The following is a 55,975-nucleotide window of genomic DNA, read 5'->3' as shown; positions in this document are numbered from 1 at the left end:
CCGGCGTGGTGATCCTGCTGACCGTCCTGTCCTTCAGCCTGATGGGCGAAGGCATGAACGACGCCCTGAACCCGAGGCAGAAGAAATGACCCCCGCAAAACCGATTCTGGAAATTCAGAACCTGCGCGTCGCTTTGCCCGAAGGGGGCGACCGCCCGAATGCGCTGGATGATCTGACGCTGACGGTGAACGAGGGCGAGATCGTCTGCCTTGTGGGCGAATCCGGCTCGGGCAAGTCGATGGCGGCGGGGGCGGTCATGCGCCTTTTGCCCGAACCCCATGTGCGGGTGACGCAGGGCGCGGTGCGCCTTGATGGCCAGGACATCACCGCGCTCGGCCAGCGCGAGATGCGGGCCCTGCGTGGCGACCGCCTGTCGATGATCTTCCAAGAGCCGATGACGGCGCTGAACCCGCAAAAGACCGTGGGCTGGCAGATCGACGAGGTCCTGCGCCTGCACACCGATCTTGACCGCCGCGCCCGCAAGGCCCGTGTGCTGGAGATTCTGGCCGATGTGCATATCCCCGACCCGGCCTCGACCTATAATGCCTATCCGCATCAGATGTCGGGCGGGCAGCGCCAGCGGGTGATGATCGCCATGGCGCTGGTGCTGAAGCCGCGCCTGATCATCGCGGATGAGCCGACGACTGCGCTGGATGTGACGACACAGAAGCAGATCCTGAAACTGATCAAGGATTTACAGCATGTCCACCGCACCGGGATCCTGTTCATCACCCATGATTTCGGCGTGGTGGCCGAGATCGCCGACCGCATCGCGGTGCTGCGCCTGGGCGAATTGGTCGAACAGGGGCCGGCCGCGCAGATCCTGAACGCACCGCAGCACCCCTATACGAAAGCGCTGATCGCCGCCGTGCCCGCGCTGACGCCGCCGCCGGAAAAGCCGCTTGTCGACGCGCCGGTCGTGCTGGAGGCCAAAAGCCTGCGCAAGACCTTTGCCGCGCGCGGCGGGCTTTTGTCGGGCAAGCGCGCGCCGGTGGTGGCGGTCAAAGACCTCAGCTTCCAGCTGCGCCGGGGCGAGACGCTGGGCGTCGTCGGCGAAAGCGGTTCGGGCAAGACCACCGTGTCGCGGATCGTGACGCGGCTGCTGGAGTCGGACAGCGGCGAGGTGCTGATCGACGGGCGCGACCTGATCGCCGCCAGCCGGCGTGAGCTGCGGGCGCTGCGCAAGGACATTCAGATGGTCTTTCAGGACCCGATGGCATCCTTGAACCCGCGCAAGCGCGTGATCGACCTGATCGCGCAGGGCCCCATCGTCCACGGCACCCCCAAGGCCGAGGCCCATGCCCGCGCCCGCGAACTTCTGAGCCTTGTCGAACTGTCCCCCGCGGCCGCCGACCGTTTCCCGCATGAATTTTCCGGCGGCCAGCGTCAGCGCATCGGCATCGCCCGGGCGATTGCGATGGAGCCCCGGGTGATCGTCGCGGATGAACCGGTCTCGGCGCTGGATGTGTCGGTGCAGGCGCAGGTCCTGCGGCTTCTGGCCGATCTGCGCGACCGGCTGTCGCTGTCGCTGCTGTTCGTGACCCATGACCTGCGCGTCGCGGCGCAGCTTTGCGACAAGGTGATCGTGATGCAGAAGGGCGAGATCGTCGAGGCGGGTCCGACCTCGCGCGTCTTTGCCGACCCGCAGCACTCCTATACGCAGTCGCTGCTGGCCTCGATCCCCGGGCGGGACTGGGAGCCGCCGGTGCAAGCGCTGGCTGTCAAATGACCGGCGTGACCTTCCCCAAATCGCTCTGGGCGGAAACCGCGCCACCGCGCGCGCTGGCGCCTGCGCTGGACGCGGATCGCGACGCCGATACCGTCATCATCGGCGCGGGCTTCACCGGGCTTTCCGCCGCGCTGGAACTGGCGCGGGCGGGGCAACGCGTGGTGGTGCTGGAGGCGATGGCGGTTGGCTGGGGCGCATCGGGGCGCAACAACGGCCAGGTGATCCCCACCATGACCGCCGCCGAACCCGATGCCATCGCCGCCCGCTACGGCGCGGCGGGCCAGCGTTTCGCGCGGCTGATCGGCAACAGCGCCTCGGTGCTGTTCGACATCGCCCGGCGCGAAGGCATCCTGGAGCGGGCCGAGGCCGAACAGACCGGCTGGTTCCAGCCCGCGCATTCGCCGGGCCGGGTCAGGCTGTCGCAAAAGCGGGTGGAAGCCTGGAGCCGCTTCGGCTTTCCTGCGCAGTTTCTGGACCGTGAGGCGACCTCGGCGCTGCTGGGATCGGATTTCTGGTATGGCGGCATGCTGAACCCCACGGGCGGGCATATCAACCCGCTGGCGCTGGCGCGCGCTTTGGCCGGCGCGGCCGAAAGCCACGGTGCGGTGATCCATGAGGCAACGCCCGTGACGGGCTGGCAGCGCGACGGCGCGGGGTGGATCGTCACGGCGCAGACCGGCCGCAAGGTCCGCGCGCGCCATCTGCTGGTCTGCACCAATGCCTATACCGGAGAGATCGTACCCCGCATGGCGCGGCGGCTGGCGCACAGCATCGTGCCGGTCCTGTCCTGGCAGATGTCGACGCCGCCCTTGCCCGAAGCCCTGCGCCAGACCATCCTGCCGGGCCGTCAGGCGGTATCGGACACGCGCGGCGATCTGCGGTTTTTCCGCTATGACGCGCGCGGGCGGCTGATCACCGGCGGCGTGGTGATCGGCAGTCATGACGTGGCCCGCCGTGTCGCCGCGAAAGCCAGCGCGAACCTTGCCGAGGCCTTCCCGGCCCTTGGGGTTCAACAGATGACCCATGTCTGGAGCGGCTATCTTGGCATGACCTGGGACCGTTTCCCCCGCATCCACAGCCTTGGCCCCGGTGGCTGGACCTGGATCGGCTGCAACGGGCGCGGCGTGGCGCTTGGGGTCTCGCTGGGCCGCGAAATGGCGCGCGCCGTCTCGGGCCATGCGCTGGACAGCCTGGCCCTGCCCCTGTCCGAGCCGCGGCCCCTGCCCTTCCACGCCATCGCGCGGCGGATCGCGCCGGGCTACCTTGCCTGGCTGCGCCGCAAGGACCGGACCGAACCGAAATGACGCGCGCGGCCCCCCGGGGGCCGGGCGCAAGACCGACCAAGGAGAGCTGATATGCCCGTCGAAAACTGGATCGCGGACCACCTGGACCGGCTGAAGGCATTCCGCCGCGACCTGCACCAGAACCCCGAACTGCTGTATGATCTGCCGCGCACCGCCGGACAGATCGCCAAAGCCCTGCGCGAGGCGGGCGTTGACGAGGTGCATGAGGGTATCGGCAAGACCGGGGTCGTCGCCGTCATCCGCGGGCAATCGACCGCCTCGGGCCGGATGATCGGGCTGCGCTCCGACATGGATGCGCTGCCGATCCATGAGGCCACGGGCGCGGAATGGGCGTCGAAGGTGCCGGGTAAGATGCATGCCTGCGGCCATGACGGGCATGTGACGATGCTTCTGGGCGCGGCCATCGGCCTTGCGCAGAACCGCAATTTCGACGGCACCGCGATCCTGATCTTCCAGCCCGCCGAAGAAGGCGGCGCAGGGGCCCGCGCGATGATCGAAGACGGGCTGTTCAAGCGCTTTCCGGTGAACGAGGTTTACGGAATGCACAACCGCCCCGGTCTGCCGCTGGGTCATTTCACCATCGCGCCGGGGCCGATCATGGGCTCGGTCGACATGATCGAGATCGAGATCGAAGGCGTCGGCGGTCATGCCGCGCTGCCCCATACCACGGTTGACCCGATGCCGGTCCTGGCCGCGGTGATCCAGGCCGCGCAAACCGTCACCGCCCGCAATATGGACCCGATGGACAGCGCCGTCGTGTCGATCACCACGGTCTCGGGCGGCGATGCGTTCAACGTGATCCCGCAAACCCTGCGGATGACCGGCACCGTGCGGACGCTGCGCGAAGAGGTTCGCGACCTGATCGAGGCGCGGCTGACGGCGATCATCCCGGCGATCGCCACGGCCTATGGGGCGACCGGACGGCTGAATTACACCCGCCATTACCCCGTCACCGTGAACCACGCGGCCGAGACCGAGATCGCGGCGCAGATCGCCGAGAAACTGGCCGGCCCCGACCGCGTCACCCGCGACATGCCGGCCTCGCTGGGGGGCGAGGATTTCTCGTTCATGCTGAACGAAGTGCCGGGCGCCATGATCAATCTGGGCAATGGCGACAGCGCGGGCCTGCACCATCCGGCCTATGATTTCAACGACGAGGCCATTGCCTGGGGCAGCTCGTACTGGTGCGCGCTGCTGCGCGGCCGCCTGCCCCTGAACGCCTGAGACGGGATAGAAAATGTCGGATCTGCTTACCCTCGGCTTCGATGCCGGGTTGCCGCCCTTGCCCGAATGCCATGAACGCGCCTGGGCGCGTCATGCCATCGGCATTCTGAACGGCGACGCCCATCGCTCGGCCGATACCCATCTGGTCAAACCCGATTTCGCCGGGCTGAAGGGGATTTCGGTCTATTTCAAGGATGAAAGCACCCATCCGACCGGCAGCCTGAAACACCGCCTGGCGCGCTCGCTGTTCCTTTACGGCATCTGCAATGGGCGCATCCGCCAGGGCACGACGCTGGTCGAGGCCTCATCGGGTTCGACCGCCGTCTCCGAGGCCTATTTCGCCCGCCTGCTGGGCCTGCGGTTCATCGCGGTGATGCCGCGATCGACCAGCCGCCAGAAGGTCGACGAGATCACCCGTTTCGGCGGCGAAAGCCATTTCGTCGATCACGCAGGCGCGGTCTATGCCGCCGCCGCGCAAATCGCCGATGAAACGCAGGGCTATTACCTCGACCAGTTCACCTATGCCGAACGCGCGACCGACTGGCGCGGCAACAACAACATCGCCGACAGCATCTTCCGCCAGATGGAGGATGAGGAAAGCCCCGTCCCCGAATGGGTGGTGATGAGCGCGGGCACCGGCGGCACCGCCGCGACGCTGGGCCGTTACATCCGCTATCGCAACCTCGGCACCCGGCTTTGCGTGGTCGATGTCGAAGGCTCGGCCTTCTACGATGCCTGGCGGCTGAATGACCGCGAGGTCACCGCGCCGGGATCGCGCATCGAGGGCATCGGCCGCCCGCGGGTCGAGCCGTCCTTCGTGCCCGGGGTGATCGACCATATGATGGTGGTGCCCGATGCGGCGTCGATCGCCGCAATGCATGTGCTGAGCGAGCGGCTGTATCGCCGCGTCGGCGGGTCGACCGGGACGAACTTCTTCGGCCTGTGCTGCATCGCCTCGGCCATGATGCGCGAAGGGCGCAAGGGATCGCTGGTGTCGCTGATCTGCGACAGCGGCGAGCGGTATTCGGCGACCTATTACAATCCCGACTGGCTGGCCGAGCAAAAGATCGACATCGCGCCCTGGCGTCAGATGATCGAGCGCCTGATCGACTGACCGCGGCCTGCGCGGGGTGTCTGGCCCCGCGCAGGCGACTTAGGGACCGACGGTGAGGCGGCTGCACGCGGCGAAACTTCGCAGACCTCTGCCGTTTCATGCGCATACATAGTCCAACACCGTATGGATATCAGCACGGGAAAGGCCCCGTCATCAGCCAGGAAGCCCCATGGGATACACCTTGGAAATCACCGGCAAGGCCGTGCGCCAGATCGAAGCGGCGCAGGCGCTGATCCCGCCGGGCACCCAGATCAACATCGCCTTCCTCGGCAACGAAACCCATGCGCAACGGGTCAATGCCGCCCGGGTGATCCGCGCCTGCGGCTTTCAGCCGGTGCCGATCCTTTCCGCGCGCCGCCTTCTGTCCGAGGCCGATGCGTCCCAACTGATTTCCGACTATCAGAACGCCGCCGCACCCGAGCGCTTTCTGATCGTCGGCGGCGATCCTGAACGCCCGCAAGGGCCCTACCAGAACGCGATGGCGCTGATGAACAGCGGCATTCTTGGCCGGTTCGGCATCAAGACGGTCGGGATCGTCGCCTATCCGGAAGGTCACCCGGCCATCGCACCCCCCGCCCTGTGGGCGGCCCTGGACTGGAAGCGGCGCTTTCTTGACGAAGCGGGGATCTCCTTCGAGATCACCACGCAATTCGTGCTGGATCCCCTGGCGATTGCGGCCTGGCTGGCCGATCTGCGCGCACGCGGGATCGACACCCTGGTGCGGCTGGGCGTGAACGCGCCCGCCCCGGCAAAGCGGCTGCTGTCCTATGCGCGGATGTTTGGCACCAAGGCGGATGCAGAGATCTGCGCCCGCTATGCGATGCCCGATGACCGTGACGCCATCGCCGCGCCAGAGCCGTTTCTGACGGCGCTGGACACGGCGCTTGCACAGATCGCCCCCGGGCGGATCGACGCCCATCTCTATCCGTTTGGCGGCATCGGCATGGCGGCAGGCTGGGCGCAGGGCTGGCGCGGCCTGTCCTGACCCGGGGGGCGAGCCATCCCAAGGTTCGGGGCCATCGACATTGGACAGGACTGTATGCTTCCGACGGTCTTCGCAAGATTGCAGATCCCCGCCTGTCGCCTCGGGCCCGCCGGGCGCCCCCTGTCACGGCCAGTCGGCATAGCCGCGTTCGGGCGCCTGCGGCTGGGCCTGGGTCTGCAGCCCGGCGCGATGATGCAGCGGCGAGACCCCCATGGCGCGGCGGAAGAACCGGCTGAAATTATGGGGTTCGCTGAAACCGCAGGCCCAGGCGATGGCGGCCACAGGCTCGTCCGTGCGCTCGATCCGCAGGACGGCCTCGCGCAGCAGGCGCTGGTGGATCAGCTGCAAGGGCGACCGGCCAAGCTTTCGCCGACAGATCCCATGCAGCCGGTCATAGCCGACGCCAAGCAGCCGCGCATACTCGGCCACGCCCAGATGGTGGCGGAAATGCAGCTCCACAAGCGTGCGAAAGGCGCGGATGACTTCGGCCTCGCCGCTGATCCCCGCACCCTCGGGCCGGTCCAGCGGGGCTTCGCGCCAGAGGTTGACCAGCAAAAGGCGCAGCCAGGCGATCACCGCGATATGGGATCCGGGCCGCGACGCCCGCACCTCGGCTTCGATCCGGGCGGCGGGGATCATGTAGCTTTCGGCCATTGTGTCCTGGGCGGGGCGGATCAGGCGGCTTGAGGACAGAAGATCCTGCAAGGCCGGCCCTTCGGCCGAGCGCCCGGCAATCTCGGCGCTGGCCGCCTGCGGGATCACCAGCAGATAGCCCTCGGACCCGGGCCCGAAGACAAGCTGCACGCGTGACGTCTTCTGCACCAGCTGCACAAGCGGCGCGGTCAGGTCTTCGCCCTCTTCGCCCAGCCGCAGCTGACCGGATGCCAGGATCACGACCACGGTCTGGCTTTCGCCCTCGGGCGGGTCGATCCGGCGCGCCCCCCCGCGCAGCATCGGCTGGATCACCTCCACCCCCACCGGGGCCGGCAGGCCAGGGGGCGCGGCAGGAAAGGGAATGGCGCTCATCGGGACGATTTGCCAGAAACAGATACTCTTTGGCAAGATTTTGATATTCAATCCGGGCGCAAAATCCTGATTCCTGAACCTGTCTTAGCGCAGGACATCTGCGGGCCGCTGCCCGCTGGTCTGGAGGGGCCAGTTCCGCGCGAAGCGAGGGAGAGGATCATGGCCAACAGCGCTGGAACCCGGCCATCTTGCATGACGTTTCTGCAAGACGAGGCCGCGTGTTTCGACCGTATCGACCCGATACTGGGCAGCACCGCGTCCAGCGCCCCCGCCTGCACGGCGGCAGATGCCACACGCGCCGTCAACACCGCCGCCCGCGCCTTTGCCGCCTGGTCCGCCACCGCCCCGGCCGAACGTCGCCGCATCCTGATGCGGGCCGCCGAAATCCTGCGCGACAGCGAGCATCGCATCGCGCCCTTGATGATGGCCGAGATCGGGGCGCCCCGGGCCTGGATCAGGATGAACATGCGCCTCGCAAGCGACCATCTGGAAGAGGCCGCCGCGCTGACGACCCAGGCCTTTGGCCATGTGACGCAGGACATGCGCGCCTTCGCCTTTCGCGAAGCGGTGGGCGTCTGTCTGGCGATTGCGCCCTGGAACGCGCCGCTGGTGCTGGCCTCCCGCGCCGTCGCAACCGCGCTGGCGCTGGGGAATACGGTGGTGCTGAAGGCGTCGGAACTTTCGCCCGCCACCCATCTTCTGATCGGCCAGATCCTGACCGAGGCGGGCCTGCCCGAGGGCGTGCTGAACATCGTCACCCACCCCCCCGAAACGGCGGGCGAGGTGGTCGAGGCGCTGATCGCGCATGAGGCCGTGCGGCGGGTGAACTTCACCGGATCGACGCGCGTCGGCCGGTTGATCGCCGAAACCGCCGCCCGGCATCTGAAACGCTGCCTGCTGGAGCTGGGCGGCAAGGCGCCCTTCCTGGTGCTGGAAGACGCCGATCTGGACCTTGCCGCCGAAGAGGCCGCCTTCGGCGCCTTCATGAACCAGGGCCAGGTCTGCATGGCAACCGACCGGATCATCGTGGTCGAGCCGGTGGCAGATCGCTTCGCGGCCCTTCTGGCCGCCAAGGCGCAGCGCCTGCGCGCGGGCGATCCGCGCAGCGGGAAATGGCCGCTCGGCCCCATCGTCAGCCCGCAAGTGGCGCGCAGGCTTTCAGATCTGGTCGGCGACGCCGAACGGCGCGGCGCGCGCATCCTGGCCGGCGGCGCGGCCAATGGCGTTTTCATGGATGCAACCGTGATCGACCATGTCACCCCCGGCATGGCGGTCTATCACGAGGAATGCTTTGGCCCGATCGCCACGATCTGCCGTGCGGTATCGGACGCCGAGGCCGTGTTCATCGCCAATGACACCGCCTATGGGCTGTCTTCCGCGGTGTTTTCCCGCGACCTCGACCGCGCCATGCGCATCGCGCGCCAGATCGATGCCGGGATCTGCCATATCAACGCCACCACGCTGAGCGACCGGGCCGACATGCCCTTCGGCGGCGTGAAAGACAGCGGCTATGGCCGCTTTGGTGGCCGCGCCGCCCTGGATGAATTTACCGAAACCCGCTGGATCTCGCTCGGGCCGTCCGGGCCGCGTCCGGGCTTCGGCGAGGAAGCCCGCGAGGGGAATGGAGAGACAACATGATGCTTTTCGGCAAGACAATCGTGGTGACCGGGGTCGCAAGCGGCATCGGACGGCGCACGGCGGAACTGGCGCTGCAGCTTGGCGCCGAAGTGATCGGCATTGACCGCGCCCGTCCCGATCAGGTCTTTGGCGCGTTCCTTTCGGGCGATCTTGGCACAGCCGAGGGCGTGCAGGCGATCCTGGATGCGCTGCCCGGCGGCATTGACGCGCTGTGCAATGTGGCGGGCGTCTCGGGCCAGACCGGGGTCGCGCATACGCTGGCGGTGAACTTCCTTGGCCTGCGCGCGCTGTCGGAAGGCACCGCGCCGAAGATGCGCGAGGGCGGCGCGATCGTGAACGTGGCCTCGATCGCGGGCTATGGCTGGCGCGCGAATACCGCGCGCGCGACGGGCATGGCCCGAAGCAAGGGCTTTGATGCGGCGGCGCTGGTGGCGGCGTATCAACTGCCCGAAGAGGCGGGCTATCCGATCTCGAAAGAGGTGCTTCTGGTCTGGAACCAGCTTGCCGCGCGGGATCCGCTGTTTCGCGACCGGGGCATCCGCGTGAACGCGGTCTCGCCCGGCCCGGTGACCACCCCGATCCTGACCCAGTTCCGCGACACTTTGGGCGATGCGCGTGTGAATGCCGACATCACCCGTGTCGGCCGTGCCGGCACCGCAGGCGATATCGCGCCGGTGATCCTGTTCCTCTGCTCGGATGCGGCGCGGTGGGTGAATGGCGCGAATATCCCGACCGATGGCGGGCTGGAAGCCGCGGTCAATATCGAAACACTTGGACTTTGAACGGAGAGAAGTCATGAAAATCAGCCATTTGATCAATGGTGCCGACCATCCCGCCAGCGATGGCCGCGTCTTTCAGCGCAAAGACCCGGTGACGGGCGAAGTTGCCAGCACCGCACCCGCCGCCAGCCTTGAGGACGTGAAGACCACCGTGGCGGCGGCCCATGCCGCCTTTGCCAGCTGGTCGCAGACGCTGGTCGGGGAACGGCGCAAGCTGCTGAACCGCGCGGCGGACATCATGGATGCCAAGGCCCCCGATTTCATCGCCGCCGCGATTGCGGAAACCGGCGCGACGGGGCCCTGGATCGGCTTCAACGTGGGCCTTGCCGCGAATATCCTGCGCGAGGCGGCCGCGGTCGTGACCCAGCTTGGTGGCACGGTGATCCCCTCGAACAAGCCGGGCACGCTGGCGATGGCCGTTCACCGCCCCAAGGGGGTTTGCGTCGGCATCGCGCCCTGGAATGCGCCGGTGATCCTTGCGACCCGTGCGGTTGCGATGGCGGTGGCCTGCGGCAATACCGTGATCCTGAAATCCTCCGAGCTGTGCCCCGCGACCCATCGTCTCATCGGCGATTGTTTCACCGAGGCGGGCTTCCCGGCAGGTGTGGTCAATGTGATCTCGAACGCGCCGGAAGATGCAGGCGCGGTGGTCGAGGCGCTGATCCGCGCGCCCGAGGTGCGGCATGTGAACTTCACCGGCTCGACCAAGGTAGGCCGGATCATCGGCCGCCTGGCGGGTGAAGAGCTGAAGCCCGCGATCCTGGAACTTGGCGGCAAGGCGCCCTTCGTCGTGCTGGCGGATGCCGATATCGATGCTGCGGTGAATGCGGCGATCTTTGGCTGCTTCATGAACCAGGGCCAGATCTGCATGTCGACCGAGCGGCTGATCGTCGATGACAGCATCGCCGATGACTTCGCCGCGCATCTGGCGGCGCGGGCGTCGAAACTGCCCGCCGGCAACCCGCGCGAACATGTGGTTCTGGGCGGTCTCTGCACCCCCGGCGCGGGCGACAAGATGGAAGAGCTGATCGCCGATGCCGTCGCCAAGGGCGGCAAGCTGATCGCGGGCGGCACCCGCGACGGCGCGATCGTGGCGGCGACCCTGATCGACCACGTCACGCCCGAGATGCGCATGTATTCGGAGGAAAGCTTTGGCCCGGTGAAGCCGATCATCCGCGTCAAGGGCGAGGAAGAGGCGATCCGCGTCGCCAATGACAGCGACTATGGCCTGTCCTCGGCGGTGTTCTCGCGCGATATCCAGAAGGCGATGGCGGTGGCGAACCGTCTGGAAACCGGGATCTGCCATATCAACGGCCCGACCGTGGGCGACGAGCCGCAGATGCCCTTCGGGGGCGTGAAGGCCTCGGGCTACGGTCGTTTCGGCGGCATGGCGGGTGTGTCCGAGTTCACCGATCTGCGCTGGCTGACCATCGAAGACCCGAACCAGCATTACCCGTTCTAAGCACGAAGGGCGGCCTTCCGGGGCCGCCCTTTTCCGATTATCCGGCGTGTCTTGCGATGAAATCCTGCAGAAGCGCCGCCATTTCCGCGGTGGCCTCGACCGGCGGGATATGCCCGGTCGCGGTCAGGATGTGAAAATCCGCGCCCTTGATCTGCCTGGCCATCGCGCCCACCAGATCGGGCGGCGAGGCGCCATCTTCGGCGCCGCCGATCACCAGAACCGGAAGCGCCAGCACTGCGGTCGTGGCCGTCAGATCCGCCGCGGCAAGCGCGTGGCAGGCCTGGATATAGCCCTCAACCGGGGTGCGGGTCAGCATATTGCGCCAGACCGCCAGATCGGGTTTCGCGCGGTAGACGGGGGCGAACCAGCGTTCCATCACCGCCTCCGCAATCGCCTCGATCCCGCCTTTGCCGATTGCGTCGACGCGCGCGGTCCAGGCCTCGGCCGTGCCCATTTTCGGCGCGGTGTTGGAAAGCACCAGGCCGCGCACAAGGTCGGGCCGCCGGGCGGCCAGCGCCTGGCCGATCATGCCGCCGATGGAAAGACCGACAAACACCACCGGCCCCAGGCCAAGCGTTTCGATCAGTGCTGCGACGTCATCGGCATAGGCTTCAACCGTGACCGCGCCGCCAAGATCGGAAAGCCCGTGGCCCCGCTTGTCGAAGCGGATCGCGCGGATGCCGGGCAGGCGTGCCACCACATCGTCCCAAAGGTGCAGATCGGTGCCAAGCGAATTGGCGAAGACCACCGCCGGCCCGGTTTCCGCCCCGTCGATCCGGTAATGCATCGCGCCCCAGGGGCGGGTGAGAGCAGGCATGATCAGGTCCTTTCCGTTACGATGGCGATGCCCTGGGCCAGCCATCTACCCGGGATAGGCAGAGCCGGGGCGACGGTAAAGCCGCTTGTGCGATATGAAGACTTTGTTCGCCTATCGCACGAATCCGCCCGGTGTTCCTGCGGGAAAAGGCGGGATGGCGGGCCGGCCAAGGGGGCATGCGGGGATCGACACTGTCCTGCGGCGCCGGGTGACCCTGCGCGGCCCGTGCGGCCCCGCTAGGCCTGAAACCGCGCCCGATAGGCCAGCGGCGATTCCCCCGCCTGGCGGCGAAAGCTGCGCGAGAAATAGGCCGCATCCTCGTATCCCAGATGCCAGGAAATCGCGCCGACGGGTTCGCGCGTATAGGCCAGCATCCGCCGCGCCTCTTGCAAGAGGTGCCGCTCCACATACCGCGCGGCAGAGGCGCCGGTCTCGGCGCGGGTCACCCGGTTCAGATGCGTCGAGGTCATGCCAAGCGCCGCTGCGTAATCGCTGACCCGCCAGTGGTCGCGCAAGTGGCGGGTGATCAGCGCGTCAAACGCCGCCATGCGTTTCGCATAGGGGCGCGGCGGCACGGGCGCGGCCGCGCTGATCCGCCGCGCAACCGTGGTCAAAAGCTGCTGCGCCATCGCCTGCAGCATCAGCGCCCGGCCCTGCGCCAATCCGCGATGCTCGGCCGCCAGCGCCGCGACCTGCGCGGCCTCCGCCACGGGCGCGGGTAGAACGGCCCAGGCGGCAAGCGCGGTGGCAAGCGGGCTGTCCGGGCCAAAGACCTGCGGCAGCTCGGCCATCGGGATCGTCACCACCATGCCCGCGGTGCCTTTGGCAAAGCGGAATCCATGCACGGTCAGATGCGGCATCGAGACCAGAACCGGAAGCTGCAACGGGCGGTCCACCCCGTCGGCGCTGAGAACCGCCTCGCCCGAGGTCAGCAGGAACAGCTGATGCAGCCCGGCATGACGGTGAATGTCGATCTGCCAGTCATGCAGCGCGGCGCGGTCATTCACCGTCTCGCAATGCAGGATATCGGGGAAGGCGCGGTTCTCGCCGTAAAGGTCGAACAGAGGGATGGCCGCGCGAATATCCATGTCTCAAAAGTACCATTGATTGGCCGATGGGTCCATTCGCCCCCGCCTGTGCATCGCGCATACCTGCGCGACGTTTCGGGAGGATCATATGCGTACCCAGGTCGCCATCATCGGGGGCGGGCCGTCCGGCCTGCTGCTGTCGCAACTGCTGAACAAGGCCGGCATCGCCACGGTCGTGCTGGAACGCCAGACCCGCGTCTATGTGCTTTCGCGCATCCGCGCGGGGGTGCTGGAACAGGGGATGGTCGATCTCTTGAACCGCGCCGGCTGCGGCGCGCGCATGGCGCGCCAGGGCCTGCCGCATGACGGCTGTTACCTGTCGACCGTACAGGGCCAGTTCCGCGTCGATTTCCACGAGTCCGTGGGCCAGCGCGTCATGGTCTATGGCCAGACCGAGGTCACCCAGGATCTTTATGCCGCCCAGGACGCCATCGGCGCGACGATCATCCATGAGGCGGCGAATGTCGCGCTGCATGACGTCGAGACTGAGGCGCCTTTCGTGACCTATGAGAAGGACGGCCAGACCCACCGGATCGACGCCGACTGGATCGCGGGCTGTGACGGCTTCCATGGCGTGTCGCGCAAGACCATTCCCGCCACCGTCCGGCGCGAGTTCGAAAAGGTTTATCCCTTTGGCTGGCTTGGCATTCTTTCGGAAACCGCGCCGGCGGCGGATGAGTTGATCTATGCCAACCACCCGCGCGGCTTTGCGCTGGCCTCGATGCGCAACCTGCGTCTGTCGCGCTATTACCTGCAGGTGCCGCTGACCGACAAGGTCGAGGACTGGTCGGATGAGGCGTTCTGGGCCGAGTTGAAGCTGCGCCTGCCGCAAGAGGTTGCGGCCAAGATGGAAACCGGCCCCTCGATCGAGAAATCCATCGCGCCCCTGCGCAGCTTCGTGACCGAACCGATGCGCCATGGTCGACTGTTCCTGGTCGGTGACGCCGCCCATATCGTGCCGCCGACCGGCGCCAAGGGGCTGAATCTTGCCGCCTCGGATGTACATTACCTGTTCGATGGATTGTCCGAATTCTACGGCAAAGGCACCACCTCGGGCGTCGATGCCTATTCGGCACGGGCGCTGAAGCGGATCTGGGGCGCGATGCGGTTTTCGTGGTGGATGACCTCGATCCTGCACCGCTTCCCCGACCAGACCGAGTTCGACCAGAAGATCCAGGAAAGCGAGCTGTTGCAGCTGCAAACCCTTGACTCGGCACGGTCGACCATGGCGCGGAACTATGTCGGCCTGCCCTATTAGGGGCAGGTTCGCAGCCGGAACGCGCGGCAGGGATCGCACCGGACGTTGGGGGGGGGCTGGCGCGAAGCCCCTAGGCGTCGGGGCTGATCGCGATGTTCAAAAGCACCTGCCGGCGGTCTTCGGTCGCGATGCGGATCGCCTTTGCCAGCGCGGCGGGCAGGTCGGCGCCATCGGTGACCGTCTGCGTCCAGGCGCGGCTGGCGGCGGCGGTCAGGGTGAAATCCGGGCTGGGTTTAAGGCTGGTCAGCGGCACCTCATTGGCCTGTTTCGCCACGCCCTGCGGGTAAAGCCCCAGCACCGATTGCCGCACCGCCCCCCATTCGCCATTGTTCAGGACCAGCACGACAACGGGCAAGTCATGCGCCTCGGCGACCTGGTGGCAGGCGGTCGGGTTGGCGAACATGTAGCTGCCATCGCCCATGGTCGCGATCACCAGCCGGTCCGGGTCGGCCAGCTGCGCGCCAAGCGCGGCCGGCAGACCCCAGCCCAGGCCACCGGAATGCGGCTCTTGGAAATAGCTCAGATGGTCCTCGAGATCGAGATGCTGCAGCGGGCAGCCCAGTTCATGGAAGACGCTGGCCTTGCGGCCCTTGATCGCGCGGCCCAGGCAATCCGCGACATAGGCCTTGGTCATCGGGCTGCCATTGCCGCGTTCGGCAAGCGCGCTCAGCGCCGCGCGGTTGGCGGCCGAGATGCGCGCGGTGGCCTCCCTGCGGGCGGCCAGCGCGGGTTCGTCGCGGGGCTGGCGGTCGACGGCCTCGATCAGCGCCATCAGCGTCGGGCCGGTTTCGCCCGGCAGGGTCACATGCGCGGGGAAATTGCGGATCGGCGTGCGGCTGAACAGCGGGTCGGGGCCAAGCTGGATCACCTGCACATCCGGGCGCAGCGTGACATGGTCGGGCCACCAGGGCGCCAGCGAGTCGATCACCAGGACCACATCGGCCGCGGCCAGGGCGGCATCGGGGTTCGCGCCGATATGCATCGGATGCGCCAGCCGAAGCGCCGGCGTATTGGCCCAGTATTGCGACACCGGCAGCGCATGGCGGGTGACGAATGCGTCAAAGGCGGCAAAGGCTTCGCTGCTGCCCGCACCGCGCTGCGCAATGATCAGCGGCGCCTTTGCGCCCGCCAGAAGCTGGGCCGCGCGTTCCAGCGCTTCAGGCTGGGGCGCCGGCACCACGGGCACCATGCGCGACGGCTGATCAAGCCCCTCGGCGCCCAGCGTTTCGCACAGAACCTCTCGCGGCAGGCACAGATAGACCGGGCCTTTGGGCACCGATTGCGCGATGGCGCAAGCGCGGTCCAGAACCTCTGGCACCTGATCGGGGAAGCGCAGTTCATATTCCCATTTCGTGCATTCCCGCACCAGCGCGCCCTGGTCATACATCTCTTGCCCCCAGCCGATGGGGACCGTGCGGGCGCCAAATCGGCGGCTTTCGGTGACGGGCGTGCGGCCCGACATCAGAAGCATCGGGATCTGGTCGCACCAGGCGTTGATCGCCCCCATCGCGCCATTGGCAAGGCCGACATTCGTGTGCAGCATCACCGCCGCCATCTTGCCCGAGACCTGGTAATAGCCATGCGCCATGCCCAGCGCGACGCTTTCATGCGGGCAGATCACCGGTGTCGGCAGGCTGATCGCGCGCCGCCCGGCCTCGACCAGACCTTCGACGATGGGCGGGAAGTCGGTGCCGGAATTGACCAGCACATGCTCGACGCCAAGCGCCTTGAGCTTGCCGAAAATCGCGGCGCCTGCGGTGATCTGGCTGTCGGTCATGGGCGGGCTCCGGCGGTGTTCTGGCGGTAGGCGGGCATGGCTTCTGCCAGCCGCACAAGGGTGGTGAGCATGCGGTTGATCGGAACGGGAATGCCAAGCGCCGCGCCCCGCTCGGCAATGGCGGCATTCAGCGCGTCGATCTCGGTGCGCCGCCCGGCCTTGCGGTCCTGCAGCATCGAGGGCGCGTGCAGCAGGTGATGCGCGGCGGCATGGTCGATCAGGGCGCGGACACGTTCGCCGCTGGCGGCAATGCCGCTGGCCCGGGCCACGGCGATGCCCTCGGCGGCGGTATCTTGCGCCAGCGTCAGTGCCTCGGGCAGCGCACCGATGCCGCCGGGCGTGCCGTCAGTCAGCGCACAGATCGCATTCATCGCGCAGTTGAACGCGGCCTTTTCCCAGATTGCGGCCTGGATCTCGGGGTCGGCCTTCGCGTCGATCCCGCCCTTTCGCATGACCGCGACCAGATCATCGAGGATCGGGCGGGCCTGGCCGTCGGCGCTGTAGAAACGGGTCGTCGCCGCCCCATGCGAGGCCACGCGGCCGGGCGCGAGAAATTCGGCCGGCGTCATGGTCAGACCAAGGATCACCCGGTCTGCGGGCAGATGCGCGGCGATCCTTTCGGCATTGCCGATGCCGTTTTGCAAGGTCAGCACCATCGCATCGCCCAGCGCGCCCTTGATGGCGCCCAGCGCGGCGTCGGTGTGGAATACCTTGGTGAACAACAGGACCAGATCCGCCGGGCCGGTGAAATCGGCAGGCGTCATCGCCGCAAGGGGCAGGCGATGTTCGGTTCCGTCCAGATCCGCGATCAGGCCCCGCGCGGCAATCGCCGCCAGATGCGCCGCGTTCACGTCAAGAAGCGTGACCTTCGCCCCGCCAAGCGCCAGCCGCGCCCCGAAGACCGAGCCCATGGCCCCAGCGCCCAGAACTGCAATCCGCATTGATCCTCCCCCGCCGGCACTGGCGTTTTCGCGGGAAAAGATAGCGGCAGCACGGAATATTGTCTAAATTACAATTTGTATGGAGATCATTCATGAAATCAATTCGGCTGGAAGGTTTCGACCTGAACCTTCTGAAACTGTTCGTCGCCCTGGCCGAGACCGGATCGGTCACCGCGGCGGCGGCGCGGGTCGGGTTGACGCAGCCTGCGGCCAGCAATGCGCTTGGCCGGATGCGGCGCATCCTCGACGATCCGCTGTTTCTGCGCAGCCAGAACGCCATGGTGCCCTCCCGCTACGCGGCCGAGGTCCTGCCCGCCGTGCAGACCGCGCTTTCGACCATGATCGACGCGCTGAACCGGGCAAGCAGCTTTCAGCCCGGCGAAAGCCGCAGGCGGTTTCGCATGTCGCTTTCGGGGCTGGGCGAAGCGATGTTCCTGCCCGCGCTGGCCCGGGCGGTGGTGGCCGAGGCGCCCTTTGTCACGCTGGAAAACGCGCCGGTGCCGCTGGCCGATCTTGGCCAGGGGCTGATGTCGGGCCGGATCGACCTTGCCATCGGTCTGGTGACCCTGGCCGATCCCGGGGTGGAAACCATCACCCTTTACACCGAACGCTATGTCGCAATCTGTGCGCCGGATGATCCGGCGCCGCCGCAGACGCCCGCGGCGCTGAAGGGCGCGGCGCTGCTGATTGCAGCGCCCGCCGCGACCTATGCCGGCGAGATCGGCGCGATCCTTGCGCGGCTGGGGCTGGAGACGAACCCCAGCCTGGTGATCCGCGAATTCGCGGCCCTGCCGGATCTGCTGGCGGGTGGCCATTACGTCGCCATCGTGCCCGCGCGTTACGGCGAGATGCTGGCGCGCGCCGGACGCGCCAGGCTGCTGCCGATCACGCTTGGCCAGGCCGAGACGCCGGTCAACATGGTCTGGGCCGCGCATTCCATGGGTGATGCGGGGTTTCGCTGGTTTCGCAGCCTTGTCGAACGCGCGATCCGGCAGCCCGCGGCCCCTGGCCCTGACCCGAGCGCGACGGGTGCGCGCGGGGCATTGTCAGCAGTGCCGCCCCCCGGGGCCGCGGTACCGCCGCACGGAAAAAGCCGCCCGGATCCTGATCCGGACGGCCAGTGAGGCCTGATGCCTGAAGGAGAGTGGCGTCAGGCGGCGGCGCGTTTGCGCTGCTCGTTCACCTGGTTGTCGACACCGTCAATCAGCGGCGTCAGGAAGATGTCGAACTCGATCTCGGCGAAGGGGCCGTTCAGGCCGTTCGCGTGGATGCTTTCCTCATCCCTGCGCTCTTTGACGCTGGGCACCAGGCCCTCGCGAGTTGCATAGGCGAAGTCGTCATTGATCAGCGGGTCGCCCTCGATGTTGATCTGGGTGGTCAGCTTGCGGTGATCCGGCGCGCTGACGAAGAAATGGATATGCGCCGGGCGCTGGCCGTGACGGCCAAGCGAGGACAAGAGCCGCTCGGTCGGGCTGCCCGGGGGAACACCATAGCCCGAAGGCAGGATGCTTTGGAATTTGTAGCGGCCGTTTTCATCGGCGATGATGGTGCGGCGCATGTTGAACGGCGCCTGGATGCCGGTCGGGTCGAAATGCGAATAGAAGCCCCGGGTGTCGCAATGCCAGACCTCGACCTTCGCGCCCGGCAGCGGCTTTTTGTCGGCGTCATGCACCACGCCATGCATGATCAGCGTCTGGCCATCAAGATCGCGGCCATCGTCAAGCCGCGCGAAGCCCACCGATTCCGGCGCGCCGGCCACATAAAGCGGCCCCTCGATGGTGCGCGGCGTCGGGTTGTCGATGCCAAGCGCCGCGTCGATCGCATCAAGCCGTTCGTCGATGAAGTGATCCAGCCCCAGCCCGGGCGAGATCAGCCCCGCCTGCCCTGCCGCCCCGATATCATTCAGCCAGGCGATGCCGGTCCAGTATTCGTCGGGCGTGATGTTCAGATCGTCGATGGCCTTGAACAGATCCGACATCAGGCGATGCGTGATCTCTTTCATCCGCGCATTGCCTTTCGAATTGTCCAGCCCGCTCAGCGTCTTGAGGAAGTCCTGGATATCTGGGCGGTCGAAGATCTTGACGGTCATGGTTTTTCTCCTCCTGGATCATTGGGAATGGGGCCGCGCACTCTCCTCTCGCGTCCCCCCGGGCATTGGTCAGCTGTCGTCTTCGCGGATCGAAGACGGGTGGCGCAGCAGCGGCGTCACCTTGATTTCCATGAATTTGAACAGCGGCAGACCCAGCAGGATCTCATGCAATTCGGTATTGTCCTGCACATCGAAGACGCTGAAATTCGCGTATTCCCCGGCCAGCCGCCAGATGTGGCGCCATTTGCCGCTGGCCTGCAATTGCTGCGAATAGGCCTTTTCGCGGGCAAGGATACCGGCCAGCTCATCGGCGGGCAGATCGCGGGGGATGCGGACATCCATGCGGACGTGAAACAGCATTGACGCCTCCTCTCAGATGGATTTGCGGGCAAAGCCATCGCGGGCGAAGAAGGCCACGCGATCCTCGTCCAGCGCGATCCCCAGTCCGGGGCCATTCGGCACGGTCAGCTCGAAATCGCTGTAATCAAGCGGATCCTGCAGGATTTCCTCGGTCAGCAGCAGCGGGCCGAAAAGCTCGGTCCCCCAGTCCAGCCGCGGGAAGGTGGCAAAAAGATGCGCCGCGGCCACGGTGCCCGGCGCGCCTTCCAGCATGGTGCCGCCGTAAAGGCCGATCCCCGCGGCATCGGCAATCGCCGCCGTGCGGCCTGCGGCGAAAAGCCCGCCATTCTGCTCGATCTTGATCGCGAACACATCGGCGCCATGCACGCGCGCGATCTCGAAGGCCGAGTCCGGCCCGGTGATCGATTCATCCGCCATCAGCGCAACCGGGAACCGCCGCACCAGCCGCGACAGGCCCGCGGCGGTGGCGACGGGTTGCTCGACCAGCTCGCAGCCGGCATCGGCCAGGGCCGCCATGCCCCAGGCCGCCTCGACCTCGTTCCAGGCCATGTTCACATCGACCCGCACGGCGGCGCGTTCGCCCAGCGCGCGCTTGATCTCGGCGACATGGGCGATGTCCTGGCGCAGGGCCTTTGCCCCGATCTTCAGCTTGAAGATCCGGTGGCGGCGCAGGTCGAGCATCGTCTCGGCCTCGGCAATGTCGCGCGCGGTATCGCCCGAGGCCAGCGTCCAGGCGACGGGCAGACGGTTGCGCTGGCGCCCGCCAAGCAGCTCGCTGACCGCCAGGCCGCAGCGTTTGCCCAGAGCATCCAGCAGCGCGGTCTCGACGGCGCTTTTGGCAAAGCGGTTGTCTTTGACCATCTTGCCGATCCGCGCCATCAGCGCCTGAACCCGGCCTGCATCCTGGCCGATCATCAGCGGCGCGAAATAGGTGTCGATCGCCAGCTTCATGCTTTCAGGGCTTTCCGCCCCATAGGCGAGACCGCCGATCGTCGTGCCCTCGCCGATCCCGATGCTGCCGTCCGAGCAGGTCACTTTGACCAGCATCAGCGTCTGGCCGTTCATCGTCGCAACCGAAAGCTTGTGCGGCCGGATCGTCGGCAGATCGACAAGCAGCGTCTCGACGCGGTCGACACGGATGCCGCTGGCCGGGATGCTGCCCTGCGGGTGGGATGTGAGGGTCTGGTTCATGGCCCGCATCATGCGGGCCGCCGCCACGGGCGTCCAAGATCATTTGCATTTGATGCGATACCTGAAAGGTATTATTACCGGGACCAATGGCATGATCAGGGTCTTAGACCGGGGCATGGGCGATGGATCTTCGGCAGATGCGCTATTTCGTGGCGGTGGCGCGGGAGCGCAATTTCACCCGCGCCGCGCAGATGCTGAACATCGCGCAACCGCCGCTGAGCCGGCAGATCCAGCTGCTGGAGGAAGAGCTGGGCGTGCCGCTTGTGCTGCGCAACAGCCGCCCGGTGCGGCTGACCGATGCCGGGCGGCTGTTCCATGAACATGCGTTGCAGGTCCTGGGCCGGGTGGAGCAGATGCAAGCCGCGACGCGCCGCGTCGGGCTGAACCAGAACCGGGTTCTTTCCATCGGCTTTGTCGCCTCGACCCTTTACGGCGGCCTGCCGGTTCTGGTGCGCAAACTGCGCCAGAAGATGCCGGATCTGGATATCCAGCTGCTTGAACTGCTGTCGGTGCAGCAGATCCCGGCGCTGAAAGAGGGCCGGATCGATATCGGTTTCGGGCGCCTGCGCCAAAGCGATCCGGGGGTGACCAGCACCGTGATCTATGAGGAACGGCTTGCGCTGGCCGTGCCGCCGGATTCGCCCCTGGGCCGCGAAAGCGGGACGCTGCCCTTCTCGGCGCTGAGCGGGGAAAAGCTGATCGTCTATCCGAAAGAGCCGCGCCCCAGCTATGCCGATCAGGTGCTGACCCTGGTTCAGGAGGCCGATATCCGCCTGGGCGAGGTGCAGGAGGTGCGCGAGATCCAGACCGCGCTTGGCCTGGTCGCGGCGGCGGCGGGGCTGTGCATCATCCCGGCTTCGGCGCGACAGATGCGGGCGGATCTGCAGTTTCGCCTGATCGAAGACCCGCGCGCGGTGTCGCCGGTGATCGTCAGCCACCGCGCCGGCGATACCTCGCCCTGGCTTTCCATGGTGCAGGATCTGCTTGCCGAGATCATCGAAAGCGCCCCGCCCTGGATGGAGCGCGACTAGGTGGACATCATATCAAAGAGGTATCCAAGAATACCCTTTTTGCGGGTTGTGGCAGTCTGTGGAATCGGCTTCCATGACGCCTTCGGACGATAGCTGAAAGGCCAGGTCGTTCCGGATTCCGCTCTGGGAGGAGATCATGGAATTCCGGCAGCTCAAGTACTTCCTTGCCGTCGCCGAAGAACTGCACTTCGGCCGCGCCGCCACGCGCCTTGATATGGCGCAGCCGCCCTTGTCGCGCCAGATCGCCGCGCTGGAAGAGGATCTGGGCGTGCAGCTGTTCGACCGCAGCCGCAGCCAGATCCGGCTGACCCAGGCCGGGCTGGTGCTGCAGGACCACGCCCGGCAGCTGATCGAGCGGCTGGATGCGGCGCGGCGCGAGACCCAGCTGGTGGGGGCGGGCGGCGCCGGTCGGCTGCGCATCGCCTTTGTCGGATCGGCCTCGCATGGGCTGCTGCCGATGCTGATCAAAGCCTACCGATCCAGCTACCCCGAGGTCGAGCTGGCGCTGTCGGCGATGAACAATGCCGAATTGCACCGCGCCCTGATCACCCGCGAAATCGACATCGCGGTCGCGCGCCCCGAGTTGAAGGATGACGAATTCCGCCGCGAGCTTCTGTACCGCGAACGCCTGATCCTGGCCCTGCCCGACAACTCGCCGCTCGCCGCGCAGCGCGAGGTGCATTTTGCCGATCTGAGCGGGCAGAACTTCGTCCTCTATCCCCGGCGCCCCCGCCCGGGCTATGCCGATCTGGTGCTGTCGATCTGCGAGAAAGAGGGCGTGAAGCCCGCCAATCTGGAACTGACCCAGGATTTCCAAAGCGCGATCTCGCTGGTGTCGGTGGGGGTCGGGCTGTCGGTGGTGCCGGAATCGGTCAGCAATACCACGCGCCCCGGTGTGGTGTTCCGCCCCTATGGCGGCCACAATCCCGGCACCGCGCTGACGGTGCATTCACGGCTGGACAATCGCGCGCCGCAGGTGGTGAATTTCATGGAGACCACGCGGAAATTCGTGCGGCTGGGACAGAATGCCTGTGCCTAGCCCGGCTTGTAGCCCAGACGGGCAGAGATCTGCTGCGCGGCCTCGACCGTAACCGATCGGAAGGCGCGGGGCTGGCGGGCATGCCGGCCTTCGGGCACCGTCATCGACAGGACCGCCACCGCCCGGCCCGCATGATCGCAAACCCTTGCGGCAAGGCAGATCAGGTCTTCATCCTCGCCGATCGGGCCGCTGTCGAAGCCCTCGGCCGCGATCCGCGCCAGGTCTTCGGTCAGCCGGGCGCGGCAATCGACCCCGCCGCCAGAGCGGCAATGTTCATTCAGCCACAGCCCCAGCCGCGCCGGGCTGAACGAGGCCAGATGCAGCCGCCCCGGCGGCGCCTGGTTCAGCGCGACATGCGGACCCAGCACATTGGTCGAGACATGCAGCGGGCGGTTGCCATCCATCGCCTCGACCAGCAACAGCCGGCCGTGGTCGTGCATGGTCAGATGCAGCGTCTCGCGATGCTCGGCGGCCAGCCGCGCCATCACCGGGCGGGCGGCCTCGACCAGGGACGAGCTGTCTTCCAGCGCGTGGTACAGCGTCGCGACCAGCGGGCCCAAGCGATACCGCCCGCGCGAACTTTTGCGCAACAGCCCGATGGCCGCCAGTCCGTCCACCAGATCATGGGTGCCGCTGACAGAGTTCTGCATGATGCGCGACAGCGCCGTGACGCTGTGTTCCGGATGATCGGCGGTGAAACAGCGCAGCACCTCGCCCAGTTTGCGGATCGTTTTCACGCGGCCCTCCCCTGCCCCTTGCACGGCCACTTTCCGGTAATGCCGGAAAAAGGCCAGGTATTACCCGATACCTTCCGAGATTTGCGCCGCGCTGGCAATCTTGCGCCCGGAGAGGGCCGAAGCGCCCGAGGGAGGAAGCGATGAAAGACCAGACCACCATCACCCGGACCCCCTATACGGGCGCCGAATTTCTCGACAGCATCCGCGACAATCGCGAAATCTACATCCATGGCGAGCGGGTGAAGGATGTCACCACGCATCCGGCCTTCCGCAACTCGGCCCGGATGGTGGCGCGCTGGTATGACCGGCTGAATGCCGAGAAAGCCACGCTGGGCCGGCCCACCGATACCGGGTCGGGCGGGTGGACGCATCCCTTCTTCAAGGGCGCGAAAACCACCGAAGATCTGATCGCGGGCCGCGACGCCATTGCTGCCACGCAGAAGGTGGCGAATGGCTGGATGGGCCGCTCGCCCGATTACAAGGCGGCGTTTCTGGGCACGCTGGGCGCGAATTCCGAATTCTACGGCGAATATGCCGGCAATGCCAAAGCCTGGTATGCCCGCACCCAGGAACGGCTGGATTACTGGAACCATGCCATCGTCAACCCGCCGATCGACCGCCACCTGCCGATCGAGGAAACCGGCGATGTCTATATGCAGGTCGAGAAGGAAACCGATGCGGGGCTGATCGTCTCGGGCGCGAAAGTGGTCGCCACCGGGTCGGCGCTGACCCATTGCAACTTCATCGCGCATTACGGCATTCCGATCAAAGAGAAGAAATTCGCGCTGATCTTCACCGCGCCGATGGACAGTTCGGGCGTCAAGCTGATCAGCCGCGCCAGCTACGAGCTGAACGCCGCGGTGATGGGTACGCCCTTCGACTATCCGCTGTCGTCGCGCGCCGATGAGAATGACGCCATCCTGGTGTTCGACAAGGTGCTGGTGCCCTGGGAGAATATCTTCATCTATGGCGATATCGCCAAGATCAACGCCTTCTTCCCGGCGTCGGGGTTCGTGCCGCGCTTTACGCTGCATGGGGCAACCCGGCTGGCGGTAAAGCTGGACTTCATCGCAGGCCTTTTCTCGCTGGCGCTGGAGGCCACCGGCTCGGGCGCCTTCCGCGGCCCGCAAACGGCGGTGGGCGAGGTGCTTGGCTGGCGCAACATGTTCTGGGCCTTTTCGGATGCGATGGTGAAAAGCCCGGTCCCCTGGGCCGGCACCGACGGCTATGTGCTGCCGAACATGAACTACGGCCTCGCCTCGCGGATCTTCGCGCCGATGGCCTATAATCGCATCAAGGAACTGATCGAGCGCAACGTCGCCTCGGGGCTGATCTACCTGCCGTCCTCGGCGCTGGATTTCGCATCCGACGCGGTGCGCCCCTATCTGGAACGGTTCGTGCGCGGATCGAACGGTATGGTGGCGCTGGACCGGGTGAAGCTGCTGAAACTTCTCTGGGATGCGCTGGGGTCGGAATTCGGCGGGCGGCATGAGCTGTATGAAACCAACTATGCCGGCAATTACGAAAACATCCGCATCGAGACCATGCTGACCGCCCAGGCGACCGGCGAGATGGAGATGCTGCATCAGACCGTGCGCGACTACATGTCGGAATATGACCTGACCGGATGGACCTCCCCCGACCTGATCAATCCATGGGATGTGAACCGCCTCAAGGCCGGGTTCCAGGGCTGAGACAGGTCGACCTCGGGGGCGGGGCCGCAAGCGCCCCGCCCCCGTTTCCGGACAGAAGACTGGGCCAGAAGGATGGTCAACATGGGGCTTGATTTCAGCGGTGAGAAACGGCGTGTCGTCACCGACCGGCAAATCGCGCTGGCGGCAAGTGTGGTGGCGGTGGGGGCGTTTGACGGCGTTCATCGCGGCCATCAGGATCTGATCCGGGCCGCGGTGGCCGAGGCCGCCGAGCGCCGCCTTCCGGCGGTGGTCTGGACCTTTGACCCGCCGCCCAAGGTGCATTTCGGGCGCGCGGCGCGGCTGATGCCGCTTGGCGAGAAGCTTTCGCGGATCGCCGCCCTTGGGCCGGACTGGATCGTCGTCGCCCCCTTCACCACGCGCTACGCCGGCCGCAGCGCGGCGGATTTCATCGCCGATCTGGCCCGCATCGCACCCGCCCGCATCCATGTCGGCGCCGATTTCCGCTTTGGCGCAAAGCAATCCGGCGATGTCGCGCTGCTTGCCCGGCATTATGCGCTCGCGCAGGCGAAGCCCACCTGCTGCTGCGCGGGCGAGACGATTTCGTCAAGCCGGATCAGGGCCTTGCGGGCCGCCGGCGCGCATGATGAGGCCGCGGCCCTTCTGGCGGCCCCGCCCCCCTGGCAGATGCTGGGCGCGGCGCTTTCGACAACCGATATCCGCCACAAGGACGATCACGATGTCTGGAATTGACCCGCGCGACCTGCGCAATGCCTGCGGCGGTTTTGCCACCGGCGTCACCGTCATCACCACGCGCACCGAGACCGGCGATCACGGCATGACCGCCAATGCCTTCATGTCGGTCTCGCTTGACCCGCCGCTGATCACCGTCTCGCTGGATCACAAAAGCAAGATGCGCGACCGCATCCGCGCCTCGGGACGCTATGCCGTCAGCGTCTTGGCCCATGACATGGAACATGTCGCCTGGCATTTCGCGGGCCGCCATAACGCAGACCTGGCAACTATCCTTGAAGACCGCCACGGCCTGCCGGTGGTGCCCAATGCGGCGGCGACCTTCGTGACCGAGGTCGCGCAAGAGGTCGAGGCGGGCGACCACACGCTGTTCATCGGCCGCGTCCTGCATCTGGAGCGGCGCGATGACAGCGAGCCGCTGCTGTTTTGCAGCGGCAAGTTCGGGCGGGTGGCGGTGGCGGACTGACCGTCCCGCCGTCAGCCGCGCGCAACGATGATGAAGAAGACAAACACGGCCGCGGTTGCCGCGAGGCCGATGAAGGTCAGGCCGGGAAGAATATAGTCCATCGTAAACCTCATTCGGGTTCAGGGCTTAAGAGGCAGGCTGCGGTCAGGTGACCTTAACCCAATTCGGTCGCGGGCGCAGCCTTGGCTGCATCCGCATGGCAAGCGTTTCGAACTCTGCGCGCAGGATCGGCAACAACGCAGCGGTCGCGGCCCGGTCCTCGCCCCCGGCGACGCCAGAGACAAAAAGCCGAGCCGACCGCGAGGTCACCGAAACCGGCGAAAGGGACAGGCCGTCATCGGTATAAAGACGGGTGTTCCAGACGGTCGACAGCGCCTCGCGACGTCTCGTTGAATAGGCACCCGGGCGCAGGCCGTCTTTGACACAGATCACGGACCAGGCCAGCTGAACCCGCGCCCGGACCATCTGCCGGACCGGCCAGGACCAGGACGAGTTGGTCAGCCCCAGATCCAGCGCCCAGCGGATGAAAAGCGCGGCCTCCTGTCGGTGGCGCTGTTTGCTGTAGCCCTTCAGCGCCGCGAGATGGGGCCTTGTCGCTTCCGCCAGCCGATCCTGCGCCTCGCGCGCCCTGATCCTGAGCCCGATCATGCGCGTGGCCTTTCCCGCCCCGCCGGCGCGCTGCCGCACAAGGCCATCGAGCCCTCGGCAAACCGACAGACCCGCGCCCCCTGCCCGCTTCGCGCCGAAGCCCGCGACAGCGGCCGGCCGGCCGCTGTCGCGCTTGGGCTGTGACGCAGGCTGGTCGCCATGGGGCCAGGGGGCGCGAAGGAACGGAGGGCAAGCAGCGCCACGGCTTTTCAGGCTCCTGACTCAAACATCCTCAGACCCTGTACCCTACCGAGGCGACAGGGGCGAGGGAGGCTTGGCGCATCTGGCATCGCGGGTTGCGGACCGCGCGACCGTCTCTCCACCGCGCGAAGACCGTCAGCCAGCTGAAGAACGGAGGCATCGCGCTGGTGATGAAAATGACCGAGGGCACGCAGTCGATTTCCGACAGCCGGGATATCCGGCGGGTCGCGCTGATGGACAAGATCCCGTATTTCACCACGGCAGCGGCGAGCGTGGCGGCGGTGGCGGCGATGAAGGCAAGGGGCGAGGGGTATGGCGTGAGGACGTTGCAGGGGTGAGGTAGATCACCCCTGCAACGTCAACAAAATATTTACGCATTGCACGAACAGTGCTAGCGTCAGGCAACACTCGGAAGGGTAGCGCACAATGGATGGCTTCACTATGACGCTGGCCGTTGCCAGCGCGATTAATCTTGTAAACATATTGTTATTGATATATTTGGCCCTGCACAAAGGAAAATTCTCGATCTAGGGCGCCATGAAGAAGGCTTATGTTGCGGCTGCCATAGCGACGCTACTGGCAATTCTAGGGATTATGGGGAGCCTATGGGATTTATCGGAAAAGATTTCCGCTAGGTTTCCGCAAATTGAACCATTCATCTGGATTATTGAGTTTGGTTTCTCCAGCATACTCGTCATTCTTTGCGTTAGCGTATTAATCTATATCTTCTGGACTGTAATTTCAATCTCTCGCGAGAAGCTCAAGGCGCCAAGCAATTTTCAGCATTTTGCATTGGATATCCCTAAGGCGGCTGAATTGCAGGAGCTTCACGCTCTTTACACCTCTAGCACCGACGGCCGAGTAACAGTTGAAGGCTCAGTTTCAATTTACAATCACTGCAGGAAGAGCTTCCATGCAATTAGAGATACACGCAGTGGCAAGTTTGTCGGATACTTCATAGTCCTTCCCTTAAGCAACGCTGGCGTTAGTGCGATTGAAGGGCGTTCCTTCGATGCCGCGGGGGCCGATTGCCTCAACTACTTCAGCAAGCGTTTCTCATCACGCTGCGCGGCATATATTGGGGCCATTATCGTCGACAAGGACGCGATCTACGCAAAAGCTTTCGCGTTAAATCAACTCAAGGAATTCATCGCAAAGAAGCACTTTTCAGTGATTTACGCGCGAGCATCAACAAAAGATGGGCTTCGGCTCGTAACTCAATCAAATTTTTCCCCTGTCTTTCCCGAGGATAAATTTTCTTTGGGTGTTATCTTTAAACGAGCAATGCCTTAGCGCAATTGCCCCCTAATAATTACGACAATCTTTCTGCTCAGCGTCTGCCCCAGAAACGTAGTCTCCCGCTTCCAAATCCCCGTCGGCCCTACGCTCAGCAAGGAGCGCCGCCGCTCGCGCCGCGAGCCGGTTCACCTAAACCCCTCCCGCGCTGCAATATCCTCCAGCCCCCGCTTGTGCCGGCGGAGCACCTTCACCGCGATGCGTTTCCTGTCTCCCATGCCCCAACCCGACATGATCCCCGTAGGGTGCGAATTCATGACGCACCTCTTTGGTGGGCGATACTCGCGCAACGCGTAGGGTGTGCCTTCACCACACACCTTTTCGGCAAGCATCCACAGCGCCCCACCCCACCCGTGGGTCGAGATTCACCCCGGCTCCCTCCCCCTACGGGCACCCATTGCAACCTCACTCTCCCGCTCAATCCTTACCAAACCCTGAATTCCACCGACCCAACCCGTTGATTTCCCTCACACCACAGCTTGTCTCACCGTGAGACACCCCTCCCCCCGCTTGACTTCCCCGCCAAAATCCCCCATCTCCCCCCAGTCCGAAGCCCGTGCCGCGTGAGCACCGAAAGGCCCGGACACAGGTTCCCACCATCACGCAGGGGCGCCGACGGCGCGCACGGTCAACGGAAATCTCCGGGGGCGAGGGCGCGGCGTCCCTGATCTATGGACGGACCCATGACCAATTCCCCCTCGACCACCCTTTCCAGCTCGACCAGCTTTGCCGATCTCGGCCTGTCGCCGCGCATTCTGAAGGCGCTGGAATCCACCCATCTGAAGACGCCCACGCCGATTCAGGCGCAGGCGATCCCGCATATCATGGCGGGCCGCGACCTGATGGGGCTGGCACAGACCGGCACCGGCAAGACCGCCGCCTTCGGCCTGCCGCTTCTGCACCGCATCCTGGATATCGGCCATCCGCCGGGGCCCAAGCATATCCGCGCCCTGATCCTGGTGCCGACGCGCGAACTCGCCACCCAGATCAAGGACAATCTGGAAACCTTCACCAAGGGCACCGCCGTCAAGGTGGTGATGGTCGTCGGCGGCGCCTCGGTCAACCGCCAGGCCCAGGCGCTGACCCGCGGCGCCGATGTGCTGGTGGCCACCCCCGGCCGGCTGATCGACCTGATCGAGCGCGGCGACGTGATCCTGGAGCGCTGCGCCTACCTTGTCCTCGACGAGGCCGACCACATGCTGGACATGGGCTTCATCCATTCCCTGCGCCGCATCGCCAAGCATATCCCGCTGAAGCGGCAGACGATGATGTTCTCGGCCACCATGCCGAAGGACATCACCGAAATCGCCGACACCTATCTGCGCGATCCGGTCAAGGTGCAGGTGGCCCCCCCGGGCAAGCCCGCCGAAAAGGTGACGCAGGGCGTGCATTACATTCCGAACGGCGACAAGGCGAAGCTGCTGGAAGAGTATCTCAAGACCCATCCGGGCGAGCAGGCTCTGGTCTTCTCGCGCACCAAGCATGGCGCCGACAAGCTGGCCAAGGTGCTGGGGCAATGGGGCTTCGAGGTGGGCGCCATCCATGGCAACCGCAGCCAGAACCAGCGCGACCGCATCCTGACCGAGTTCAAGGCCGGCGAAGTGGATGTGCTGGTCGCCACCGACGTGGCCGCCCGCGGCATCGACATCCCGACCGTCCGGCATGTGTACAATTACGACATGCCGAATGTGCCCGAGAATTACGTCCACCGCATCGGCCGCACCGCGCGGGCGGGGGCCGAGGGCTCGTCGATCAGCTTCTGCGCGCCGGCCGAGATGGGCGAGCTGCAGGCGATCGAGAAGCTGCTGAAGAAGCCGCTGCCGGTGATCGGCGGCGCGCCCTGGGCGGCCGATGTGGTGGCCGCGGCACCGAAGCCCGGGCAGAACCGCGGCAACCGCCAGGGCCAGGGCGGGCGGCAGGGCCAGAAGCTGGCCGCCTCGCCCACGCGGGCCGGCGGCAAGCCGCAGGGCCAACGAGCGCAGGGGCAAAGGCCGCAGGGTGCGGCCCCGCAAGGCGCCAAGCCGCAGGCCGGCCGCCCCGGCCAGAAGCCGCGGCCGCAGGGCGGCGCGACCGCCCCGAAGCGGCGGCCTAGCTGACCTCGTCTTCGAGGTTCAGCTTCATGTCCAGAAGCACCTGCTGCAGCGCGAGCGTCTCGCGCAGCATGCGCTTGGCCTCGTTCACGCTGATCTTGCCATCGGCAATCGCCTGATTGTACTCGCTCATCAGCATGGCAAAGCGCTGCGCCAGGGCGACCACGTCCTGGTTCACCCCCTTGCTTTGTGAATTGTGCCGCTCGGCATCATAGCTGAGCGTCACCCCTTTCAGATCGGCCAGCGCCGAAGTCACATGCGGGAAACGCGCGGCGGATTCCAGCGCCGCGACAACGTCGATCGGCATGAAGCGGTCGTCATGCTCGTCGCTGTCGGAATAGTAGCGCCCCAGCGTCGCCTTGGATTTTCCGGTCAGCGCGCAGGCCGCTTCAATCCCGACGTCTTTCACCAGGGCTTCGGTGTGTTTTTTCAGATAGCTTGCAGCAGACATCAGCCTCTCCAGGGTCCGGCCGGAAATGCAACCGGGGGAAATCGTTAAGAGTTTTCCCATTAATTTCGTGTTAGGGAATTGTCATTCATAAAAGCGTCCCGGGCGACCGGGATCGTAGCGAGTGGTCGGCGCCCCCAGCGCCGGCTTGGGTGGGGGTTCGCGGGGCGGCGTCGAAATTGACGCCGACGGTTCCGTCTTGGGTTCAAGGTGCGGCAGGGTCTCCTGTCTTGTCAATGGTGCGACGGGCCGACGGCCCCCTCCCGTTTTCTTTGCGGCGAGGGGCAGGCGTGGCTTTTCGGGCCCCCTGCCCCTCGCGCGCGGGGGCGGGCTTCGGGGCGGCGCGGCTCTTGCACACGGGCCCTGCCCCGGCTAGGCCACGGCCATGGCGAAGCTGTATTTTCATTACTCGACGATGAATGCGGGCAAATCGACCCTGCTTCTGCAGGCGGCCCACAATTACCGCGAAGGCGGGATGGAGACGTTCCTGCTGACCGCGCGGCTGGACACCCGCGCCGGAGAAGGCCGGATCGGCAGCCGGATCGGCATCGGCGCCGCGGCGCAGACCTTCGGCCCAGGCGATGACATGTTTGCCCTGCTCGCTGCCCGTCTGGACCAGGGTCCGGTCGCCTGCGTTTTCATCGACGAGGCGCAGTTCCTGACCAAGGCGCAGGTCTGGCAACTGGCGCGCGCCGTCGACGATCTGGGCGTGCCGGTCATGTGCTACGGCCTGCGGGTGGATTTTCAGGGCAACCTGTTTCCCGGCTCGGCCGCGCTGCTGGCCTGGGCCGATGAAATGCGCGAGGTGCGCACGATCTGCCATTGCGGCAAGAAGGCCACGATGGTCATCCGCCGCGGCCCCGATGGCAAAGCCCTGCAGGCAGGGGATCAGGTGCAGATCGGCGGCAATGAAACCTATCAAAGCCTGTGCCGCCGGCATTGGCGCGAAGCGATGGCCGAGGCGTAAGCACGGGTTTCTTCAAAGAAACCTGAAAATTCTTCCGAAAGACCGGACTCAGCCTTCCTGCGCCTGGGCGCGCAGCGCGATCATCGTGCCGGCCAGCGCGATCAGCGCCAACCCCGCCCAGGCCCAGCCGGTCAGCACCTCGTCCCAGATCACCCAGCCCCAGAAGGCCGAGGCCGGCAGGATCGCATATTCGATCACCCCCGCCCGCCCGGCATCGGTCAGCTGATAGCCGCGGATCATCAGCCCGACGCCCAGAAGCGACCCCGCCGCCTGGACCAGCGTCCAGATCCAGAAAGCGGCCGGCGGCCAGACCGGGCCGCGCAGCACGAAGCCCTCGGCCCCTTCGGGCACCGGCAGCGGCACCAGCATCAGCACCGCCATGCCCAGCGCCCCGAAGATCCCCAGCGCGGCGAAAAACCCCGCCAGCAGCACCTCGGCCCGCTCGCCCTCGCACCATTGCCGCGTGGCGATGTTGCCCAGCGCATACAGCGCCCCCGCCGCAATCGGCATCAGGGCCGCGGGCGAGGCCGAGCCCAGCGCCTCGGGGCCCAGAACCAGCAGCACGCCGGCAAAGCCCAGACCCACCGCGGCGATCCGCACCGGGCCGATGCGCTGGCCAAAGGCAAAGCGCGAAATCAGCAGCACGAAGATCGGCGCGGTGAACAGCCCCGCCGCCACCATGGCGACCGGCAGAAAGGCCAGCGCGCCGAAATAGATCACCATGGCCGAGCCATGGATGGCCGAACGCAGCGCCACCGCGCGCAAGTTCTTGGCCCGCAGCACCAGCCCCACGGCCGGCGCCACCGCCACCAGCAGCGCCAGCGCCAGGACGCTGCGCGTCGCATGGAACTGCCACAGCCCCGCATCCTGCGCGATGATGCGCACGAAATTGTCGGTAAAGCCGATGATCGCGGCATAGGTCAGGATCAGCCCTGCGGCGGCGAGGGTGCGGTCGGGGGGGCTTGTCACTGTGCTTCTTGCGTCATCTTGCGTCTTCCGGTGGCAGATAAGCCTGTTAAACTCGGTCCTGCGCGCCGGAAAACGACGCTGGAAAGCGAAATGGCCTTTTCCGCGCAAGGGAATGAGGGAGATCGGGAAATGGGCTGGCTGCCGGACGAAAGCGGGCTTGAGAAATGCGCGGCGAATTATGCGGCCCTGACGCCGCTGTCGCATCTGAAACGCGCGGCCCAGGTGCATTCCGATCGCACGGCGCTGGTCTGGAAGGATATCCGCCTGTCCTATGCCGACTATGCCGATCGGGTCACGCGCCTGGCCTCGGGCCTGGCGCGGCGCGGCATCGCGCCGGGCGATGTGGTGGCCACCCTTCTGCCGAACATCCCCGCCCAGGCCGAGGCGCATTTCGGCGTGCCGGCCTGCGGGGCGGTGCTGAACACGATCAACACGCGGCTCGATGCCGATACGGTCGCCTATATCTTCGGCCATGCCAGCGCGAAGATGGTGATCGTCGACACCGCGCTGATCCCGCTGGCCGAGGCCGCGATCAAGCTGATGCAAGGCTCTGCCCCGCAAATCGTCGAGGCGCCGGACCGCGGCTTTACGGCGACGGGCCATTACCTGACCTATGAGGAATTGATCGCCGAAGGCAGCGCGGATTTCGCCTGGGTGATGCCGGAAGACGAATGGGAATCGATTGCGATCAATTACACCTCGGGCACGACCGGGCGGCCCAAGGGCGTGGTCTATCACCATCGCGGCGCCTATCTGGCCGGAATGGGCAATCTGATCGCCTGGCGGATGCAGCTTTTCCCGGTCTATCTGACCATCGTGCCGCTGTTTCACTGCAATGCCTGGTGCCACCCCTGGATGCTGCCGATGCTGGGCGGCACCATGGTCTGCTGTCGCGACATCACCGCCAAGGCGATCTATGACGCCATCGCCGATGAGGGCGTAACGCATTTCGGCGGCGCGCCGATCGTTCTGAACATGATCGTCAATGCCAGGCCCGAGGACCGCCGCGCCTTCGACCATGTGGTCGAGGTCCTCACCGCCGGCGCGCCGCCGCCCGCAGCCACTCTGGCCGCCTTCGAACCCTTGGGCTTCAACGTGACCCAGGTCTATGGCCTGACCGAAACCTACGGCCCCTCGACCGAATGCCTTTGGCAGCCCGGCTGGGCCGGGATCGAGGGCGAGGAACGCGCCGACCTGAAATCGCGCCAGGGCGTGCCGATGGCGATGCTGGACGGCGCCGAAGTGCATGATCCGAACGGTGCCCCGGTCGAAAAGGACGGCCGCCATCTGGGCGAAATCGCCCTGCGCGGCAATCTGGTGATGAAGGGCTATTACCGCAATCCCGACGCCACGGCCGAGGCCTTCCAGGGCGGCTGGTTCCGGTCGGGCGATATCGCGATCCAATATCCCGACGGCTATCTGAAAATCACCGACCGGGCGAAGGACATCATCATCTCGGGCGGCGAGAATGTCTCGTCGGTCGAGGTCGAGGGCGTGTTGATGAAACACCCCGCCGTGTCGCTTTGCGCGGTGGTGGCCAAGCCCGATGACAAATGGGGCGAGGTGCCCTGCGCCTTTGTCGAATTGAAGCCCGGGGCGTCCGTCACGGCGGACGAGCTGATCGCGCATTGCCGCAGCCAGCTGGCCGGGTTCAAATGCCCCAAGCTGGTCCTGTTCCACGATCTTCCGAAAACCTCGACCGGAAAGATCCAGAAATTCGAACTCAGGGCCGTGGCCAAGCTGATCTGATTGTGGCCGGGCGCCCGGGGCGTTAGGGTGGCCGCAAAGGCAGGGCAGCAACGGCCGATGACGGCGCTGAAGAAGTATCAGAAACTGGAATGCACGGGGCTTTGGCGCGACAGCCCCGAAGGCCAGCGGCGCGAGGTTGTCGTGCGGCTGGGCGATGCCACGCTGATGCTGTCCGAACCGCGCTCGGGCGTGGTGGTGTCGCATTGGTCGCTGCCGGCGGTGACGCGGGTGAACCCCGGCCAGCGCCCGGCGATCTTCGCCCCCGATGGCGACGGGGCCGAGACGCTGGAGCTGGAAGAAGACGAGATGATCGCCGCGCTGAAGACGGTGCAGGTGGCGCTGCGCCAGGCCCGGCCGCATCCCGGCCGGCTGCGCGGCGTGCTGATCGGCGGCGCGACGGCGGTGATCCTGGGCGTCGCCGTCCTGGTGCTGCCGGGGGTGCTGGTCTCGCATACGGCCAAGGTCATGCCGGCGGCAAAACGGGCCGAGATCGGCCAGCGGGCGCTGGATGACGTGACGCGGCTGACCGGCACGCCCTGCGATGGCGCCCTGGGCCTGCCGGCGCTGGCGGCCCTGTCGGAACGGGTCTTCGGCCCCGAGGATACGCCGATCCTCTATATCCTGCCCGAAGGACTGACCCGCCCCGCCCATCTGCCGGGCGGCGTCATCCTGCTGCCCCGCAGCCTGATCGAGCTTGAGGCCCCCGATGCCCTTGCCGGCGCCGCCCTGGCCGAGGGCGTGGCGGCGGGCCTGCACGATCCGGTGGTGCCGATCCTTGACCATGCCGGGCTGCGCGCCAGTTTCGATCTGCTGACCTCGGGCACGCTGCCCGCCGATGCGCTGGACGGCTATGGCGAGGCCTTCCTGCGCGCCGCCGGTGACCGGGTGCCGGATGCCCAGCTGATCGAGGCCTTCGAGGCGGCGCAGGTGCCGCTGACCCCCTATGCGCGCTGGCTGGACCCGTCGGGCGACAACACCAAGGGGCTGATCGCCGGCGATCCGTTCAAGGGGCTGATCCAAAGTCCGCTTCTGCCCGATGACGACTGGATCGCGCTGCAATCGGTCTGCGCGGGCTGACCGCCCCCGGGGCCACGGAAAAGGGCCCGCAAGGCGGGCCCTTGGATTATCGAAGAAAATCCGCGCCTTACTGCACGATCACCGCATCCGAGAAGCCGGCGCCCCGCGCCGCCGACAAGGCGGCCTTGGCCTCGGCAGCCGAGCCATAGGGGCCGGCGAACACGACCTGCAGGCTGCCGCCCTTGGCCTTGCCGCGCGCAACCTTCAGCCCCAGGCCCTTCAGCCGTCCCGCGGCGCGATCGGCATTGGCGGCCACGCCGAAGCTGCCGACCTGCACGAAAAGCCGCGTCCCGGCCGCGACGGCCGGCGCGTCTTTCGCCGGCGCCTTGGCGGCCGCCCTGGGCGTGGCCTTGGCCACCGCCACCGGCGCCGCCTTCGCCGCGGGCGCAACCCCGGCCTTCGGATCGGATTTGGTCGATTTCACCACCGCCGGCGGCAGGGTCATCACCTTGCCATTGTCCAGCTGCACCACCCGCTGCCCATCGCCCTTGGTCGACAGGACCACGCCGTCGTGGCGGATCTCGCTGCCATCGGCGCGACGGACCACGATGGTCAGCGGCGCCTTCGGCTTGCCCCAATCCTCGCGCAGCACCATCGGTGTCGTGCGGGTCCAGATCTGGTCCTGGGCCAGCACGCCCGCCACGGTCTGCTTGCCGCGATTGGGGTTCAGCCGGTCATCCTTCCAGGCCGCCTTGTAGCCTGCGGGCGGGTTCGGATCGGGCAGCTTGGCCGATTTCGTTGCCGCCACCACCGCATCGCCCTTGGGCGCCGAGACCGCACCGCCCGAGGAGACCGCCTTCGGCCCCGCCCCGGCCGCGACCCAGGCATCATAGCCGGTCGGATAGCCCGCCGTGCTGCCCGCCACCAGAACCGGGAAATTCGCCCCGTCCAGCGAGCCATCGCCCTTGGTGCACATCACCTTGCTGCCGCCACCGCGGATCTCGAACCGCTCGGCCATCGGCGTCTCGGCCGGGCAGGCCAGGCGATAGCCGGTCTGTCCGCCCGGCACGGCGGGCACGCCCGAAACCTCGGCCGTGGCCGCCCGCTCGGTCGGGGTCACCGGACGCACCGCTTCGGGCGCGGGGGCGGGTTTTGCGGCCGCAGCCACCGGAGCCATGACGACCGGCGCCGCCACAGGCGCCGGCGCGGGCGCCGCAGCCGGAGGCGCGGCCTCGGCCACTTCGACCGTTCCGCCCGATTTCGGATAGCCGCACAGCTGCTTGCGGTCGCGGCTGACCCGCGGCACCCAGGTCACCTGCCCGCCATAGCCCGCGCGCAGGAACACACAGCCGCGGCTGTCGACATATTGTTGCCCCTGATAGGACGCCGGCGGCAGCTCTGCCGGCCCCTTCAGATCGGCGAAAGCGGGCGCAGCCCCAAAGACAGCCGCCAGAACCGCGGCCGACAGACGAAAACCAGACATCACTACCCCCAAGTAGCTTTGGGCGATAGTGATGCATCACTGTTTCCAAGTCAAAGGGGAAACACCCCTTATTTCGTACCAAACATGCGGTCGCCCGCATCCCCTAGTCCTGGCACGATATAGCCATGGTCGTTCAGATGGCTGTCCAGCGCCGCCGTCACGATCGGCACATCGGGATGTTCGGCCTTCATCCGCGCCACGCCCTCGGGTGCAGCCAGCAGGCAGAGGAAACGGATATCCTTGGCCCCCGCCTGTTTCAGCAGGCTGGTCGCCGCGGCGCTGGAATTGCCGGTGGCCAGCATCGGATCGACCACGATCGACACCCGTTCGTCCAGGTGATCGGGCAGCTTGCAGTAATATTGCACCGGCTGCAGCGTCGCCGGATCGCGGTAAAGCCCGACAAAGCCCACCCTTGCCGCCGGGATCAGTTCCAGGATCCCGTCCAACAGCCCGTTGCCCGCCCGCAGGATCGAGATCAGCGCCAGCTTCTTGCCGTCGATCGTCGGCGCATCCATCGGCTGCAGCGGCGTCTCGATCTGCTTCGTGGTCATCGGCAATTCGCGCGTGACCTCATAGGCCAGCAACAGGCTGATCTCGCGCAACAGCTGGCGGAAGCTGGCGGTCGAGGTGTCCTTCTCGCGCATCAATGTCAGCTTGTGGCTGACCAGCGGATGGGAAACGACGGTCAGATGGTCCGGCATGTCAGCGCTCCAATAGCTTGGCGATCCTGGCTTTCGTATCGGCATCGCAAAAGGCCGCGTCAAGCGAGGCCTTGGCGATCTTGTCGAACTGCCCCTCATCCCAGTCGAAGGCGCGGTGCAGCGCCTCGTATTCCCGCGCCATGGTGGTGTGGAAGAAGGGCGGGTCATCGGTCGAGACGGTGACCTTCACCCCCCGCCGGTCCAGTTCGGCAATCGGATGGGCGCGGAACGACGGGTAAAGCCCCAAGGCGACATTCGAGCCGGGGCAGACCTCCAGCACCGTGCCGCGCTCGGCCAGTTCATCGACCAAAGCCAGGTCCTCGATCGCCCGCACGCCATGGCCCAGCCGTTCGGGCGCCAGCGCGGCCAGCGTGTCGCGAATGCCCTGCGGCCCGCGCCATTCCCCGGCATGGGCGGTGATCCGCAAGCCCGCCTCGCGCGCGCAATCGAAGGCCCAGACAAAGTCCTTCGGCTCCGCCGTCTTCTCATCGCCGGCGATGCCGAAACCCACCAGCCAGTCGCCCGCGGTTTCCGCGGCGCACAGCGCCGTTTCGCGCGCCTTGTCGGGGCCGAAATGCCGAATGCAGGTGACGATGCCGCGCAGGGTGATGCCCAGCGTCCGCTCGGCCTGATCGGCCGCATCGCGGATCGCCGCCAGATAATCGCGCCACGCCGCCACATCGCGCCCGCCGCAGAAATCCGGCGACAGGAAGCATTCGCTGTAAACCACGCCCGAAGCGGCGCTTTCCTCCAGCACCGCCAAAGTCAGCCGCCGGTAATCCTCGGGCGAGCGCAACACCGATGTTGCCGTCTCATAGACCTTCAGGAAATGCCAGAAATCCTTGTAGGAATAGGCGCCGCGCGCATCGAAGATGCCCGAGATATCCTCTTTCTTCTCGGCCGCCATGCCCCGCACGAAGGCCGGCGGCGCCGCCCCTTCCAGATGCAGATGCAACTCCACTTTCGGAAGCTCTTTCATCTCCCGCCTTCCTCTCTGCAAAAATATCCCACGGGGGTCCGGGGGTGTGAAACCCCCGGGGGCCGGTCACAGGAACGACCGCCCCGGCCCCTGCCCCGCCACGCCCAGATGCGCGGCGATGCTGGCCCCCACATCGACATAGCCGCGCAGCCCCACCGCGCGCGGACCCAGCCCCCAGCCCACGACCGGCACCCGTTCGCGGGTGTGATCGGTGCCCGACCAGGTCGGGTCATTGCCGTGATCGGCAGTGAAGATCGCCAGATCGCCGGGGCGCAGCGTCGCCAGAAACCGCGGCAGGGCGGCGTCGAACCATTCCAGATGGCGGGCATAGCCGGCCACATCGCGCGGATGGCCATACAGGCTGTCAAACTCGACGAAGTTCGCAAATGTCAAGGAACCAGGCTCGGCCTCGGCGCCCAGCCGCGTCAGATGTTCGAAAAGGTCAGCATCGGATTTGCCCTTCCACAGCTTGCCGATGCCGCGCATGGAAAAGATGTCGCCGATCTTGCCCACGGCATGGGTCGCGCGGCCCGCATCGGCCACCCAGTCCAGCAGCGTGGGCGAAGGCGGCGCGATGGCATAGTCGTGCCGGTTGGCGGTGCGGCGGAAATCGTCGCAGGTGCCGGTGAAGGGACGCGCGATCACGCGGCCCACCTTCATCGCATGCAGCGTCGGCGCCAGCGCCTGGCACAGGGCCAGCAGCCGGTCCAGCCCGAACCAGTCTTCATGCGCGGCGATCTGAAACACCGAATCCGCCGAGGTGTAGCAGATCGGCCAGCCCGTCCGTTTATGCTCGGCGCAATAGCGCGCGATCACCGGCATGCCCGAGGCGTGGCAATTGCCCAGGATCCCCTCGGTCCCGGCCAGCCGGCAGACCTCGGCCACCAGCTCGGACGGAAAGGCCGGCACGGTGTCGGGAAAATAGCTCCAGTCCCAGGGCACCGGCACGCCCGCCAATTCCCAATGGCCCGAGGGCGTGTCCTTGCCCGGCGAGACTTCCTCGGCCGCGCCCCACAGGCCCTGCGGCACCGCGCCAAGCCCCGGCGCGTCAAAGCCCGAGGCCAGCTTCACCGCCGCGCCCAGCCCCAAGGCGTCCAGGTTCGGCAGGTGCAAGGGCCCCGAACGCCCAACCTCGGCCCGCCCCGCCGCGCATTCGGCGGCGATATGGCCCAGCGTATTCGCGCCCGCATCGCCAAAATCCGCGGCATCGGGTGCGCCGCCCGCGCCCACGGAATCGAGGACGACCAGAAAGGCCCGGGATCCTGGCGCGCTCATCAGCCGATCCTCTTCAACACCAAAGGCGGCTCTTCCGGCATCGCCGCACCGACCCGATAGGCCGCCTGCACCGCGCGCACCGCCGCCTGGGCGGCATCGATACTGGTTGCATGCACCATGGCCAGCGGCACGCCGGCGCCGGTTTCCTCGCCGATGCCGGCCAGATCCGACAGACCCACCGCCGGGTTGATCCGGTCGCCGTCGCGCAGCCGGCCGCCGCCCAGATGCGCCACCGCATGGCCCAGCGCCCGCCCGTCGATCGCGGCGACATAGCCGTCTTCCAGCGCCGGCGCTTCCATCACCACCGGGGCCGAAGGCAGACGGTCGGGCCAGCGTTCGACGAAATCGGCCGGACCACCCTGGGCCGCGACCATGCGGCCGAAACATTCCGCCGCCTGGCCGGATTCCATCGCCTCGGCGATCCGCGCCGCGCCATCGGCCGGATCGGCGGCCAGTCCCGCCAGCGCCAGCACCTCGCCGCCCAGATCGGCGGTCAGATCCCACAGCGCGGAATTGACCGAGGTGCCGGTCAGCGTCTCCATCACCTCGATCACCTCAAGCGCATTGCCCGCGGCGGTGGCCAGGGGCTGCGACATGTCGGTGATCAAGGCGCTGGTCATGCAGCCCGCGCCCTGCGCCGTCGCGACCAGCGCGCGGGCCAGCGCCTCGGCCTCGTCCAGCGAGGCCATGAAGGCGCCCGAGCCGCATTTCACGTCCAGAACCAGTGCCTCCAGCCCGGCGGCCAGCTTTTTGGACAGGATCGAAGCGGTGATCAGGTCGATCGATTCCACCGTGCCCGAGATGTCGCGGATCGCGTAAAGCCGCCGGTCGGCCGGGGCCAGTTCGGCGCTGGCCGCGACGATGGCACAGCCGATCTCGGCCACCTGGGCGCGGAACTGATCCTCGCTCAGCCCGGTGCGAAAGCCGGGGATCGCCTCCAGCTTGTCCAGCGTGCCGCCGGTATGACCCAAGCCCCGGCCCGAGATCATCGGCACCGCCGCCCCGCAGCAGGCCAGGGCCGGTGCCAGCAGCAAGGACACGCAATCGCCGATCCCGCCGGTGGAATGCTTGTCCACCACGGGGTCTTCCAGATGCCAGACCATGGTTTTTCCGCTGTCGCGCATGGCCCGGGTCAGGGCGACGCGGCCCTCTTCGCCCAGGCCTTTCAGCAGAACCGCCATGGCGAAGGCCCCGGCCTGGGCATCACTCACCGCGCCCGAGGCCAGGCCCTGCGCGAACCAGCCCAGCTCTTCGGCCGTGGCGGGCCGCCCGTCGCGGATCTTGGCGATGATCTGGCGGGCATCCGGCTGCGCGGCCATCTTACGCCCGATCCATATGCGCGGCCGAGAAGACGCCCGGCAGCAATTCGGCCACCGTCACGGTCTTTTCCTTGCCATCGGTGGTGGCCATGGTCACCCGCACGTCGGGCCCGGCGAATTCGGCGATCTTCTGCCGGCAGCCACCGCAGCAGGGCACCGGCTCGGGGCTGTCGGCGATCACATAGACTTCGGCAATCTTGTAATCGCCCCCCGCGCACATGGCGGCAATCGCGCCCGCCTCGGCGCAGGTGCCTTCGGGATAGGCCACGTTTTCCACATTGCAGCCGGCATAGACCTTGCCCGAGGCCGCACGGATCGCCGCCCCGACCTTGAAGCGCGAATAGGGCACCCAGGCGCGTTCGCGCACCTCTGCCGCGGCTTTGGCCAAAGTCATGACGGGTCCTTTCCTGACCGGATGGTCAGAGGATGGCGCGAAGCCCGCCCGCCCGCAAGCCCGCCCTTCAGCGTCGGGCAAAGGCCGGCCCGCTTCGGTCCGGGGCGCGGGCCAATTCCGTTGCGCGCGCCTGCCCCGCCTGTTAGGCCCGGCGCATGCTGTCCTATCAACATGCCTTCCATGCCGGAAACCTGGCCGATGTGCAGAAGCACGCGCTTCTGGCCTGGGCGCTGGACTATCTGACCCGCAAGGACAAGCCGGTCTCGTATCTGGAAACCCATGCCGGGCGGGGCCTGTATCGGCTTTCGGCGCCCGAGGCGGAAAAGACCGGCGAGGCGGCGAAGGGCATTCTGGCCCATGCCGACTGGTTTCCCGCCGCCCATCCCTATGCCCAGCGCCTGGCCGAGACCCGGGCCATGCTGGGCGACGATGCCTATCCCGGCTCGCCGCTGATCGCGGCCATGACGCTGCGCGACATCGACCGGCTGCATCTGGCGGAACTGCATCCGCAGGAACATGCGGGGCTGGTGCAGGCGATGCAGGGCTGGGAGGCGGATATCCGCAAGCAGGACGGGTTCGAAATGGCGCTGTCGCTGTGCCCGCCCACGCCGCGGCGCGGGCTTTTGCTGTGCGATCCGTCCTTCGAGGTGAAGGAGGATTACGACCGCATCCCCAAGGTCTTTGCCGCGCTCGCGCGCAAATGGAACGTGGGCATCCTGGCGCTGTGGTATCCGATCCTGCGCGGCGGGCCGCATGGGCCGATGGTGGCCGCGCTGAAGGCGCAGCATGCCGATATCCTGGTGCATGAGGTGCGCTTTCCGCCCGCGCGCGACGGCCACCGGATGGAGGGCTCGGGGATGATCTTCGTCAACCCGCCCTTCGGCCTGGCCGATGAGGCCGCGCGGCTGAGCGCGCTGTACAAAGGGCTTCGATGACCGAGACCCTGGCCTTCCACACGCTGGATGTCTTCACCGACCGGCCCTTTGCCGGCAATCCGCTGGCGGTGGTGCTGGGCGCCGATGGGCTTTCGACTGCCCAGATGCTGATCCTCGCGCGGGAATTCAACCTGTCCGAGACGATCTTCGTCCAGCGCCCGCAGGATCCGGCCCATACGGCGCGGGTGCGCATCTTCTTTCCGACCGACGAGATCCCCTTTGCCGGCCATCCGACCATCGGCTGCGCCATCCATCTGGCCTGCGCGGATGAAGGCGGCGATTTCGACAAGGTCATCACGCTTGAGGAAGAAGCGGGGCTCGTGCCCGTCACGGTCCGCCGCCGCGGCGCGTCGGTCACGGCCGAGCTGACGGCGCCGGTCCTGCCCTATGCGGCCGGACAGGTGCCCGAGACGGGCCTCTTGGCCCAGGCGCTGGGGCTGACCGAGGCCGAGATCGGCCCTGACCGCCCGGGTTGCCAGGCAGGCGGCCCGCGCTTTCTGTATCTGCCCGTGCAGGGGCTTGATGCCCTGGCCCGCGCCCGGCCGCAGGAACCGGCCTGGTCTGCCGCCTGTGCAAAGGCGGGGGTGGATTCGATCTATCTTTATGTCCGCACCGACCCGCAGGCCTTCCGCTGCCGGATGTTCAGCCCCACCGCCGGCATCCCGGAAGACCCGGCCACCGGCTCGGCCGCAGCGCTTTTCGCGGCGCAACTTCTGGCCAATGGCCATCTGGCGCCCGGCACAACCCGGCTGGCGCTGACCCAGGGGGTCGAGATGGGGCGGCGGTCCGAGATCGGGCTGACGGTCGAGCTTGCCGAAGGCGCGCTGACCGCCGTGCGCATCGCCGGCAGCGCCGTGCCGCTGTCACAAGGCCGTATCCGGCGCCCAGAACCCGGTTGAGATCTGGCGCGGCCGCCCGCGCCCGCCTATCTTGCCGCCATGTTCCATTCGCTTCTGCGCGGCCTGCTGGCCCCCGCCCCGCCCCGCCTGCCCGATCCCGACGCGCGCCTTGCGCTGGCGGCCCTGCTGGTGCGGGTTGCCCGCACCGATGGCCGATATACCGAGACCGAGATCGCGCGGATCGACCGCACGCTGATCGCCCGCCATGGGCTGGGGCCTTTCGAGGCCGCAAGGCTCAGGACCGAAGCCGAGGCGTTGGAAGAGGCCGCGCCCGATACGGTGCGCTTCACCCGGGCGCTGAAGGCCGCGATCCCGCTGGAGGACCGGACCGATCTGGTCTCGGCGCTGTGGTCGGTGGCCCTGGCCGATGGCAGCCGCGATGCCGAGGAAGACCGGCTTTTGCGCATGGTGGCGAACCTTTTGGGCCTGAGCGACGTTGAGAATGCGATCGCCCGGCAGAAAGCGGAGAAACAGCCATGATCGCCTCGCTTGGCATGTATGACAGCGGCCCCGCCCGGGCGGCGAATGACCGGCTTTGGGCGCTGGCCCGGCAGGAACTGGCCCATCGCGGGATCGAAGCGCCCCAGGGTCTGACCCGCGGCGAAGGCGCCTATTGGCCGGCCTGGACGGCCGAGGATCTGGTCCTGTCGCAGACCTGCGGCTTTCCCTATCGCGCCCGGCTGCATGGCCAGGTCACGCTGATCGGCGCGCCGGATCACGGATTGCGCGACTGCCCGCGCGGCCAGTACCGCTCCGTTCTTGTGGCGCGGAAGGACGATCCGCGCGCGGATTTTGCCGATTTCGCCACCGCGCCTTTCGCCTTCAATGACGACCTGTCGCAATCGGGCTGGGCTGCGCCGGCGAACTGGGCGGCCGAGCAGGGCTTTGCGCTGACGCCGCGGCTGCGCACCGGCGGGCATCGCGCCTCGGCCGCGGCGGTGGCGGAGGGTCGGGCCGATCTGGCGGCGCTGGATGCGGTGACCTGGGCGATGATGCAGGAAGATGGCGACCCCGCCGTGCCGGGGCTGAAAATCGTGGCGCTCACGCCCCCGACCCCCGCCCTGCCCTATATCGCCGGGCCCGGTGCCGACGGGCCTGCGATCTTCGCCGCGCTGGATGCGGCCATCGCCGCCCTGTCGGACGAAGACCGCGACACGCTGCATCTGCGCGGGCTGGTGGCCTTGCCGGCCGAGGCATGGCTGGCCGTGCCGATTCCCGCCGCGCCTGCCGATCTTGGCGCCGCTTCGTGATGAATTGACAGGCAGACCCGGCGTCACATGCCGGAATCGCCGTTGCAATACGGGCTGTTCTGCGCCCTAATCCGTAGCAAGGGCCGCGCATCCCGACAGAAGGCTGCGGGCCGTCCACGACAGGGAAGCCGGGGGGAATGGCCGAAACGCCCGTCATCGAGATCCGCGATCTCCACAAAAGCTACGGTCCGCTGGAAGTGCTGAAAGGCGTCGATCTGGTGGCGCCGCGCGGCCATGTCGTGTCGCTGATCGGATCCTCCGGCTCGGGCAAATCCACGCTGCTGCGCTGCTGCAACCTCTTGGAAGACAGCCAGCAGGGCTCAATCCGATTCGAGGGTGAAGAGGTGCATTGGAAGGGCCAGGGCCTGCATCGCCACCCTTCCGACCGCGCCCAGGTGACCCGGATCCGCACCAACCTGTCGATGGTGTTCCAGCAGTTCAACCTCTGGGCCCATATGACCATCCTGCAGAATGTGATGGAGGCGCCGGTGACGGTGCTGAAGCGCGACCCGAAAGAGGTCGAGGTGAAGGCGCGGGAATACCTGGCCAAGGTCGGCATTGCCGACAAGGCCGAGGCCTGGCCCGCGCAATTGTCGGGCGGCCAGCAGCAGCGCGCCGCCATCGCGCGGGCGCTGTGCATGGAGCCCCGCGCGCTGCTGTTCGACGAGCCGACCTCGGCGCTGGACCCGGAACTGGAACAGGAAGTCGTCAAGGTGATCAAGGCCTTGGCCGATGAGGGCCGGACCATGCTGCTGGTCACGCATGACATGCGCCTTGCCGCCGATTGCAGCGACCATGTGATCTTCCTGCACAAGGGCCGGATCGAGGAAGAAGGCCCGCCCGGCGCGCTGTTCGGCAATCCGCAGACCGAACGGCTGCGCGGTTTCCTGTCGGCCACGGCGGCTTAGGGGGCGGCGATGGCCTGTTTCGCCTCTCTTTCGGCCCTGGGTGCGGCGCTGGTGCTGGCGGCGGCGGGCGACCCGCCCGCGGGCGCGGGCAACCGTCTGGTGATCGGCACGGATGAAAGCTTTCCGCCCTATGTCCAGCCCCAGGCCGGCGGCGGGCTGGAAGGCTTCGACATCGACGTGATGACCGAGATCTGCCGGCGCAGCGGCCATGTCTGCCAATGGCAGACCGCGGCCTTCGACGAATTGATCCCCGGCGTGATCTCGGGCCGCTTCGATGCCGCGATCGGTGGCATCGCCGTCACGCCCGAACGCCGGGCGCTGGTCGATTTCACCACGCCCTATGCCAATGGCGACGAGACGGAATGGTTCGTGGGCCTGCCCGGCGCGCCCGCGCCCGAGACGGCCCGCATCGCGGTGCAATCGGGCACGATCCACGAAGCCTGGCTGCGCGCCGAGGGCCTGGATTTCCGCAGCTTCCCCGGCGAGGCGGAAGCGCTGCAATCGGTCGGAAGCGGGGAAAGCGACCTGGCGCTGGGCCCGTTCCGCGACCGCCCCGATCTGGAGCCGCTGCTGCTGGGCGCGGGGGTGGAGTATCTGTACCCTGTCGACATTCCCGACGAGGGCACCGGCATCGTCCTGTGCAAGGGCAGCCCGCTGAAACCCGATTTCGACGCCGCCATCTCGGCCATGCGCGCCGATGGCACCATCGACAGCTACGACGCGCGCTGGTTCTAGCCCGGCGCGCCCCGCCGTCCTTCGTTCCGGATCAACAAGAAGCAAACCTGGGAGACTCGAATGAAAAAGCTGCTTCTCGCCACTGCCCTGGGCCTGATCGCCCCCGCAGCCTTCGCGCAGGATGTCGTGCGCCTTGGCACGGAAGGCGCCTATCCTCCCTACAACTTCATCAACGATGCCGGCGAGGTTTCGGGCTTCGAGCGCGAGCTGGGCGACAAGCTGTGCGAGATCGCGCAGCTGAACTGCACCTGGACCACCAATGACTGGGATTCGATCATCCCGAACCTGCAATCGGGCAATTACGACGCGATCATCGCCGGGATGAGCATCACGCCCGAGCGGGAAGCCGTGATCGCCTTCAGCCAGGGCTATCTGCCGCCCTCGGCCTCGGCCTATCTGGCGCTGTCGAAGGATGTCGATCTGAAATCGGGCCCGGTCGCGGCGCAGACCGCGACGATCCAGGCCGGGTTCGTGGCCGAGAACGGCATGACGCTGGTCGAATATGCCACGCCCGAGGAAACCGTCGCCGCGGTGAAGAATGGCGAGGCGGTCGCGGTGCTGGCCGACAAGGACTATTTGGCGCCGGTGGCGGCGGAATCGGGCGGCGCGCTGGTGCTGCTCGACAAAGAGGAAACCATCGGCGGCGGCATCGGCATGGGCTTCCGCAAGTCGGATGACGCGCTGCGCGCCAAGTTCGACGCCGCGATCAAGTCGATGAAATGCGACGGCTCGCTGGATGCGATGATCGTGAAGCCGGAATATTTCGGCCCCGACTCGCTGGTCTGGGGCGACGCCGGCAAGGAAGGCTGCTGATCGGATGCAAGCGCGGGCCGGCGCCCGGCGACAGGCGCCGCCCGCTTCTGCCTGACATCCCTGGGCCCTGGCCGGGCCCGGGGCACCCCGCCCCGAATTTTCGCCGAAAATTCGCCCCGCCCCGGAGCGCCGATGTTCGAAGCCTGCGCCGACCCGAAAGCCATCGAGGGCCTGCAATGGGCGCTCTGCTACCTGACATCGGGCAAGCATCTTGATTTCTACTGGTCCTTCATGACCGTGCTGGGGCTGCTGGCGATCACCGCGCCCAGTGCGCTGGCGATGGGGTTTCTGGGCGCCACCGCGGCACGGTCGCAGATCGCGCCGGTCTCGTGGGCGGGCAAGGCCTATATCTGGATGGTGCGCGGCGTGCCCGACATCATCTTCTTCCTGTTCTTCGTCATCGCGCTGGACCAGCTGATCGAATATCTGAAATTCCTGGCCGTCTGCCCCGCGACCGATGTCTCGCCCTGGCAGGGGCTGGAATTCCGCGTCTGCCCCGAGGCCAAGGTGCCCTCGGCCCGCGCCTCGGGCTTCGTGCATCAGCTGTACGGCTTCGGCCTGGCGGTGGTGACCTTCGCGATCGTCTTCGGCGCCTTCACCGCCAATGTGATCTATGGCGCGATGCAGGCCGTGCCGCGGGCGCAGCTGGAAACCGCCGAAGCCTATGGCATGTCGCGCGGCCAGGTGTTCCGGCGGGTGCTGATCCCGCAGATGTGGGTCTATGCCCTGCCGGGCCTGGGCAATCTGTGGATGATCCTGATCAAGGCCACGCCCTTGCTGTTCCTTCTGGGGGTCAAGGACATCGTCTATTACGCGCGCGAACTGGGCGGGTCGAAGACCCAGGCCTATGAATATCCGCATGGCGACTGGCGGCTGTACTACTTCCTGGTGCTGCTGGTCTTCTACCTTGCCTTCACCCGCGTCTCGGAACTGGGCCTGGCCCGGCTGACCCGGCGCCTGTCGCATGGCCAGGCGACCGCGGCGGGCGAAGCCCTGAGAAAGGCCGCGGCATGAGCGCGAGACAAAACTCTTCGAAGAGTTTTGCAAATTCCTTCGAAGGAATTTGCCGGCCCCCCGGAGGCACGCGATGACCTGCTGGGAAACCGTCCAGGCCTATGGGCTGCGCGCGATCGGCATTGGCGAGAACCTGCTGCCAAAGACCGATTTCACCCTGTGCCAGCAATTCACCCTGATCGGCTCGGGCCTGATCTGGAACGTCTATTTCGGCGCGGTGGCGCTGATCTGCGGCTTCTTCCTGGCCAATGCCGTGGCCCTGGCCAAGGCCGCACGCAGCCCGCTGATCCGCAAGCCGGCCGACTGGTTCGTCTTCCTGTTCCGCGGCTCGCCGCTCTTCATCCAGTTCTTCCTGGCCTATGAGGCGCTGGTGATGCTGCCCAAGGCCGGGATCGACATCTTCGGCATTCAGGTCAGCACCGCCTGGACCACCAAGGCCTGGGCCGGGGCGCTGTTCGTCCTGTTCCTGAACACCGCCGCCTATTCGGCCGAGATCTTCCACGGTGCCCTGAAGTCGATCCCCAAGGGCGATCTGGAAGCGGCCGAGGCCTATGGGCTGACCGGCTGGCAGAAGTTCCGCCGCATCGAATGGCCCACCATGCTGCGGCTGGGCTGGCCCGGCTATACGAACGAGGCGATCTTCCTGTTCCACGCGACGACCCTGGTCTTCGCCTCGGCCTTTCCGGTCCTGGGCCAGCGCGGCGATGCGCTGTATTATGCCAGCTATTTCGCCGACAAGACCTTCAACCCGTTCATCCCCTATCCGATCGTCGGCTTCTACTTCATCCTGCTGACCCTGGCCGTCACAACCGTCTACGGGATGGCGAACCGGCGGCTGAACCGCCACCTGCCATCGAACCAGCGACAGAAAATCCGCTTGCGCCCGAACCTGATCCGATAGTAGGCTTGGATTTGATCAAATTGTCCGGGCAGGGGCCCGGAACCGTGACAGGGACGACAGAGACCCGGCGGTGAGGCGATCGAAACCTGGGGAAGGACCAAGGGCATGGTCCCGAGCCTTGCGCATCCCTGGGGCCGCATTGGCCCCGTGGCGCGGGGGACCGTGCCTTTCGTGATGCTGATATGATGAAGGACTGGCTTAGAAAGCACCCTGATGTGCGCACGATCCGCGTGGCCGCGGCCGATCTGAACGGCCAGGCGCGCGGCAAACGCGTTCCGGCGCGCTTTGCCGACAAGGTGGTGAAGGATGGAACCCGCTTCCCCTTCTCGGTCTTGAACCTCGACATCTGGGGCGAGGATATCGACGAAAGCCCGCTGGTCTTCGAACAGGGCGACCAGGACGGGGTGCTGAAACCCACCGAACGCGGCTTCATGCCGATGCCCTGGCTTGAGGCGCCGACCGCGCTGCTGCCGATCTGGATGTTCCGCGAGAATGGCCAGCCCTACGAAGGCGACCCGCGCCATGCCCTGCGCGCGGTGGTGGAACGCTACAAGGCGCGCGGCCTGACGCCGGTCTGCGCGATGGAGCTGGAATTCTTCCTGATCGACGACTCGGGCAAGACCATGCAGGTGCCGGCCAGCCCCCGCAGCGGCAAGCGGCGCAAGGCGGCCGAGACGCTGTCGATCCGTGCGCTGGACGCCTTCGACACCTTCTTCACCGATCTCTACGACGCCTGCGAGGCGATGGACATTCCGGCCGACACCACCACGTCGGAAACCGGGCTGGGCCAGTTCGAAGTGAACCTGATGCATTGCGACGACGCGCTGCGCGCGGCTGACGATGCCTGGCTGTTCAAGATGCTGGTCAAGGGCCTGGCCCGGCGCCACGGCTTTGCCGCCAGCTTCATGGCCAAGCCCTATCAGGATTATTCCGGCTCGGGCCTGCACACGCATTTCTCGGTGCTGGACGATCGGGGCGACAATATCTTCGACTCGGGCGGGCCCAAGGGCACCGCGGCGCTGCGCCATGCGGTGGCGGGCTGCCTGGAGGCGATGCATGACAGCACCTTGCTGTTTGCGCCGCATCTGAACAGCTACGAACGCCTGGTGCCCGACAAGCACGCACCCACCGCCATCGCCTGGGGCTATGAGAACCGCACCGCCGCGATCCGCATTCCGGCCGGCAATCCGGCGGCGCGGCGGATCGAACACCGGGTCGCCGGGGGCGATGTGAACCCCTATCTGATGCTGGCCGCGATCCTGGGCGCCGCCCTGTCGGGGATCGAGGATCAGAAAGAGCCACCGGCCCCGGTGGCGGGCAATGCCTATGCGCTGGACCTGCCGCAGATCCCCTCCAGCTGGGACGCCGCGATCGACGCGTTCGAACATTCGGACATCATCTATCGCTTCCTGCCCAAGGAACTGGTGCGCAACCTGGTGCAGACCAAGCGGCAAGAGCTGCATTACATCGCCGAGCTGTCGCCAGAAGAGCAGGTGGAACTGTATCTCGACACGGTGTGAACGGGCGGGGGCTTGACCGCCCCCGGTTCCGCGCTCAGGTTCAGGGGAAAGATCCAAGAGGACGACATGCTGATCGGCATCCTGCAAACCGGCGAATCCCCCGACGCGCTGCGCGCAGAGATGGGCGATTACCCGGATTTCTTCGAAACCCTGCTGGCCGGGCGCGGGCTAAGCTTCCGGCGCTACAAGGTGATGGCGATGGATTTTCCCGCCAGCGTCCAGGATTGCGAGGGCTGGCTGATCACCGGCTCGCGCTTTGGCGCCTATGAGGACCACCCCTTCATCAAGCCCTTGGAGGATTTCATCCGCAAGGCCTATGCCGCGCATGTTCCGGTGGTGGGCATCTGCTTTGGCCACCAGATCATCGCCCAGGCCATGGGCGGGCGGGTCGAGAAATACCGGGGCGGCTGGTCGGTCGGCCCGACCGATTACGATTTTGACGGTGAAAAGATCACTCTGAACGCCTGGCATCAGGATCAGGTCACCGAAAAGCCCGAGGCGGCGACCCGCATCGCCTCGACCGATTTCTGCGAGAATGCCGCCCTGCTTTACGACGACCGCATGTTCACCGTGCAGCCGCATCCCGAATTCACCGCCGATTTCGTTCAGGGCCTGATCGACAAGCGCGGCCGCGGGCTGGTGCCGGATGCCACGCTGGATGCAGCGGTGGCCCAGCTGGGCCGGCCGCTGGGCCGGTCGGCCATGGCCGACCGCATCGCGGCCTTCTTTCTGAACCGCCAGAAGACCGAAGCCAATGGGGCCGAGAAGCTCCGCGCCTGACGGCCCGGGGGCCACCCCCTACACAGTGTGACCAGATGTCCAAATGGACCGACCAGCTGCCCGAGGCGGCCAAGGAATATATCGGCAATCGCCGCGTTGACGAGGTGGAATGCGTGATCGGCGACATTGCCGGCGTCGCGCGCGGCAAGGCGATGCCGGCCGCGAAATTCGCCAAGCAGACCAATTACTTCCTGCCGAATTCGATCTTCCTGCAGACGATCACCGGCGAATGGGCCGACAACCCGTTCGATGCTTTCACCGAGCCGGACCTGTATCTGGAACCCGACTGGAGCACCGCCACCGCCGCGCCCTGGACGGCCGACATCACCCTGCAGGTGATCCATGACGCAAAGGACCAGGACGGCACGCTGATCCCCTATTCGCCGCGCAATGTGCTGCGGAAGATCGTGGATCTTTACGCGGCCAAGGGCTGGCGCCCGGTCGTGGCGCCCGAGATGGAATTCTTCCTGACCGCGCGCAACACCGACCCGAACCTGCCGGTCATTCCGCCGATGGGCCGCTCGGGAAGGCGGGCAGCCGGCAAACAGGCCTATTCGCTGTCGGCGGTGGATGAATACGGCAAGGTCATCGACGACATCTATGATTTCGCCGAGGCGCAAGGTCTTGAAATCGATGGCATCCTTCAGGAAGGCGGCGCTGGGCAGGTTGAACTGAACCTGGCCCATGGCGATCCGGTCCGACTGGCCGATGACGTGTTCTTCTTCAAGCGGCTGATCCGCGAAGCCGCGCTGCGCCATGACTGCTTTGCCACCTTCATGGCCAAGCCCATCGCGGGCGAGCCCGGCTCGGCCATGCATATCCACACCTCGGTCGTCGATCTGAAGACCGGCAAGAACATCTTCTCGGGGCCGAAAGGCGTTGAAACCGAGGCCTTCAGCCATTTCATCGGCGGCTTGCAGAACCATATGGGCGCCGCGATCGCGCTGATCGCGCCCTATGTGAACAGCTATCGCCGCTATGTCCCTGATTTTGCAGCGCCCATCAACCTGGAATGGGGCCGCGACAACCGCACCACCGGGCTGCGGGTGCCGATCTCGGGCCCCTCGGCGCGGCGGATCGAGAACCGCCTGCCGGGGATGGATTGCAACCCCTATCTGGGCATCGCGGCGAACCTGGCTTGCGGCTATCTGGGCCTGATCGAACAGCAGGCGCCCCGGGCCGAATGCAAGGGCGACGCCTATTTTGACAGTGCCGAGATTCCGGTGAACCTGGGCGATGCGCTGGACCTTCTGGAAGAGGACAAGGCCCTGCAAGAGGTGCTGAGCCCGGAATTCGTGAAGGTCTACGATTCGGTGAAGCGCAACGAATACAAAGAGTTCCTGCAAGTCATCAGCCCCTGGGAGCGGGAGCATCTGCTTCTGAACGTCTGATGAGACCCGACGCATGAGACTGAACCTTCTGCATGCCAATGACCGGGTCGGGGAATATCCGCCCAGCTATTACGCCGCGACCGCCACGCCGCTGGACCCTTTCCCCACGCTGCATGGCGCGGTGACGGCCGATGTCTGCGTGGTGGGCGGCGGCTATACCGGCCTGTCGGCGGCGCTGCATCTGGCCGAACGGGGCCTGTCTGTGGTCTTGGTCGAGGCGCATCGCGTGGGCTTCGGCGCGTCGGGACGCAATGGCGGGCAGGTCGGATCGGGTCAAAGGCAGGATCAGCTGTGGCTGGAAAAGGCCGCCGGGCGCGAAAATGCCCGCAGGTTGTGGGACATGGCGCAGGATGCCAAGGCGCTGGTCCGCGATCTGATCGCCCGCCACGCCATGCCGGTTGCCTGGCATCCGGGCATTGCGCATGCCTGCTGGACCGAGACCGAAACCCGCGAGTTGCATCTTTACGCTGAAAAGTTGCACCGCGACTACGGCTATGACCAGCTGGAGCCGCTGGACCGCGACGGGATCAAGCGGCTGATCGGCTCGCCCGTCTACAAGGGCGGCGAGATCGATCGCGGGGCGGGCCATATCCATCCGCTGAACTTTGCGCTTGGCCTGGCGCAGGCCGCGGCACAGGCCGGCGTGCGGATCTTTGAACGCAGCGAGGTGCATCGCATCACGCCGGGCGCCAAGCCGGTGGTCGCCACCCAAGGCGGCCGCATCACTTGCGACCATGTGATCCTGGCCGGCAATGGCTATCTGGGCGGGCTGGAGCCGCAAATCGCCGCGCGGGTCATGCCGATCAACAATTTCATCGTCGCGACCGAACCCCTGGGCGATCGCGCGGCCGGGATCCTGTCGGAAAACGTCGCCGCGCATGACACGAAATTCGTGGTGAATTACTGGCGTCTGTCCGACGACAAGCGGCTGCTGTTCGGCGGCGGCGAAAGCTATGGCTATCGCTTTCCTGACATCGTCAAGACCGTGTCGAAGCCGATGCTCGAGGTCTATCCGCAACTGCGCGGTGTCAAGATTGACCATGCCTGGGGCGGCACGCTGGCGATCACGCTGAACCGGATGCCCTGTTTCGCGCGGCCGCAGCCGAATGTGCTGTCGGCCTCGGGCTATTCGGGCCATGGCGTGGCGCTGGCGACGCTGGCGGGCAAGCTTCTGGCCGAGGCGACGGCCAGCCAGTCCTCGGGCTTCGATCTGATGGCCAGCCTGCCGCAGCCGCGCTTCCCCGGCGGAGCGGCGCTGCGCTGGCCGCTGCTGGTGCTGGCGATGACCTGGTACTCCACCCGCGACCGGATCGGCTTCTGACCCGCCCCTGGGCTCTGCCCCGGACCCCGGGATATTTGCGCAGAGAGGAAGACGCGACGGGGTTCTGCCTTCCTCTCTGCGAAAATATCCTGCGGGGGCCCGGGGGTGCAAAACCCCCGGCGGCTGCCACCCTCGACTCCGCGGGCCAGAGCGCGCATATCTAGCGCATGTCCCTGCCCCCCGGATTCCTTGACGAACTCCGCACCCGCGTTTCGCTGTCTTCCGTCGTCGGGCGGAAGGTCACCTGGGACATGCGCAAGTCGAACATGGCCAAGGGCGACTGGTGGGCGCCCTGCCCGTTCCATCAGGAAAAATCCGCGTCTTTTCATGTGGATGATCGGAAGGGTTATTACTATTGCTTCGGCTGCCAGGCCAAGGGCGACGCGCTGAGTTTCGTGCGCGAGACCGAGAACATGTCCTTTATCGAGGCGGTCGAGGTGCTGGCGCGCGAGGCCGGCATGGTCATGCCCGAACGCGATCCGCGCGCGGCGGAAAAGGCCGACCGGCGCACGGAACTGGGGCAGGTGATGGAAGAGGTGGTGCGCTTCTACCGGCTGCAGCTGAAGACCGGCGGCGGCGCGCAGGCGCGCGACTATCTGGCCGGCAAGCGCCGCCTGGCCGAAGCCGCCTGGGAGCGCTGGGAGATCGGCTGGGCGCCCGACAGCCGGCACGCGCTGCGCGACGCGCTGGCGGCAAAGGGCGTGGCGCCCGATCTGATGGTGGCCACGGGCATGGTGGCGCGGGGCGAGGATGGCAGCCTGTATGACCGCTTTCGCGGCCGGATCATCTTTCCGATCCGCGACGCGCGCGGTCGGGCGATCAGCCTGGGCGGGCGGTCGATGGATCCGAATGCCCGGGCGAAATACCTGAACGGGCCCGAGACCGAGCTGTTCGACAAGGGCCGCAACCTGTTCAACCACGGCCCGGCGCGGGAAGCGGCGGGCAAGGGCAAGCCCTTGATCGTGGCCGAAGGCTATATGGATGTGATCGCGCTGTGCGAAGCGGGCTTCACCGCCGCCGTCGCCCCTTTGGGCACGGCGGTGACCGAAGACCAGCTGCGGCTGATGTGGCGGATCGCGGATGAGCCGGTGATCTCGCTGGATGGCGACGCGGCGGGGCTGCGGGCGGGCTTGCGGGTGATCGACCTGGCGCTGCCGCTTCTGGAAGCCGGCAAGGGCCTGCGCTTCGCGCTTTTGCCCGGCGGGCAGGATCCCGACGATCTGATCAAGGCCGAGGGCGCGCCGGCGATGCAGCGCGTGCTGGACACCGCCCAGCCGATGGTGCGGCTGTTGTGGAGCCGCGAGACCGAGGGGCGCAGTTTCGACAGCCCCGAACGCAAGGCCGCCTTGGACAAAAGCCTGCGCGCCACACTGAAACGCATCGCCGACCCGTCGATCCGCGCGCATTATGGCGAAGAGATCAAGGCGCTGCGCTGGGACCTGTTCGGCGCCGCCCGCCGCGGCCAGGGCCAGGGCCAGGGCCGCAGCCCCCGGGGCCCCCGCGCCGCAACCG

At 66.6% G+C, this 55,975-nt stretch carries 53 protein-coding genes and 1 pseudogene (1 of these 54 cut by a window edge); 36 read left to right on the top strand and 18 right to left on the bottom strand.

The window, feature by feature from the left end; all coding sequences use genetic code 11:
* From K1Y73_RS04275 to K1Y73_RS04250, 6 genes are all read left to right on the top strand, one after another.
* Positions 1-89, top strand: partial view of an ABC transporter permease gene (locus tag K1Y73_RS04275; RefSeq protein ID WP_225026723.1) — the 3' end only. The gene continues 763 nt to the left of window position 1, outside the view; 89 of the gene's 852 nt are visible here — the last part of the coding sequence; the start codon falls outside the window, past its left edge; the stop codon is at positions 87-89.
* The gene (locus tag K1Y73_RS04270; RefSeq protein ID WP_225026722.1) at positions 86-1,729 is read left to right on the top strand and encodes an ABC transporter ATP-binding protein; all 1,644 of its coding nucleotides are present in this window, start codon (positions 86-88) and stop codon (positions 1,727-1,729) included. Before K1Y73_RS04275 ends, K1Y73_RS04270 begins: the two co-directional genes overlap by 4 nt.
* Positions 1,726-3,033, top strand: coding sequence for an NAD(P)/FAD-dependent oxidoreductase (locus K1Y73_RS04265; RefSeq protein WP_225026721.1), 1,308 nt, complete (start codon positions 1,726-1,728; stop codon positions 3,031-3,033). Before K1Y73_RS04270 ends, K1Y73_RS04265 begins: the two co-directional genes overlap by 4 nt.
* A gap of 51 nt (positions 3,034-3,084) precedes the next feature.
* On the top strand, positions 3,085-4,257 hold the full coding sequence (locus tag K1Y73_RS04260) for a M20 aminoacylase family protein (RefSeq protein ID WP_225026720.1): 1,173 nt from the start codon (positions 3,085-3,087) through the stop codon (positions 4,255-4,257).
* 13 nt (positions 4,258-4,270) lie between these two features.
* Positions 4,271-5,371, top strand: coding sequence for a PLP-dependent cysteine synthase family protein (locus K1Y73_RS04255; RefSeq protein ID WP_225026718.1), 1,101 nt, complete (start codon positions 4,271-4,273; stop codon positions 5,369-5,371).
* Positions 5,372-5,540: 169 nt separating this feature from the next.
* On the top strand, positions 5,541-6,356 hold the full coding sequence (locus K1Y73_RS04250) for a methylenetetrahydrofolate reductase (protein WP_225026716.1): 816 nt from the start codon (positions 5,541-5,543) through the stop codon (positions 6,354-6,356).
* 123 nt (positions 6,357-6,479) lie between these two features.
* Here the strand turns inward: K1Y73_RS04250 and K1Y73_RS04245 are convergent, their stop codons facing one another.
* Positions 6,480-7,382, bottom strand: a complete 903-nt coding sequence (locus tag K1Y73_RS04245) for an AraC family transcriptional regulator (RefSeq protein ID WP_225026715.1) — start codon at positions 7,380-7,382, stop codon at positions 6,480-6,482.
* A gap of 192 nt (positions 7,383-7,574) precedes the next feature.
* On the opposite strand from K1Y73_RS04245, the gene K1Y73_RS04240 reads away from it, so the two are divergent.
* Genes K1Y73_RS04240 through K1Y73_RS04230 form a run of 3 tightly spaced genes read left to right on the top strand, consistent with a single transcriptional unit; the run spans position 7,575 to position 11,261 of the window.
* The gene (locus tag K1Y73_RS04240) at positions 7,575-9,020 is read left to right on the top strand and encodes an aldehyde dehydrogenase family protein (RefSeq protein ID WP_225026714.1); all 1,446 of its coding nucleotides are present in this window, start codon (positions 7,575-7,577) and stop codon (positions 9,018-9,020) included.
* Positions 9,017-9,802 (top strand): coniferyl-alcohol dehydrogenase, encoded by a 786-nt coding sequence (locus K1Y73_RS04235; RefSeq protein ID WP_225026713.1) that lies wholly within the window; start codon positions 9,017-9,019, stop codon positions 9,800-9,802. Before K1Y73_RS04240 ends, K1Y73_RS04235 begins: the two co-directional genes overlap by 4 nt.
* 13 nt (positions 9,803-9,815) lie before the next feature.
* On the top strand, positions 9,816-11,261 hold the full coding sequence (locus tag K1Y73_RS04230) for an aldehyde dehydrogenase (RefSeq protein ID WP_225026712.1): 1,446 nt from the start codon (positions 9,816-9,818) through the stop codon (positions 11,259-11,261).
* Positions 11,262-11,298: 37 nt separating this feature from the next.
* Here K1Y73_RS04230 and pcaD read toward each other — a convergent pair whose 3' ends face one another.
* Entirely contained in the window at positions 11,299-12,078 is a 780-nt protein-coding gene (gene pcaD / locus K1Y73_RS04225; protein WP_225026711.1) for a 3-oxoadipate enol-lactonase, read from the bottom strand.
* A gap of 236 nt (positions 12,079-12,314) precedes the next feature.
* On the bottom strand, positions 12,315-13,166 hold the full coding sequence (locus K1Y73_RS04220; protein ID WP_225026710.1) for a helix-turn-helix domain-containing protein: 852 nt from the start codon (positions 13,164-13,166) through the stop codon (positions 12,315-12,317).
* Positions 13,167-13,254: 88 nt separating this feature from the next.
* Here K1Y73_RS04220 and pobA point away from each other — a divergent pair, with 88 nt between their 5' ends.
* A complete protein-coding gene (gene pobA / locus K1Y73_RS04215; RefSeq protein ID WP_225026708.1) occupies positions 13,255-14,424 on the top strand; it encodes a 4-hydroxybenzoate 3-monooxygenase in 1,170 nt (389 codons plus the stop codon).
* 70 nt (positions 14,425-14,494) lie between these two features.
* Here pobA and K1Y73_RS04210 read toward each other — a convergent pair whose 3' ends face one another.
* Complete coding sequence (locus tag K1Y73_RS04210) at positions 14,495-16,201, bottom strand: thiamine pyrophosphate-requiring protein (RefSeq protein ID WP_225026706.1); 1,707 nt, start codon at positions 16,199-16,201, stop codon at positions 14,495-14,497.
* Entirely contained in the window at positions 16,198-17,142 is a 945-nt protein-coding gene (locus K1Y73_RS04205; protein WP_225026703.1) for a ketopantoate reductase family protein, read from the bottom strand. Before K1Y73_RS04205 ends, K1Y73_RS04210 begins: the two co-directional genes overlap by 4 nt.
* 92 nt (positions 17,143-17,234) lie before the next feature.
* Here K1Y73_RS04205 and K1Y73_RS04200 point away from each other — a divergent pair, with 92 nt between their 5' ends.
* On the top strand, positions 17,235-18,266 hold the full coding sequence (locus K1Y73_RS04200) for a LysR family transcriptional regulator (RefSeq protein ID WP_225026702.1): 1,032 nt from the start codon (positions 17,235-17,237) through the stop codon (positions 18,264-18,266).
* 26 nt (positions 18,267-18,292) lie between these two features.
* Here the strand turns inward: K1Y73_RS04200 and catA are convergent, their stop codons facing one another.
* The 3 genes from catA to K1Y73_RS04185 all read right to left on the bottom strand — a co-directional run bounded on the left by catA (position 18,293) and on the right by K1Y73_RS04185 (position 20,782).
* Entirely contained in the window at positions 18,293-19,231 is a 939-nt protein-coding gene (catA, locus tag K1Y73_RS04195) for a catechol 1,2-dioxygenase (RefSeq protein ID WP_225026701.1), read from the bottom strand.
* 69 nt (positions 19,232-19,300) lie between these two features.
* On the bottom strand, positions 19,301-19,591 hold the full coding sequence (catC, locus tag K1Y73_RS04190) for a muconolactone Delta-isomerase (protein ID WP_225026700.1): 291 nt from the start codon (positions 19,589-19,591) through the stop codon (positions 19,301-19,303).
* Positions 19,592-19,603: 12 nt separating this feature from the next.
* Positions 19,604-20,782, bottom strand: coding sequence for a muconate/chloromuconate family cycloisomerase (locus K1Y73_RS04185; RefSeq protein ID WP_225026699.1), 1,179 nt, complete (start codon positions 20,780-20,782; stop codon positions 19,604-19,606).
* A gap of 122 nt (positions 20,783-20,904) precedes the next feature.
* Between K1Y73_RS04185 and K1Y73_RS04180 the strand changes: the two genes are divergently transcribed.
* On the top strand, positions 20,905-21,813 hold the full coding sequence (locus K1Y73_RS04180) for a LysR family transcriptional regulator (RefSeq protein WP_225026698.1): 909 nt from the start codon (positions 20,905-20,907) through the stop codon (positions 21,811-21,813).
* Positions 21,814-21,949: 136 nt separating this feature from the next.
* On the top strand, positions 21,950-22,852 hold the full coding sequence (locus K1Y73_RS04175; RefSeq protein WP_225026696.1) for a LysR family transcriptional regulator: 903 nt from the start codon (positions 21,950-21,952) through the stop codon (positions 22,850-22,852).
* Here K1Y73_RS04175 and K1Y73_RS04170 read toward each other — a convergent pair.
* Complete coding sequence (locus K1Y73_RS04170; RefSeq protein WP_225026695.1) at positions 22,849-23,589, bottom strand: IclR family transcriptional regulator; 741 nt, start codon at positions 23,587-23,589, stop codon at positions 22,849-22,851. The two genes, K1Y73_RS04175 and K1Y73_RS04170, sit on opposite strands and share 4 nt — an antisense overlap.
* Before the next feature lie 140 nt (positions 23,590-23,729).
* On the opposite strand from K1Y73_RS04170, the gene K1Y73_RS04165 reads away from it, so the two are divergent.
* The 3 genes from K1Y73_RS04165 (at position 23,730) to K1Y73_RS04155 (ending at position 26,460) form a co-directional block, all read left to right on the top strand.
* Positions 23,730-25,283: a 4-hydroxyphenylacetate 3-hydroxylase N-terminal domain-containing protein gene (locus tag K1Y73_RS04165; RefSeq protein ID WP_225026692.1), complete on the top strand. Its 1,554-nt coding sequence runs from the start codon at positions 23,730-23,732 to the stop codon at positions 25,281-25,283.
* A gap of 81 nt (positions 25,284-25,364) precedes the next feature.
* Positions 25,365-25,994, top strand: a complete 630-nt coding sequence (locus K1Y73_RS04160) for an FAD synthetase family protein (RefSeq protein ID WP_225026691.1) — start codon at positions 25,365-25,367, stop codon at positions 25,992-25,994.
* Positions 25,981-26,460, top strand: coding sequence for a flavin reductase family protein (locus K1Y73_RS04155; RefSeq protein ID WP_225026690.1), 480 nt, complete (start codon positions 25,981-25,983; stop codon positions 26,458-26,460). Before K1Y73_RS04160 ends, K1Y73_RS04155 begins: the two co-directional genes overlap by 14 nt.
* A 144-nt stretch (positions 26,461-26,604) precedes the next feature.
* Here K1Y73_RS04155 and K1Y73_RS04150 read toward each other — a convergent pair whose 3' ends face one another.
* The gene (locus K1Y73_RS04150) at positions 26,605-27,108 is read right to left on the bottom strand and encodes a hypothetical protein (protein WP_225026689.1); all 504 of its coding nucleotides are present in this window, start codon (positions 27,106-27,108) and stop codon (positions 26,605-26,607) included.
* A 335-nt stretch (positions 27,109-27,443) separates the two neighbouring features.
* Here K1Y73_RS04150 and K1Y73_RS04145 point away from each other — a divergent pair.
* The 3 genes and pseudogenes from K1Y73_RS04145 to K1Y73_RS04135 all read left to right on the top strand — a co-directional run.
* Positions 27,444-27,647: pseudogene (locus K1Y73_RS04145) on the top strand (hypothetical protein); the annotation flags it as partial.
* A 199-nt stretch (positions 27,648-27,846) separates the two neighbouring features.
* The gene (locus K1Y73_RS04140; RefSeq protein ID WP_225026686.1) at positions 27,847-28,602 is read left to right on the top strand and encodes a hypothetical protein; all 756 of its coding nucleotides are present in this window, start codon (positions 27,847-27,849) and stop codon (positions 28,600-28,602) included.
* 686 nt (positions 28,603-29,288) lie between these two features.
* Entirely contained in the window at positions 29,289-30,701 is a 1,413-nt protein-coding gene (locus K1Y73_RS04135; protein ID WP_225026684.1) for a DEAD/DEAH box helicase, read from the top strand.
* On the opposite strand, the gene K1Y73_RS04130 is transcribed toward K1Y73_RS04135, so the two are convergent.
* Positions 30,694-31,146, bottom strand: a complete 453-nt coding sequence (locus K1Y73_RS04130; protein WP_225026682.1) for a hypothetical protein — start codon at positions 31,144-31,146, stop codon at positions 30,694-30,696. The two genes, K1Y73_RS04135 and K1Y73_RS04130, sit on opposite strands and share 8 nt — an antisense overlap.
* A 382-nt stretch (positions 31,147-31,528) precedes the next feature.
* Here K1Y73_RS04130 and K1Y73_RS04125 point away from each other — a divergent pair, with 382 nt between their 5' ends.
* A complete protein-coding gene (locus K1Y73_RS04125; protein ID WP_225026680.1) occupies positions 31,529-32,110 on the top strand; it encodes a thymidine kinase in 582 nt (193 codons plus the stop codon).
* Positions 32,111-32,158: 48 nt separating this feature from the next.
* On the opposite strand, the gene K1Y73_RS04120 is transcribed toward K1Y73_RS04125, so the two are convergent.
* Positions 32,159-33,079 (bottom strand): DMT family transporter, encoded by a 921-nt coding sequence (locus K1Y73_RS04120; protein WP_225026678.1) that lies wholly within the window; start codon positions 33,077-33,079, stop codon positions 32,159-32,161.
* A gap of 129 nt (positions 33,080-33,208) precedes the next feature.
* Here K1Y73_RS04120 and K1Y73_RS04115 point away from each other — a divergent pair, with 129 nt between their 5' ends.
* Both K1Y73_RS04115 and K1Y73_RS04110 read left to right on the top strand, forming a co-directional pair.
* Positions 33,209-34,828: an AMP-binding protein gene (locus K1Y73_RS04115; protein ID WP_225026677.1), complete on the top strand. Its 1,620-nt coding sequence runs from the start codon at positions 33,209-33,211 to the stop codon at positions 34,826-34,828.
* Between the two features lie 57 nt (positions 34,829-34,885).
* A complete protein-coding gene (locus K1Y73_RS04110) occupies positions 34,886-35,905 on the top strand; it encodes a hypothetical protein (protein ID WP_225026676.1) in 1,020 nt (339 codons plus the stop codon).
* A 67-nt stretch (positions 35,906-35,972) separates the two neighbouring features.
* Here the strand turns inward: K1Y73_RS04110 and K1Y73_RS04105 are convergent, their stop codons facing one another.
* From K1Y73_RS04105 to K1Y73_RS04080, 6 genes are all read right to left on the bottom strand, one after another.
* Positions 35,973-37,328 carry an SPOR domain-containing protein gene (locus K1Y73_RS04105; RefSeq protein ID WP_225026675.1) on the bottom strand — a complete coding sequence of 452 codons (1,356 nt, stop codon included), beginning with the start codon at positions 37,326-37,328 and terminating at the stop codon, positions 35,973-35,975.
* A 68-nt stretch (positions 37,329-37,396) separates the two neighbouring features.
* The gene (upp, locus tag K1Y73_RS04100) at positions 37,397-38,029 is read right to left on the bottom strand and encodes a uracil phosphoribosyltransferase (protein ID WP_225026674.1); all 633 of its coding nucleotides are present in this window, start codon (positions 38,027-38,029) and stop codon (positions 37,397-37,399) included.
* A 1-nt stretch (position 38,030) separates the two neighbouring features.
* Positions 38,031-39,008: an adenosine deaminase gene (locus tag K1Y73_RS04095; RefSeq protein ID WP_225026673.1), complete on the bottom strand. Its 978-nt coding sequence runs from the start codon at positions 39,006-39,008 to the stop codon at positions 38,031-38,033.
* A 66-nt stretch (positions 39,009-39,074) separates the two neighbouring features.
* A complete protein-coding gene (locus tag K1Y73_RS04090; protein ID WP_225026672.1) occupies positions 39,075-40,283 on the bottom strand; it encodes a phosphopentomutase in 1,209 nt (402 codons plus the stop codon).
* Positions 40,283-41,602, bottom strand: coding sequence for a thymidine phosphorylase (locus tag K1Y73_RS04085; RefSeq protein WP_225026670.1), 1,320 nt, complete (start codon positions 41,600-41,602; stop codon positions 40,283-40,285). The genes K1Y73_RS04090 and K1Y73_RS04085 overlap by 1 nt, the downstream gene beginning before the upstream one ends.
* A 1-nt stretch (position 41,603) precedes the next feature.
* The gene (locus K1Y73_RS04080; RefSeq protein ID WP_225026667.1) at positions 41,604-41,996 is read right to left on the bottom strand and encodes a cytidine deaminase; all 393 of its coding nucleotides are present in this window, start codon (positions 41,994-41,996) and stop codon (positions 41,604-41,606) included.
* 155 nt (positions 41,997-42,151) lie between these two features.
* On the opposite strand from K1Y73_RS04080, the gene rlmJ reads away from it, so the two are divergent.
* From rlmJ to dnaG, 14 genes are all read left to right on the top strand, one after another.
* A complete protein-coding gene (rlmJ, locus tag K1Y73_RS04075; RefSeq protein ID WP_225026665.1) occupies positions 42,152-42,931 on the top strand; it encodes a 23S rRNA (adenine(2030)-N(6))-methyltransferase RlmJ in 780 nt (259 codons plus the stop codon).
* Positions 42,928-43,830 carry a PhzF family phenazine biosynthesis protein gene (locus K1Y73_RS04070; RefSeq protein WP_225026663.1) on the top strand — a complete coding sequence of 301 codons (903 nt, stop codon included), beginning with the start codon at positions 42,928-42,930 and terminating at the stop codon, positions 43,828-43,830. The genes rlmJ and K1Y73_RS04070 overlap by 4 nt, the downstream gene beginning before the upstream one ends.
* Positions 43,831-43,869: 39 nt before the next feature.
* Positions 43,870-44,310: a tellurite resistance TerB family protein gene (locus K1Y73_RS04065; protein WP_225026661.1), complete on the top strand. Its 441-nt coding sequence runs from the start codon at positions 43,870-43,872 to the stop codon at positions 44,308-44,310.
* Positions 44,307-45,080: a phosphate/phosphite/phosphonate ABC transporter substrate-binding protein gene (locus K1Y73_RS04060; RefSeq protein ID WP_225026659.1), complete on the top strand. Its 774-nt coding sequence runs from the start codon at positions 44,307-44,309 to the stop codon at positions 45,078-45,080. Before K1Y73_RS04065 ends, K1Y73_RS04060 begins: the two co-directional genes overlap by 4 nt.
* A gap of 137 nt (positions 45,081-45,217) precedes the next feature.
* Positions 45,218-45,988 carry an ABC transporter ATP-binding protein gene (locus tag K1Y73_RS04055; RefSeq protein ID WP_225026657.1) on the top strand — a complete coding sequence of 257 codons (771 nt, stop codon included), beginning with the start codon at positions 45,218-45,220 and terminating at the stop codon, positions 45,986-45,988.
* 9 nt (positions 45,989-45,997) lie between these two features.
* Positions 45,998-46,723 (top strand): substrate-binding periplasmic protein, encoded by a 726-nt coding sequence (locus tag K1Y73_RS04050; protein ID WP_225026656.1) that lies wholly within the window; start codon positions 45,998-46,000, stop codon positions 46,721-46,723.
* Between the two features lie 60 nt (positions 46,724-46,783).
* On the top strand, positions 46,784-47,536 hold the full coding sequence (locus K1Y73_RS04045; protein WP_225026655.1) for a transporter substrate-binding domain-containing protein: 753 nt from the start codon (positions 46,784-46,786) through the stop codon (positions 47,534-47,536).
* Positions 47,537-47,668: 132 nt separating this feature from the next.
* On the top strand, positions 47,669-48,550 hold the full coding sequence (locus K1Y73_RS04040; RefSeq protein WP_225026654.1) for an ABC transporter permease: 882 nt from the start codon (positions 47,669-47,671) through the stop codon (positions 48,548-48,550).
* Between the two features lie 73 nt (positions 48,551-48,623).
* Positions 48,624-49,451 (top strand): ABC transporter permease, encoded by an 828-nt coding sequence (locus K1Y73_RS04035; protein WP_225026653.1) that lies wholly within the window; start codon positions 48,624-48,626, stop codon positions 49,449-49,451.
* A 185-nt stretch (positions 49,452-49,636) separates the two neighbouring features.
* Positions 49,637-50,971, top strand: coding sequence for a glutamine synthetase family protein (locus K1Y73_RS04030; protein WP_225026652.1), 1,335 nt, complete (start codon positions 49,637-49,639; stop codon positions 50,969-50,971).
* A 66-nt stretch (positions 50,972-51,037) separates the two neighbouring features.
* The gene (locus tag K1Y73_RS04025; protein ID WP_225026651.1) at positions 51,038-51,751 is read left to right on the top strand and encodes a type 1 glutamine amidotransferase; all 714 of its coding nucleotides are present in this window, start codon (positions 51,038-51,040) and stop codon (positions 51,749-51,751) included.
* Positions 51,752-51,786: 35 nt separating this feature from the next.
* Positions 51,787-53,142 (top strand): glutamine synthetase family protein, encoded by a 1,356-nt coding sequence (locus tag K1Y73_RS04020; RefSeq protein WP_225026649.1) that lies wholly within the window; start codon positions 51,787-51,789, stop codon positions 53,140-53,142.
* Positions 53,143-53,161: 19 nt separating this feature from the next.
* Positions 53,162-54,463 (top strand): NAD(P)/FAD-dependent oxidoreductase, encoded by a 1,302-nt coding sequence (locus K1Y73_RS04015; RefSeq protein ID WP_225026758.1) that lies wholly within the window; start codon positions 53,162-53,164, stop codon positions 54,461-54,463.
* Positions 54,464-54,630: 167 nt separating this feature from the next.
* Positions 54,631-55,975: DNA primase (gene dnaG / locus K1Y73_RS04010; RefSeq protein ID WP_225026647.1), on the top strand; the 1,345-nt coding region annotated here is incomplete at its 3' end.

Origin of the sequence: Xinfangfangia pollutisoli (assembly GCF_020179405.1) — a bacterium.
In the GTDB taxonomy this organism is placed as follows: domain Bacteria; phylum Pseudomonadota; class Alphaproteobacteria; order Rhodobacterales; family Rhodobacteraceae; genus Pseudogemmobacter; species Pseudogemmobacter pollutisoli.
The sequence above is the reverse complement of the archived record's forward strand: the minus strand, read 5'-3'. Positions and strand labels throughout refer to the sequence as shown.

Excerpts from the sequence above, each read along its gene's own strand:
- K1Y73_RS04270 (WP_225026722.1), top strand. The coding sequence starts at position 86 with ATGACCCCCGCAAAACCGATTCTGGAAATTCAGAACCTGCGCGTCGCT.
- K1Y73_RS04265 (WP_225026721.1), top strand. The coding sequence starts at position 1,726 with ATGACCGGCGTGACCTTCCCCAAATCGCTCTGGGCGGAAACCGCGCCA.
- K1Y73_RS04260 (WP_225026720.1), top strand. The coding sequence starts at position 3,085 with ATGCCCGTCGAAAACTGGATCGCGGACCACCTGGACCGGCTGAAGGCA.
- K1Y73_RS04255 (WP_225026718.1), top strand. The coding sequence starts at position 4,271 with ATGTCGGATCTGCTTACCCTCGGCTTCGATGCCGGGTTGCCGCCCTTG.
- K1Y73_RS04250 (WP_225026716.1), top strand. The coding sequence starts at position 5,541 with ATGGGATACACCTTGGAAATCACCGGCAAGGCCGTGCGCCAGATCGAA.
- K1Y73_RS04245 (WP_225026715.1), bottom strand. The coding sequence starts at position 7,382 with ATGAGCGCCATTCCCTTTCCTGCCGCGCCCCCTGGCCTGCCGGCCCCG.
- K1Y73_RS04240 (WP_225026714.1), top strand. The coding sequence starts at position 7,575 with ATGACGTTTCTGCAAGACGAGGCCGCGTGTTTCGACCGTATCGACCCG.
- K1Y73_RS04235 (WP_225026713.1), top strand. The coding sequence starts at position 9,017 with ATGATGCTTTTCGGCAAGACAATCGTGGTGACCGGGGTCGCAAGCGGC.
- K1Y73_RS04230 (WP_225026712.1), top strand. The coding sequence starts at position 9,816 with ATGAAAATCAGCCATTTGATCAATGGTGCCGACCATCCCGCCAGCGAT.
- pcaD (WP_225026711.1), bottom strand. The coding sequence starts at position 12,078 with ATGCCTGCTCTCACCCGCCCCTGGGGCGCGATGCATTACCGGATCGAC.
- K1Y73_RS04220 (WP_225026710.1), bottom strand. The coding sequence starts at position 13,166 with ATGGATATTCGCGCGGCCATCCCTCTGTTCGACCTTTACGGCGAGAAC.
- pobA (WP_225026708.1), top strand. The coding sequence starts at position 13,255 with ATGCGTACCCAGGTCGCCATCATCGGGGGCGGGCCGTCCGGCCTGCTG.
- K1Y73_RS04210 (WP_225026706.1), bottom strand. The coding sequence starts at position 16,201 with ATGACCGACAGCCAGATCACCGCAGGCGCCGCGATTTTCGGCAAGCTC.
- K1Y73_RS04205 (WP_225026703.1), bottom strand. The coding sequence starts at position 17,142 with ATGCGGATTGCAGTTCTGGGCGCTGGGGCCATGGGCTCGGTCTTCGGG.
- K1Y73_RS04200 (WP_225026702.1), top strand. The coding sequence starts at position 17,235 with ATGAAATCAATTCGGCTGGAAGGTTTCGACCTGAACCTTCTGAAACTG.
- catA (WP_225026701.1), bottom strand. The coding sequence starts at position 19,231 with ATGACCGTCAAGATCTTCGACCGCCCAGATATCCAGGACTTCCTCAAG.
- catC (WP_225026700.1), bottom strand. The coding sequence starts at position 19,591 with ATGCTGTTTCACGTCCGCATGGATGTCCGCATCCCCCGCGATCTGCCC.
- K1Y73_RS04185 (WP_225026699.1), bottom strand. The coding sequence starts at position 20,782 with ATGAACCAGACCCTCACATCCCACCCGCAGGGCAGCATCCCGGCCAGC.
- K1Y73_RS04180 (WP_225026698.1), top strand. The coding sequence starts at position 20,905 with ATGGATCTTCGGCAGATGCGCTATTTCGTGGCGGTGGCGCGGGAGCGC.
- K1Y73_RS04175 (WP_225026696.1), top strand. The coding sequence starts at position 21,950 with ATGGAATTCCGGCAGCTCAAGTACTTCCTTGCCGTCGCCGAAGAACTG.
- K1Y73_RS04165 (WP_225026692.1), top strand. The coding sequence starts at position 23,730 with ATGAAAGACCAGACCACCATCACCCGGACCCCCTATACGGGCGCCGAA.
- K1Y73_RS04160 (WP_225026691.1), top strand. The coding sequence starts at position 25,365 with ATGGGGCTTGATTTCAGCGGTGAGAAACGGCGTGTCGTCACCGACCGG.
- K1Y73_RS04155 (WP_225026690.1), top strand. The coding sequence starts at position 25,981 with ATGTCTGGAATTGACCCGCGCGACCTGCGCAATGCCTGCGGCGGTTTT.
- K1Y73_RS04150 (WP_225026689.1), bottom strand. The coding sequence starts at position 27,108 with ATGATCGGGCTCAGGATCAGGGCGCGCGAGGCGCAGGATCGGCTGGCG.
- K1Y73_RS04140 (WP_225026686.1), top strand. The coding sequence starts at position 27,847 with ATGAAGAAGGCTTATGTTGCGGCTGCCATAGCGACGCTACTGGCAATT.
- K1Y73_RS04135 (WP_225026684.1), top strand. The coding sequence starts at position 29,289 with ATGACCAATTCCCCCTCGACCACCCTTTCCAGCTCGACCAGCTTTGCC.
- K1Y73_RS04130 (WP_225026682.1), bottom strand. The coding sequence starts at position 31,146 with ATGTCTGCTGCAAGCTATCTGAAAAAACACACCGAAGCCCTGGTGAAA.
- K1Y73_RS04125 (WP_225026680.1), top strand. The coding sequence starts at position 31,529 with ATGGCGAAGCTGTATTTTCATTACTCGACGATGAATGCGGGCAAATCG.
- K1Y73_RS04115 (WP_225026677.1), top strand. The coding sequence starts at position 33,209 with ATGGGCTGGCTGCCGGACGAAAGCGGGCTTGAGAAATGCGCGGCGAAT.
- K1Y73_RS04110 (WP_225026676.1), top strand. The coding sequence starts at position 34,886 with ATGACGGCGCTGAAGAAGTATCAGAAACTGGAATGCACGGGGCTTTGG.
- K1Y73_RS04105 (WP_225026675.1), bottom strand. The coding sequence starts at position 37,328 with ATGTCTGGTTTTCGTCTGTCGGCCGCGGTTCTGGCGGCTGTCTTTGGG.
- upp (WP_225026674.1), bottom strand. The coding sequence starts at position 38,029 with ATGCCGGACCATCTGACCGTCGTTTCCCATCCGCTGGTCAGCCACAAG.
- K1Y73_RS04095 (WP_225026673.1), bottom strand. The coding sequence starts at position 39,008 with ATGAAAGAGCTTCCGAAAGTGGAGTTGCATCTGCATCTGGAAGGGGCG.
- K1Y73_RS04090 (WP_225026672.1), bottom strand. The coding sequence starts at position 40,283 with ATGAGCGCGCCAGGATCCCGGGCCTTTCTGGTCGTCCTCGATTCCGTG.
- K1Y73_RS04085 (WP_225026670.1), bottom strand. The coding sequence starts at position 41,602 with ATGGCCGCGCAGCCGGATGCCCGCCAGATCATCGCCAAGATCCGCGAC.
- K1Y73_RS04080 (WP_225026667.1), bottom strand. The coding sequence starts at position 41,996 with ATGACTTTGGCCAAAGCCGCGGCAGAGGTGCGCGAACGCGCCTGGGTG.
- rlmJ (WP_225026665.1), top strand. The coding sequence starts at position 42,152 with ATGCTGTCCTATCAACATGCCTTCCATGCCGGAAACCTGGCCGATGTG.
- K1Y73_RS04070 (WP_225026663.1), top strand. The coding sequence starts at position 42,928 with ATGACCGAGACCCTGGCCTTCCACACGCTGGATGTCTTCACCGACCGG.
- K1Y73_RS04065 (WP_225026661.1), top strand. The coding sequence starts at position 43,870 with ATGTTCCATTCGCTTCTGCGCGGCCTGCTGGCCCCCGCCCCGCCCCGC.
- K1Y73_RS04060 (WP_225026659.1), top strand. The coding sequence starts at position 44,307 with ATGATCGCCTCGCTTGGCATGTATGACAGCGGCCCCGCCCGGGCGGCG.
- K1Y73_RS04055 (WP_225026657.1), top strand. The coding sequence starts at position 45,218 with ATGGCCGAAACGCCCGTCATCGAGATCCGCGATCTCCACAAAAGCTAC.
- K1Y73_RS04050 (WP_225026656.1), top strand. The coding sequence starts at position 45,998 with ATGGCCTGTTTCGCCTCTCTTTCGGCCCTGGGTGCGGCGCTGGTGCTG.
- K1Y73_RS04045 (WP_225026655.1), top strand. The coding sequence starts at position 46,784 with ATGAAAAAGCTGCTTCTCGCCACTGCCCTGGGCCTGATCGCCCCCGCA.
- K1Y73_RS04040 (WP_225026654.1), top strand. The coding sequence starts at position 47,669 with ATGTTCGAAGCCTGCGCCGACCCGAAAGCCATCGAGGGCCTGCAATGG.
- K1Y73_RS04035 (WP_225026653.1), top strand. The coding sequence starts at position 48,624 with ATGACCTGCTGGGAAACCGTCCAGGCCTATGGGCTGCGCGCGATCGGC.
- K1Y73_RS04030 (WP_225026652.1), top strand. The coding sequence starts at position 49,637 with ATGAAGGACTGGCTTAGAAAGCACCCTGATGTGCGCACGATCCGCGTG.
- K1Y73_RS04025 (WP_225026651.1), top strand. The coding sequence starts at position 51,038 with ATGCTGATCGGCATCCTGCAAACCGGCGAATCCCCCGACGCGCTGCGC.
- K1Y73_RS04020 (WP_225026649.1), top strand. The coding sequence starts at position 51,787 with ATGTCCAAATGGACCGACCAGCTGCCCGAGGCGGCCAAGGAATATATC.